At 51.4% G+C, this 55,624-nt stretch carries 61 protein-coding genes and 1 pseudogene; 41 read left to right on the forward strand and 21 right to left on the reverse strand.

Annotation, left to right across the window (positions count from 1 at the left end):
- A pseudogene (locus IAE30_RS00005) lies at nt 1–619 on the forward strand (acetyl-CoA carboxylase biotin carboxylase subunit); the annotation flags it as partial.
- Between the two features lie 71 nt (nt 620–690).
- A complete protein-coding gene (locus tag IAE30_RS00010; protein WP_200677645.1) occupies nt 691–1,962 on the forward strand; it encodes a Glu/Leu/Phe/Val dehydrogenase in 1,272 nt (423 codons plus the stop codon).
- 116 nt (nt 1,963–2,078) lie between these two features.
- On the opposite strand, the gene IAE30_RS00015 is transcribed toward IAE30_RS00010, so the two are convergent.
- Both IAE30_RS00015 and IAE30_RS00020 read right to left on the reverse strand, forming a co-directional pair.
- Nucleotides 2,079–2,543, reverse strand: a complete 465-nt coding sequence (locus IAE30_RS00015; RefSeq protein WP_200678311.1) for an SRPBCC family protein — start codon at nt 2,541–2,543, stop codon at nt 2,079–2,081.
- Nucleotides 2,544–2,602: 59 nt separating this feature from the next.
- Nucleotides 2,603–3,268: a TetR/AcrR family transcriptional regulator gene (locus IAE30_RS00020; protein ID WP_200677646.1), complete on the reverse strand. Its 666-nt coding sequence runs from the start codon at nt 3,266–3,268 to the stop codon at nt 2,603–2,605.
- A 79-nt stretch (nt 3,269–3,347) separates the two neighbouring features.
- Here IAE30_RS00020 and IAE30_RS00025 point away from each other — a divergent pair, with 79 nt between their 5' ends.
- Together IAE30_RS00025 and IAE30_RS00030 are read left to right on the forward strand one after the other, a co-directional pair.
- Nucleotides 3,348–4,865 (forward strand): MDR family MFS transporter, encoded by a 1,518-nt coding sequence (locus IAE30_RS00025; protein WP_200677648.1) that lies wholly within the window; start codon nt 3,348–3,350, stop codon nt 4,863–4,865.
- Nucleotides 4,866–5,128: 263 nt separating this feature from the next.
- The gene (locus IAE30_RS00030; protein ID WP_200677649.1) at nt 5,129–5,680 is read left to right on the forward strand and encodes a C40 family peptidase; all 552 of its coding nucleotides are present in this window, start codon (nt 5,129–5,131) and stop codon (nt 5,678–5,680) included.
- A 40-nt stretch (nt 5,681–5,720) separates the two neighbouring features.
- On the opposite strand, the gene fhuE is transcribed toward IAE30_RS00030, so the two are convergent.
- Nucleotides 5,721–7,898 (reverse strand): ferric-rhodotorulic acid/ferric-coprogen receptor FhuE, encoded by a 2,178-nt coding sequence (fhuE, locus tag IAE30_RS00035; protein ID WP_200677650.1) that lies wholly within the window; start codon nt 7,896–7,898, stop codon nt 5,721–5,723.
- 450 nt (nt 7,899–8,348) lie between these two features.
- On the opposite strand from fhuE, the gene IAE30_RS00040 reads away from it, so the two are divergent.
- Entirely contained in the window at nt 8,349–9,440 is a 1,092-nt protein-coding gene (locus IAE30_RS00040; RefSeq protein ID WP_045816581.1) for a YncE family protein, read from the forward strand.
- Between the two features lie 60 nt (nt 9,441–9,500).
- On the opposite strand, the gene IAE30_RS00045 is transcribed toward IAE30_RS00040, so the two are convergent.
- The gene (locus tag IAE30_RS00045) at nt 9,501–10,370 is read right to left on the reverse strand and encodes an AraC family transcriptional regulator (RefSeq protein ID WP_200538375.1); all 870 of its coding nucleotides are present in this window, start codon (nt 10,368–10,370) and stop codon (nt 9,501–9,503) included.
- Nucleotides 10,371–11,123: 753 nt separating this feature from the next.
- On the opposite strand from IAE30_RS00045, the gene IAE30_RS00050 reads away from it, so the two are divergent.
- From IAE30_RS00050 to IAE30_RS00125, 16 genes are all read left to right on the forward strand, one after another.
- Entirely contained in the window at nt 11,124–12,533 is a 1,410-nt protein-coding gene (locus IAE30_RS00050; protein WP_200677651.1) for a sugar porter family MFS transporter, read from the forward strand.
- Between the two features lie 15 nt (nt 12,534–12,548).
- The gene (locus IAE30_RS00055) at nt 12,549–13,559 is read left to right on the forward strand and encodes a Gfo/Idh/MocA family protein (protein ID WP_200677652.1); all 1,011 of its coding nucleotides are present in this window, start codon (nt 12,549–12,551) and stop codon (nt 13,557–13,559) included.
- A gap of 34 nt (nt 13,560–13,593) precedes the next feature.
- Complete coding sequence (locus IAE30_RS00060) at nt 13,594–14,022, forward strand: PTS sugar transporter subunit IIA (RefSeq protein ID WP_200538378.1); 429 nt, start codon at nt 13,594–13,596, stop codon at nt 14,020–14,022.
- Between the two features lie 27 nt (nt 14,023–14,049).
- The gene (locus IAE30_RS00065; protein ID WP_200677654.1) at nt 14,050–14,991 is read left to right on the forward strand and encodes a sugar phosphate isomerase/epimerase; all 942 of its coding nucleotides are present in this window, start codon (nt 14,050–14,052) and stop codon (nt 14,989–14,991) included.
- A 362-nt stretch (nt 14,992–15,353) separates the two neighbouring features.
- Nucleotides 15,354–15,893 carry a sorbitol dehydrogenase family protein gene (locus IAE30_RS00070; RefSeq protein WP_200677655.1) on the forward strand — a complete coding sequence of 180 codons (540 nt, stop codon included), beginning with the start codon at nt 15,354–15,356 and terminating at the stop codon, nt 15,891–15,893.
- Nucleotides 15,894–15,913: 20 nt separating this feature from the next.
- A complete protein-coding gene (locus IAE30_RS00075; protein ID WP_200677656.1) occupies nt 15,914–17,542 on the forward strand; it encodes a GMC family oxidoreductase in 1,629 nt (542 codons plus the stop codon).
- 94 nt (nt 17,543–17,636) lie between these two features.
- Nucleotides 17,637–18,923: a cytochrome c gene (locus IAE30_RS00080; protein ID WP_234472641.1), complete on the forward strand. Its 1,287-nt coding sequence runs from the start codon at nt 17,637–17,639 to the stop codon at nt 18,921–18,923.
- Nucleotides 18,924–18,982: 59 nt separating this feature from the next.
- Nucleotides 18,983–19,483 carry a sorbitol dehydrogenase family protein gene (locus IAE30_RS00085; RefSeq protein WP_200677657.1) on the forward strand — a complete coding sequence of 167 codons (501 nt, stop codon included), beginning with the start codon at nt 18,983–18,985 and terminating at the stop codon, nt 19,481–19,483.
- A gap of 20 nt (nt 19,484–19,503) precedes the next feature.
- Nucleotides 19,504–21,108: a GMC family oxidoreductase gene (locus IAE30_RS00090; protein ID WP_200677658.1), complete on the forward strand. Its 1,605-nt coding sequence runs from the start codon at nt 19,504–19,506 to the stop codon at nt 21,106–21,108.
- Nucleotides 21,101–22,429 (forward strand): cytochrome c, encoded by a 1,329-nt coding sequence (locus IAE30_RS00095; protein ID WP_200677659.1) that lies wholly within the window; start codon nt 21,101–21,103, stop codon nt 22,427–22,429. Before IAE30_RS00090 ends, IAE30_RS00095 begins: the two co-directional genes overlap by 8 nt.
- A gap of 71 nt (nt 22,430–22,500) precedes the next feature.
- A complete protein-coding gene (locus IAE30_RS00100; RefSeq protein WP_200677660.1) occupies nt 22,501–23,394 on the forward strand; it encodes a dihydrodipicolinate synthase family protein in 894 nt (297 codons plus the stop codon).
- A 127-nt stretch (nt 23,395–23,521) separates the two neighbouring features.
- Entirely contained in the window at nt 23,522–23,737 is a 216-nt protein-coding gene (locus tag IAE30_RS00105; protein WP_058960987.1) for a YdgH/BhsA/McbA-like domain containing protein, read from the forward strand.
- A gap of 91 nt (nt 23,738–23,828) precedes the next feature.
- Nucleotides 23,829–23,981, forward strand: a complete 153-nt coding sequence (locus IAE30_RS00110; RefSeq protein WP_197079597.1) for a hypothetical protein — start codon at nt 23,829–23,831, stop codon at nt 23,979–23,981.
- A 108-nt stretch (nt 23,982–24,089) separates the two neighbouring features.
- Nucleotides 24,090–24,305, forward strand: a complete 216-nt coding sequence (locus IAE30_RS00115; protein ID WP_034829885.1) for a YdgH/BhsA/McbA-like domain containing protein — start codon at nt 24,090–24,092, stop codon at nt 24,303–24,305.
- Nucleotides 24,306–24,490: 185 nt separating this feature from the next.
- Complete coding sequence (locus IAE30_RS00120) at nt 24,491–25,105, forward strand: GNAT family N-acetyltransferase (protein ID WP_234472642.1); 615 nt, start codon at nt 24,491–24,493, stop codon at nt 25,103–25,105.
- Between the two features lie 144 nt (nt 25,106–25,249).
- Nucleotides 25,250–25,459 (forward strand): YdgH/BhsA/McbA-like domain containing protein, encoded by a 210-nt coding sequence (locus IAE30_RS00125; RefSeq protein ID WP_045815676.1) that lies wholly within the window; start codon nt 25,250–25,252, stop codon nt 25,457–25,459.
- 51 nt (nt 25,460–25,510) lie between these two features.
- Here IAE30_RS00125 and IAE30_RS00130 read toward each other — a convergent pair whose 3' ends face one another.
- A complete protein-coding gene (locus tag IAE30_RS00130; RefSeq protein ID WP_200677661.1) occupies nt 25,511–26,260 on the reverse strand; it encodes an IclR family transcriptional regulator in 750 nt (249 codons plus the stop codon).
- Between the two features lie 129 nt (nt 26,261–26,389).
- Here IAE30_RS00130 and IAE30_RS00135 point away from each other — a divergent pair, with 129 nt between their 5' ends.
- The 4 genes from IAE30_RS00135 to IAE30_RS00150 all read left to right on the forward strand — a co-directional run bounded on the left by IAE30_RS00135 (nt 26,390) and on the right by IAE30_RS00150 (nt 28,865).
- Nucleotides 26,390–27,520, forward strand: coding sequence for an MFS transporter (locus IAE30_RS00135; protein WP_200677662.1), 1,131 nt, complete (start codon nt 26,390–26,392; stop codon nt 27,518–27,520).
- Between the two features lie 106 nt (nt 27,521–27,626).
- On the forward strand, nt 27,627–27,842 hold the full coding sequence (locus tag IAE30_RS00140) for a YdgH/BhsA/McbA-like domain containing protein (protein ID WP_034829885.1): 216 nt from the start codon (nt 27,627–27,629) through the stop codon (nt 27,840–27,842).
- Nucleotides 27,843–28,057: 215 nt separating this feature from the next.
- A complete protein-coding gene (locus IAE30_RS00145) occupies nt 28,058–28,369 on the forward strand; it encodes a cupin (RefSeq protein WP_045834261.1) in 312 nt (103 codons plus the stop codon).
- Nucleotides 28,370–28,649: 280 nt separating this feature from the next.
- Nucleotides 28,650–28,865, forward strand: a complete 216-nt coding sequence (locus IAE30_RS00150) for a YdgH/BhsA/McbA-like domain containing protein (RefSeq protein ID WP_034829885.1) — start codon at nt 28,650–28,652, stop codon at nt 28,863–28,865.
- A gap of 69 nt (nt 28,866–28,934) precedes the next feature.
- Here IAE30_RS00150 and IAE30_RS00155 read toward each other — a convergent pair whose 3' ends face one another.
- Together IAE30_RS00155 and IAE30_RS00160 are read right to left on the reverse strand one after the other, a co-directional pair.
- Nucleotides 28,935–29,624, reverse strand: coding sequence for an N-acetylmannosamine-6-phosphate 2-epimerase (locus tag IAE30_RS00155; protein WP_200677663.1), 690 nt, complete (start codon nt 29,622–29,624; stop codon nt 28,935–28,937).
- Nucleotides 29,621–31,177 carry a PTS transporter subunit EIIC gene (locus IAE30_RS00160; protein WP_200677664.1) on the reverse strand — a complete coding sequence of 519 codons (1,557 nt, stop codon included), beginning with the start codon at nt 31,175–31,177 and terminating at the stop codon, nt 29,621–29,623. The genes IAE30_RS00155 and IAE30_RS00160 overlap by 4 nt, the downstream gene beginning before the upstream one ends.
- 174 nt (nt 31,178–31,351) lie before the next feature.
- Here IAE30_RS00160 and IAE30_RS00165 point away from each other — a divergent pair, with 174 nt between their 5' ends.
- Nucleotides 31,352–32,179, forward strand: a complete 828-nt coding sequence (locus tag IAE30_RS00165; protein ID WP_045832428.1) for a MurR/RpiR family transcriptional regulator — start codon at nt 31,352–31,354, stop codon at nt 32,177–32,179.
- A gap of 77 nt (nt 32,180–32,256) precedes the next feature.
- On the opposite strand, the gene IAE30_RS00170 is transcribed toward IAE30_RS00165, so the two are convergent.
- The gene (locus IAE30_RS00170; RefSeq protein ID WP_200677665.1) at nt 32,257–34,191 is read right to left on the reverse strand and encodes a MacB family efflux pump subunit; all 1,935 of its coding nucleotides are present in this window, start codon (nt 34,189–34,191) and stop codon (nt 32,257–32,259) included.
- Entirely contained in the window at nt 34,188–35,363 is a 1,176-nt protein-coding gene (locus IAE30_RS00175) for an efflux RND transporter periplasmic adaptor subunit (RefSeq protein WP_200677666.1), read from the reverse strand. Before IAE30_RS00175 ends, IAE30_RS00170 begins: the two co-directional genes overlap by 4 nt.
- Nucleotides 35,364–35,535: 172 nt before the next feature.
- Between IAE30_RS00175 and IAE30_RS00180 the strand changes: the two genes are divergently transcribed.
- The 4 genes from IAE30_RS00180 (at nt 35,536) to IAE30_RS00195 (ending at nt 38,015) form a co-directional block, all read left to right on the forward strand.
- Nucleotides 35,536–36,132, forward strand: a complete 597-nt coding sequence (locus IAE30_RS00180) for a cytochrome b (protein WP_200677668.1) — start codon at nt 35,536–35,538, stop codon at nt 36,130–36,132.
- 3 nt (nt 36,133–36,135) lie between these two features.
- Nucleotides 36,136–36,672, forward strand: a complete 537-nt coding sequence (locus IAE30_RS00185) for a tetratricopeptide repeat protein (RefSeq protein ID WP_045815691.1) — start codon at nt 36,136–36,138, stop codon at nt 36,670–36,672.
- A gap of 75 nt (nt 36,673–36,747) precedes the next feature.
- On the forward strand, nt 36,748–37,215 hold the full coding sequence (locus IAE30_RS00190) for a sigma-70 family RNA polymerase sigma factor (RefSeq protein WP_234472664.1): 468 nt from the start codon (nt 36,748–36,750) through the stop codon (nt 37,213–37,215).
- Nucleotides 37,212–38,015, forward strand: a complete 804-nt coding sequence (locus IAE30_RS00195; RefSeq protein ID WP_200677670.1) for a hypothetical protein — start codon at nt 37,212–37,214, stop codon at nt 38,013–38,015. The genes IAE30_RS00190 and IAE30_RS00195 overlap by 4 nt, the downstream gene beginning before the upstream one ends.
- A gap of 75 nt (nt 38,016–38,090) precedes the next feature.
- Here IAE30_RS00195 and IAE30_RS00200 read toward each other — a convergent pair whose 3' ends face one another.
- Nucleotides 38,091–39,806, reverse strand: coding sequence for an ABC-F family ATP-binding cassette domain-containing protein (locus IAE30_RS00200; protein ID WP_200677671.1), 1,716 nt, complete (start codon nt 39,804–39,806; stop codon nt 38,091–38,093).
- A 356-nt stretch (nt 39,807–40,162) separates the two neighbouring features.
- Between IAE30_RS00200 and IAE30_RS00205 the strand changes: the two genes are divergently transcribed.
- Nucleotides 40,163–40,861, forward strand: a complete 699-nt coding sequence (locus tag IAE30_RS00205) for an alpha/beta fold hydrolase (protein WP_200538396.1) — start codon at nt 40,163–40,165, stop codon at nt 40,859–40,861.
- Nucleotides 40,862–40,878: 17 nt separating this feature from the next.
- Here the strand turns inward: IAE30_RS00205 and IAE30_RS00210 are convergent, their stop codons facing one another.
- From IAE30_RS00210 to IAE30_RS00220, 3 genes are all read right to left on the reverse strand, one after another.
- On the reverse strand, nt 40,879–41,427 hold the full coding sequence (locus IAE30_RS00210; protein ID WP_200678315.1) for a hypothetical protein: 549 nt from the start codon (nt 41,425–41,427) through the stop codon (nt 40,879–40,881).
- Nucleotides 41,428–41,871: 444 nt separating this feature from the next.
- Nucleotides 41,872–42,399 (reverse strand): outer membrane lipoprotein Blc, encoded by a 528-nt coding sequence (gene blc / locus IAE30_RS00215; RefSeq protein WP_200677673.1) that lies wholly within the window; start codon nt 42,397–42,399, stop codon nt 41,872–41,874.
- Between the two features lie 100 nt (nt 42,400–42,499).
- Nucleotides 42,500–43,183 (reverse strand): hypothetical protein, encoded by a 684-nt coding sequence (locus IAE30_RS00220; RefSeq protein ID WP_200677674.1) that lies wholly within the window; start codon nt 43,181–43,183, stop codon nt 42,500–42,502.
- Between the two features lie 178 nt (nt 43,184–43,361).
- On the opposite strand from IAE30_RS00220, the gene IAE30_RS00225 reads away from it, so the two are divergent.
- The gene (locus IAE30_RS00225) at nt 43,362–43,715 is read left to right on the forward strand and encodes a DUF1428 domain-containing protein (protein ID WP_034829871.1); all 354 of its coding nucleotides are present in this window, start codon (nt 43,362–43,364) and stop codon (nt 43,713–43,715) included.
- Nucleotides 43,716–43,771: 56 nt separating this feature from the next.
- On the opposite strand, the gene IAE30_RS00230 is transcribed toward IAE30_RS00225, so the two are convergent.
- Nucleotides 43,772–44,161 (reverse strand): VOC family protein, encoded by a 390-nt coding sequence (locus IAE30_RS00230; RefSeq protein ID WP_370585421.1) that lies wholly within the window; start codon nt 44,159–44,161, stop codon nt 43,772–43,774.
- Between the two features lie 232 nt (nt 44,162–44,393).
- Here IAE30_RS00230 and IAE30_RS00235 point away from each other — a divergent pair, with 232 nt between their 5' ends.
- On the forward strand, nt 44,394–45,035 hold the full coding sequence (locus tag IAE30_RS00235) for a LysE family translocator (RefSeq protein WP_200677676.1): 642 nt from the start codon (nt 44,394–44,396) through the stop codon (nt 45,033–45,035).
- A gap of 118 nt (nt 45,036–45,153) precedes the next feature.
- On the forward strand, nt 45,154–46,017 hold the full coding sequence (locus tag IAE30_RS00240; RefSeq protein WP_200677678.1) for a substrate-binding domain-containing protein: 864 nt from the start codon (nt 45,154–45,156) through the stop codon (nt 46,015–46,017).
- A gap of 35 nt (nt 46,018–46,052) precedes the next feature.
- Here IAE30_RS00240 and IAE30_RS00245 read toward each other — a convergent pair whose 3' ends face one another.
- Together IAE30_RS00245 and IAE30_RS00250 are read right to left on the reverse strand one after the other, a co-directional pair.
- Nucleotides 46,053–46,595, reverse strand: a complete 543-nt coding sequence (locus IAE30_RS00245; protein ID WP_200538401.1) for a YbhB/YbcL family Raf kinase inhibitor-like protein — start codon at nt 46,593–46,595, stop codon at nt 46,053–46,055.
- 57 nt (nt 46,596–46,652) lie between these two features.
- Nucleotides 46,653–48,194, reverse strand: a complete 1,542-nt coding sequence (locus IAE30_RS00250; protein WP_200677679.1) for an MFS transporter — start codon at nt 48,192–48,194, stop codon at nt 46,653–46,655.
- A 178-nt stretch (nt 48,195–48,372) separates the two neighbouring features.
- Between IAE30_RS00250 and IAE30_RS00255 the strand changes: the two genes are divergently transcribed.
- Nucleotides 48,373–49,245 carry a LysR substrate-binding domain-containing protein gene (locus IAE30_RS00255; RefSeq protein ID WP_200677680.1) on the forward strand — a complete coding sequence of 291 codons (873 nt, stop codon included), beginning with the start codon at nt 48,373–48,375 and terminating at the stop codon, nt 49,243–49,245.
- Here the strand turns inward: IAE30_RS00255 and IAE30_RS00260 are convergent, their stop codons facing one another.
- Both IAE30_RS00260 and IAE30_RS00265 read right to left on the reverse strand, forming a co-directional pair.
- Complete coding sequence (locus tag IAE30_RS00260; protein WP_034829866.1) at nt 49,246–49,422, reverse strand: DUF1289 domain-containing protein; 177 nt, start codon at nt 49,420–49,422, stop codon at nt 49,246–49,248. It abuts the gene before it with no gap.
- 12 nt (nt 49,423–49,434) lie between these two features.
- The gene (locus IAE30_RS00265; RefSeq protein ID WP_200677681.1) at nt 49,435–50,406 is read right to left on the reverse strand and encodes a nickel/cobalt efflux protein RcnA; all 972 of its coding nucleotides are present in this window, start codon (nt 50,404–50,406) and stop codon (nt 49,435–49,437) included.
- 115 nt (nt 50,407–50,521) lie between these two features.
- Between IAE30_RS00265 and IAE30_RS00270 the strand changes: the two genes are divergently transcribed.
- The 3 genes from IAE30_RS00270 to IAE30_RS00280 all read left to right on the forward strand — a co-directional run bounded on the left by IAE30_RS00270 (nt 50,522) and on the right by IAE30_RS00280 (nt 52,697).
- Nucleotides 50,522–50,797 (forward strand): metal/formaldehyde-sensitive transcriptional repressor, encoded by a 276-nt coding sequence (locus IAE30_RS00270; protein ID WP_039332333.1) that lies wholly within the window; start codon nt 50,522–50,524, stop codon nt 50,795–50,797.
- 9 nt (nt 50,798–50,806) lie between these two features.
- Nucleotides 50,807–51,157, forward strand: a complete 351-nt coding sequence (locus IAE30_RS00275; RefSeq protein WP_200677682.1) for a DUF3147 family protein — start codon at nt 50,807–50,809, stop codon at nt 51,155–51,157.
- A 112-nt stretch (nt 51,158–51,269) separates the two neighbouring features.
- Complete coding sequence (locus IAE30_RS00280) at nt 51,270–52,697, forward strand: trehalose-6-phosphate synthase (protein ID WP_200677683.1); 1,428 nt, start codon at nt 51,270–51,272, stop codon at nt 52,695–52,697.
- A gap of 33 nt (nt 52,698–52,730) precedes the next feature.
- Here IAE30_RS00280 and IAE30_RS00285 read toward each other — a convergent pair whose 3' ends face one another.
- Complete coding sequence (locus IAE30_RS00285) at nt 52,731–53,267, reverse strand: cysteine hydrolase family protein (protein WP_200677684.1); 537 nt, start codon at nt 53,265–53,267, stop codon at nt 52,731–52,733.
- Nucleotides 53,268–53,559: 292 nt separating this feature from the next.
- Here IAE30_RS00285 and IAE30_RS00290 point away from each other — a divergent pair, with 292 nt between their 5' ends.
- Nucleotides 53,560–53,850, forward strand: a complete 291-nt coding sequence (locus tag IAE30_RS00290) for a chorismate mutase (RefSeq protein ID WP_200677685.1) — start codon at nt 53,560–53,562, stop codon at nt 53,848–53,850.
- A gap of 93 nt (nt 53,851–53,943) precedes the next feature.
- Here the strand turns inward: IAE30_RS00290 and IAE30_RS00295 are convergent, their stop codons facing one another.
- Nucleotides 53,944–54,234 (reverse strand): hypothetical protein, encoded by a 291-nt coding sequence (locus IAE30_RS00295; RefSeq protein ID WP_200677686.1) that lies wholly within the window; start codon nt 54,232–54,234, stop codon nt 53,944–53,946.
- 125 nt (nt 54,235–54,359) lie between these two features.
- The gene (ycgZ, locus tag IAE30_RS00300) at nt 54,360–54,605 is read right to left on the reverse strand and encodes a regulatory protein YcgZ (protein WP_200677687.1); all 246 of its coding nucleotides are present in this window, start codon (nt 54,603–54,605) and stop codon (nt 54,360–54,362) included.
- A gap of 280 nt (nt 54,606–54,885) precedes the next feature.
- On the opposite strand from ycgZ, the gene IAE30_RS00305 reads away from it, so the two are divergent.
- Both IAE30_RS00305 and IAE30_RS00310 read left to right on the forward strand, forming a co-directional pair.
- Nucleotides 54,886–55,269 carry a type II toxin-antitoxin system RelE/ParE family toxin gene (locus IAE30_RS00305; RefSeq protein WP_200538409.1) on the forward strand — a complete coding sequence of 128 codons (384 nt, stop codon included), beginning with the start codon at nt 54,886–54,888 and terminating at the stop codon, nt 55,267–55,269.
- Nucleotides 55,262–55,588 (forward strand): DNA-binding transcriptional regulator, encoded by a 327-nt coding sequence (locus IAE30_RS00310; protein ID WP_045815646.1) that lies wholly within the window; start codon nt 55,262–55,264, stop codon nt 55,586–55,588. Before IAE30_RS00305 ends, IAE30_RS00310 begins: the two co-directional genes overlap by 8 nt.
- Nucleotides 55,589–55,624 lie beyond the last annotated feature (36 nt).

A 55,624-nucleotide genomic window follows, 5' to 3' on the forward strand; every position in this document is an offset into this window, starting at 1 on the left:
ACCAGCGCCGGGCATTACGCCGGAGCTGCGTCGCTTTATCGGCGAGCGCTGCGCGAAAGCCTGTATCGATAACGGCTACCTCGGTGCGGGTACCTTCGACTTCCAGTACGAAAACGGTGAGTTCTACTTCATCGAGATGAACACCCGTATTCAGGTGGAGCATCCGGTGACCGAGATGATCACCGGCGTGGATCTGATCAAAGAGCAGCTGCGTATTGCTGCCGGTCAGCCGCTGTCAATCAAACAGGAAGACGTGGTGGTACGCGGCCATGCGGTGGAATGCCGTATCAACGCCGAAGACCCGAACACCTTCCTGCCAAGCCCGGGCAAGATCACCCGTTTCCACGCGCCAGGCGGTTTTGGCGTGCGCTGGGAATCGCACATCTATGCCGGCTACAGCGTGCCGCCGTACTACGATTCCATGATCGGCAAACTGATCACCTACGGTGACACCCGTGAAGTGGCCATCGCGCGCATGAAAAATGCGCTGGCGGAACTGATCATCGACGGCATCAAGACCAACGTCGAGCTGCAGATGAAAATCATGTCCGACGAACATTTCCAGCAGGGTGGCACCAACATCCACTATCTGGAGAAAAAACTCGGCCTGCACGACTAAACCAATCCTCTCGCCGCCATTCTGCCGTTGGCGGCATCTTCTATCCTGACAGTAAAAATCTGGAGGTCAGTTTGTCTGAACTTTCCTATGTGACAGGCGACTGTCACTCAGCCTGGTCAACGTATTTGACGCAGGTTAAACGCGTGTTGCCACTGCTTGGCGATCTCAGCCGCTGGGCTGATACGTTAACGCATCCGAAGCGGGCATTAATCGTTGATATCCCGCTGGAAATGGATGACGGCTCAGTGCGTCATTTTGAGGGTTATCGCGTGCAGCACAATTTGTCGCGTGGGCCGGGTAAGGGTGGTGTGCGTTTCCATCCTGATGTGACGTTGCAGGAAGTGATGGCGCTCTCTGCATGGATGACGGTGAAGTGCGCCGCACTGAATTTGCCGTTTGGCGGAGCAAAAGGCGGCGTGCGTGTCGACCCGGCAACTTTATCCCATAAAGAGCTGGAGCGTTTAACCCGGCGCTATACCAGCGAGATCGGCAATATGATTGGTCCCCAACAGGATATTCCCGCCCCTGATGTCGGCACCAACGCGCAGGTCATGGCGTGGATGATGGATACCTGGTCGATGAACGTTGGCGCCACCACCACCGGCGTAGTGACCGGCAAACCGGTGCATCTGGGCGGGTCACTGGGACGCGTCAAAGCCACCGGGCGCGGGGTTTTCGTCACCGGTTGCCGCGCTGCGACTAAGCTGGGCATTGATGTATCGGGTAGCCGCGTGGCGGTGCAGGGTTTTGGTAACGTTGGCAGCGTCAGCGCCGAACTGTTCCATGCGATTGGGGCAAAAGTGGTGGCGGTGCAGGATCACAAAGCCACCTTGTATTTGTCCAGCGGAGTGGATATCCCGGCGTTACAGACGTGGCAGCAGGCTCACGGCAGCATCGCGGGCTTCCCGGGGGCTGATACGATAGCGGATGAACATTTTTGGACGCAGCCTTACGACATTCTGGTGCCTGCTGCGCTGGAAGGGCAGATCACTGCTGAACGTGCCCACCAACTGCAGTGCCGCCTGATTATTGAGGGTGCAAATGGTCCGACGCTACCGGAAGCCGATGATATCTTGCAGCAACGCGGCATTGCTGTGGTGCCAGATGTGATTGCGAATGCGGGCGGCGTGACGGTGAGTTACTTCGAATGGGTACAGGATTTCTCCAGTTTCTTCTGGAGCGAAGAGGAGATCAATCAACGGCTGGACAGCATTATGCAGCACGCGATTGAAACGGTGTGGCATAAAGCGGATGCGCTGAACGTAACATTGAGAACAGCGGCTTACGCTGTGGCCTGTGAACGGATCTTGCTGGCAAGGAAGGATCGCGGGTTGTATCCGTAACGATAGTTTGTTAATTACTACCAAAAGCGAAATGGCGGCTTCAAAGCCGCCATTTTTTAATCGTGAAGGGTATTAGAACTGATAAACCAGGCCTGGTGCTACCTCGTAAGTCATAGTTAAAGCGTCAGTGCATAAGCTTCAAGTTGGTCGGCAACCTTGCCCCAGCCGCTATGAAATCCCATTTTTTCATGTTCGGCGCGCGCCTCAGGGTTGCGGTGTCTGGCAATAGCAACGTAACGCGTCGCGTGCGGATTGAGCGGTTCCAGTAGCAATATTGCGGTCATGAAAGGATGCTCAGCAGGTTTCCATCCTTCTGTATAGGTATCGGTAAAGACCAGTTTACGACCCGGTATCAGCTCCAGAAACACCCCTTCGTTGCGCATTTCACTGCCATCCACTTCAAATACCGTATTAAATCGACCGCCAGGGTGCAAATCGATATCGCAACTGATGACCTTATGAGGCTTCGGCACGAAAAAGTGCTTGAGATGTTCTGGTGTGGTCCAGCAGCGCCAAATCACATCGGCGGGCACTTGCAAGGTACGCTCAAGTTGTAAATCGGTATCGGCATCAAGAATCATCATTTTTTCCTGCTCGCTGAACATCCTTTCAACAGTGTAGATGCGAAGAAAAAATCAGGTTAGCTGAGCGGACGGATACCCTGACAGAACAAGCTCAGTGTATGCTGCACAATGCGCTCTGTATCAAACTCCGGCTCATTGGCGAAGCGCGTGAACGGCACGAGGATCAGGCTCAGGATGGAGGTCATCAACAAATCGGGATTTAACGCCTCATTTAATAACCCCTGCTGTTGCCAGCGCACAATCAAAGCCCTGACTTTGTCGCGTCCCGCATGACCATATCGTTCTTTAATGTGCTGACCTAAGCCGTGAGAACCGCTGGTGACTTCTTGCATCCACAGTGGGGCAAACCAATCGTTGTTCAGTACGATGTCAGCGATTTCACGAATAAATCCACTAAATGTAGTGACAGGGTCACTTTCTTCATTGTTGAAGTGAGCTTCAAGACGCTGACGTAGCGGTAAAAAGCGCTCCTCAACCACCACATCTAACAACGATTCGCGCGACTGAAAATAGTAGTTGAGCATCGCCGGACTCACGCCAGCTTTACGTGCAATCGCATTCAGCGAGGTTTCAGCGATGCCGCTTTCGGCATAAATCGCCAGTGTAATGTCCAACAGGTGCTCGCGCTGTTGTGCCGTGATGGCACCGCCCCGAGGACGTCCAGGACGGCGGGGTTTGGCAGCGGTTGTCTTATCATCAGCTGGGACTTTTTGTGCGGTCATCTTTACGCGCTCACTTGTTTCATGTCAGACTTCGATCAATATTAATTGTGTATTTAATTAATTTCAATTGGTGTCTGATATGAAACCTAAAACACTTGTGCCGCACTCAGGCAGTGGAGAAGAGCGTCTTCCTTCTGTCCGCTTGCTAATGGGCGCATTGATGCTGGTCATGCTGCTTTCCGCCCTTGACCAGACCATCGTCTCGACGGCACTGCCAACCATTGTGGGTGAATTGGGCGGGCTAGATCGGCTGTCGTGGATCGTCACGGCCTACATGTTGGCCTCGACGATTGTTGTCCCGCTTTACGGCAAGTTCGGCGATCTGTTTGGCCGTAAAACAGTGCTACAAATCTCGGTCATCTTGTTTCTCATCGGCTCGGCACTGTGTGGCCTGGCGCAAAATATGGAGCAACTGATCTTTACCCGCGCGCTGCAAGGTCTCGGCGGTGGCGGACTGATGGTGGTCAGTATGGCGGCCGTCGCGGATATCATTCCGCCAGCAGAACGCGGTAAATACCAGGGACTCTTTGGCGGGGTATTCGGTCTGGCGACCGTGGTGGGGCCATTACTGGGGGGCTTTATCGTCCAGCACGCCTCGTGGCGCTGGATTTTCTATATCAATTTACCGTTAGGGTTATTTGCGCTGCTGATTATTAATGCGGTGTTTAAAGCTGATAACAAACGTAAACCGCATGAGATTGATTATCCCGGTGCTGTTTGCCTGAGTCTTGCGCTAGTGGGTATCACCCTGTTTACTAGTGAAGGCGGTACGCTGCGGGCATGGAGCGATCCGCAGTTGTGGTGCATCCTGGCATTTGGTCTGGTCGGGGTGATTGGCTTTATCTACGAAGAACGTCGTGCATGGGAACCGATTATTCCGCTTGGGCTGTTCCGTAATCGGAGTTTTTCGCTCTCCAGTTTAATGGCTTTTATTGTTGGGATGTCGCTGTTTGGCAGCGTTACTTTCCTGCCGCTCTATTTGCAGGTGGTGAAGGGCTCAACCCCGACCGAAGCCGGACTGCAGTTGTTACCGCTGATGGGCGGACTGCTGGTGACATCGATTATCAGCGGACGCATTATCAGTCGTACGGGTCGGTATCGTCTTTTCCCGATTGGCGGAACCTTGCTGGCGACGGTTGGGATGGCACTCATGACGACGCTGACGCTGCAATCCTCGCTGTGGCAAATTTATCTCTACGCCTGCGTGCTCGGAATGGGCATGGGCATGGTAATGCAGGTGTTAGTCCTGGCCGTTCAGAACAGTGTAACGCCGGACCGTATTGGCGTCGCCACATCCTCTGTCACGTTGTTCCGTTCGGTTGGCGGTTCAATCGGGGTGGCGCTGTTTGGCGCGATGTTTAGCCACGTCTTGAAATCGGGTTTGACTGAATTGGTAGAAAAGGGCGATTTATTGCCCGCCACGCTGGACCCGAACGCAGTGCACCATTTGCCGTATGATGTGCAACAAGCGTATTTGCAGGTATTTAGCGCAGCGGTACATGCGGCATTCCAGATGGCGGCGGTGGTGATGGCGCTGGCCTTTATTCTGTCATTATTCCTGCCAGAGTCGCCGTTACGCAGTAAAGCCAAACAATAAAATGATGCCCGCTTGCCACCATCGGCAGACAGATGCTGATGGTGGGATGAAATAGCAGCAGAGTTGGGCGAATTAATAACCTCCGAAGCGAAAATTGGCGAAGGAATATATAATTTTTATCCCAAATACATGATGTTACCTTTGCGTAAACTTAAGTAAAAAAGAAGAGGATTAAAAGAATTCAGTGGCGAGCTATTTATTTTTGCAACTTTTTTGCGGTATAAATCTCTAACCACTGTCTCCCTCAGCGAAAACGTCATCCCATGATCAACTCTGCGGCCAGAAAATTTATCGCCTGTCTGTGTGTTATTACCCTGGCAGGTTGCTCTTCCAAAACTTCTCATGCACCTGCGGAAGAGAGTGTCGATGCTTCAACCGATGGTGGTAAGCAACCCGATTTGATTCCCGTGATTGCGGCATTACACGACCAGATGCACTCATGGGAAGGCACCAAATATCAGTGGGGCGGCACGCAATTAAACGGTGTGGATTGCTCCGGTTTTGTCTGGCGAACGTTAAAAGATCGTTTCAATATTCCAATGGATCGTGTCACAACGCGCGAATTAATTGCCATGGGTCAGCCGGTTGATAAGGCGCACCTGCAACCCGGTGATTTAGTGTTCTTTCGTATCAAACACGAATTACACGTTGGCTTTTATGACACCGACCATCAATTCCTCCACGCTTCGGTTAGCCAGGGCGTGATGCGCTCTTCACTGAATAATCCGTATTGGAAATCGGTATATCTGGAGGCGCGACGTCTGCCACGTGAACAGAATTCGCAGATCAGCTTTAATTATAAAAATAAAGCGTGATGCAAAAAGAATCCCCGGCCTGGCGCCGGGGATTTTTTTATCAGAATTGATATGACACGCTAACCGAGAAGTTGCGCGGCTCACCGTAAACATAGTTGTTCATGTAGGTGTAGTACTCACGGTCGAATAAGTTATCGACGTTAGCTTGCACCGCAACCTGTTTGGTGACCTGATAACGGGCAAACAGGTTTGCCAGTGGATAGCTTCCCTGATACACGCGCTGGGTGCTGCCATCTGGCGCGCTCACATCTTCAAATACGCGGTTCTGCCAGTTAATACCTCCGCCGATAGTCAGATCGGGCAGCATTGGAACCTGATAACGGGTGAACAGCTTAAACTGGGTTTGCGGTTGGTCTGAGCTATAGCGGCCTTCCGAATCGCGCGCCACATAGCGTGTTGCACCGAAGGTTAATTGCAGGTTGTCGGTGACTGCACCGTTCAGTTCAAACTCTGCCCCCTTACTGCGCGCGCCTTTGGTGGCGGTGTAAGCTTGTTCACTGCTGTTATTAACGTAAACGCCGTTCTCTTCTGTCCCAACGTTTTCCTGCTGAATACGGAACACGGCGAAAGTGGCGGTCAAACGCCCGTCATACCAGGCCGATTTCAAACCGGTTTCGTAGCTTTTCCCGGTCACCGGGGAGAGATAGTGGCCTGTGCTATCGCGGTAAGTTTGTGGCTGGAAAATCGAGGTATAACTCGCATACGCTGACCAGGTATCGTTAATGTCATACACCAGGCCTGCATATGGCGTGGTGTTGTTTTTGGTCACGTTGCCGCTACTGCCGTTCGTGCTCCACTCGGTATAACGCGCACCAATGATCAACGACAGGGGATCGGCGAGTGAGAAGCGTGCGGCCGTATAGGCAGATTTTTGGCGGATGACGTCGTTAGCGTTCAGATACCAACCTTGCCACTCCGGCTCGGCAATGTTGCCGGTCCAGTTGTTATTGAAAGGACCCATAGCCGCTGAGGTAATGTCATACTCATCGAGGTCGGTAACGCCATCCTGACTATAGGTCTGGTTGTGTTGGCGGCTGTAGCTCAGACCTGCCATCAATTGGTGCTGGCGGCCTAACAGCTCAAAGGGTCCACTGGCGAAGGCATCAACCGATGTTTGTTCACGTTTACCGCGATCGAGACTTCCCCAGCCGGTCACACCTTCTCCAGTGGTCTCATCAGGGAATGCACTGTACAAACTCATCAGCTTGTCACTGAAGGTATTCTTCGCATGGGTACCATTCACATGGACACTCCAGCCATTATCGAAGTTATGCACAAGGTCGGCGTATATCTTTTGCACTTCGGTGTGATAATAGGTCCAGTCTGCGGCAGAATTCAGGCTGCGGTTGTAATGCGTGAGTGAACCGTTGCTGTAGAAAATCGGTAAACCACCCCAGGTTGGGTCGCGGGTATCTGCTTTTTCATAGTCATAGCCGAGAGAAAGGGTCGTGTTGTCGGTTAAATCCGCATCGACTACGCCGTAGAGGAATTTCTTGTTTTTATGGTAGCGGTCTAGCCAGCTGTCTTGATCCTGATAACCCGTTACGACGCGTCCGCGCAAGGAACCATCACTGTTGAGTGGTCCTGCGATGTCTGCAACATAACGCTGCTTATCCCAACTGCCATAGCTCGCGCTGACTGAGCCCGTGAAATCTTTGCTGTCGGCATGTTTTCGCACCATGTTCACTGAAGCAGAAGGGCTGCCAGCGCCGGTCATTAAGCCGGTTGCACCGCGAACCACTTCAATACGGTCATAGATAGCGGTATCAGATGCAGCATCACCGTAGTTCCAACTGTCGCCCACTGAAGTGGGTATTCCATCATAAGTGAAATTGGTGATTTTAAACCCGCGTGAATAGTATTCAGAACGTTCAGAGTCCACCAAATTACTGGTGATACCGGTGGTGTTATTCAGCACATCAGTGACAGTTTGCAACTGCTGATCCTGCATACGCTGCTGCGTCACCACACTGACCGATTGCGGCACATCACGCGGCGTGAGTAGTAGCTTGGTGCCCGCTCGCGTGGTCTTGACCGCATAGTCCTGCTTCTCAGTGTCATCACTACTGTCACTGGTGGTCGCATTGACCACCAGATCCTGCTGAGTGGTATCGGCAGCCAGCGCCAATGAGGGGTTGAGAAGGGCGTGTACTGCCATAGCCAACAATGAAACGCTGAACGTTTTGCGGATACCTGATTCCCTGCCGATCGAAGACATAATCGTTTCCGTGGTAAATGATGGTGATAAGAAGCCATTACGCTTCGGTTGTTATGCTGGTGGTTGCGTCGTGCTACCCAAAAGGGCAGAACAAACGAATGCACTATCTAATTACGAACGCCAATGATAATCATTTGCTTTATAGAATCTCGCAAGGATTCAATCTGAAGTGTAATAATATGTAAATTCGAGGAAATTCAGTTCACCAGGCGGATTTATAACCCGTTAGTTGCGGACGTTTTCACATTTATCAGGCGAGATTTTACGCGTTTTAGCCCTACGCATCGCCAGATTTGGCTGAACGGTCATTTCATTACGTGGATGGATTAAGCACATAAATCTACGCGAATATTTGATTACTTTTCGTTAATGCGTATGATTCTCATTCTTCTTATATTTTCCGCCCGCTACGATGTGGTCGGAGCCGTTCATCCATTGATGGAGTTCAGCATGAAATCGTTGTTTAGCCCGCGTAAAGCCACTGTTGCTATGGCGATCGCCGCAGCATTTAGCCTGACGGCTTGCCAGGCACCTGCCAAAAAAGCCGAGGCGCCAGCCGCTGAAACTGTAAAACCGGTTGATACCGCAGTGTTGAAACGCGACCTGGGCGATGGTCTGTACGAAATGGCCTACTCTCCAGCATCGAAAGCACTGTTTGTTGCCAGCGCACAGGCATTCAAAGATGTAAACGGCGGTATGATCTATCGTCTCGATCCTGCGACGCTTGAGACCAAGGGTGAGACTCACACCGATCTGAAAAACTTTGGTACAGCCATCGATGAGCAGGGCAGCGTGTTCTACACCACTAACTCACTGGATGGCGCCATCTCCAAAGTGGACGCGCAAAGCGGTAAAGTGCTGCAGCGTTTAGTGTTCCCGGGCAAAATCAGCAAAGAAGGCTACCCAGCGGGCGCGCGTGAAGTGCTGTGGCATGGCAATGAGTTGTATGTCGGTCGAGTGGCCGATCCAGGTTATATCTCCGTGGTCGATACTAAGACCTTCAAGCTGAAAACCGAGATTAAAAATGCGGGCAAATGGGTAACGGGCATTATTTACTCTCCGGTTACTGAACGTATTTATGCGGCCAACGGCTCTGGCGAGATCCTGGTGATTAATCCGCGCACCCACAAAATCGAGAAGCGCTGGACAGCCGGTGATGGTAAAGAGTATCTGTTCCTGAACATGGCAGAAGATCCCTCCACTGGCCGCCTGTTTGTGACTGACGATTCTAAAGGCAAAGCCACGTTGGTCTTTGACGAGCGCACCGGAAAAGTGATCAAGCGTATCGAAGGTGATTCTCTGGGCATTAAATTCGATGCGAAGCGCAATGAGATCTTCATCAGCCAGCGCGAATCGAAGAAAGTACTGCAGTTGGATGCCACCACTTACGCAGTGAAGAACAGTTGGTCATTCGAACAGAATCCCAACAGCCTGCTGATTGGACCGGATAACAATACCCTGTATGTAACCTTGAAGGCTGAGTTCAATAAAGACTCTTCAACTAAAGGTACCGATGGTATTGCGCGTATTGCACTGAAATAAGATTGCGCTATGAAAAGATGCCCTCGAAAGAGGGCATTTTGCTTTTGGAAGAACGAAAAATTAACGGTTAATTTGCCCGGTCAGCCAGAATTTTTTATAGCGTGCAGGTGGAATGCCGACAAGATTATGAAAGATGCGATGGAAGTTATTGACGTTATCGTAACCCACGGCGTTAGCCACCTCAGTGACACCCAGATTGGTGCTCAATAGCAAATTTTGCGCCTCGCCAATTCGGCGGCGCGTCTGATATTGTTTGGGTGAATAACCTGAATAATCTTTAAATACGTGCGCCAGGTAAAATTGATTCATATTCAAGGCTGCGGTGATCGAACTCAGTGCGATATCTTCTTTATAGTGATTATCAATGTAATCTTTGATGCGTTGTCCCAGTAAGGTGTTATTACTCTCCTGCTCTTGTTTGTTTTCAATCCAGATATTGCGGCACAGCAATAACAACACACTCAGTAAGTTATCGCCGATTTCGGCACTGTAGAGACGTTTACTGTTAACGTGCGCCCACATCTGATCAAACAACTGGCAAATTTCATCATAAAACTCACTGCTGGGCATCACGGCAGGTTGGGCGCGCGTGGTGAGAACATTGAGAGGCAAGCCATCAATCTTAAGTTGTTCGACGCCACAGCTGAAGATCAATAAATCGTCTGACGCATCAGGGCTTTCGTCATGGAGAACGTTCGCGTTAAACAACATGATATCGCCTTGCTTGACGCTATAGCCACGGCCATCAATGTTATAGCTGCCACTGCCTGAGCGTATGAACATCACTTCAAAGCGGTCATCATGCTTGTGCATGACGCGAGGAATGGCCTCTTCCTTACCTTCTGCTTTGCACATAAACGCCAGGCGCGGACGCAAACTGTTGTCGAAACCGCGGGCGGAGGGATGTTCATTTATGCAAAAGGTAATCATGGTAGCTCCTGTTGGTATAGCGCTATTCTTGCATTAGTTTTCAGCCTCGTAATCATCAATTTTGCTTTTTACTGATATTTAATCCATTGAAAGGTAAGGAGTTGATGATTTTAGGAGAGTGCCAAGTGTTGATTTTTGTTTTTTAAACCTTGGCTAAAATTTAAGTTTGATCGCCGTCACACTTTTATTTTGATCAAAATATACCCACGCATTAAATACCAGGAAAGTATGATGTTGTGTTGAGGGGCATGAACTTGCAATCAATAGGGATAAGTTGGCGACTAAAATTAAAATATCATCAAAATTGCGGTGCTCGAACAGGTGGAAATACATAATTGCCGAAACCACAGTCGATAAGTGCCATTGAATGCGTGCCATAGTCGCTAAAAAATATTTTAACAAATATGTGAAAGAATGGCTTTTTAATCTGTCTTCATTCTTGCTATGTCAACGCACAATGTTTGCAGTGTGACTTTAATCACTGCTTTTTGTGCTTTTCGTGAGAAATATATGATCTTTCGCACGCTGTTAAATCGTGTAGGCGAGAGCAACTGGTGTTTGAAATTCACTTTGATATAACGTTGTCGTAACGAGAAGGGGACTGACAGCGCGTTCAGCGTTGCCAGAAAATAACAATAATGATGTTGTGCATTAAATAAATGTTCTGATTCAGGCTGCGTAAAATTCCTCAGCGACGACTGACCAAAAAATACGGCTTGCAACGGTTTTACCTTACAACCAGATGGAACAGCTATGTATAATAAAACGAACCTGCAAAATCCTCAGCGCATGCGGTTAATCACCATTGTTTCGACGATTGGTGGTTTATGCTTTGGTTACGATACCGGTGTTATTTCCGGTGCGCTGATCTTCATGAAGTATGACCTGAATCTGACACCTGCGCAGGAAGGTTTTATTACCTCATTCCTGCTATTCGGTGCGGCACTGGGATCGTTATTTGGCGGATATTTATCGGATAAACAGGGGCGGCGTAAAAACCTGCTATGGGTTGCAGCTATCTTTATGTTTGGCGCTTTAGGCACTGCATTTGCCTGGGATGTGCCCTCAATGATTGTGGCCCGCTTTATTCTGGGCTTAGCGGTGGGCTGTGCCTCCGTTACTGTACCTATTTATATTTCCGAATTAGCGCGGGCAGATCAGCGTGAACGATTGGTGACGGTGAACGAATTAATGATCGTGACCGGGCAATTCCTGGCGTATTCCGTTAACGCTGCGATTGTAAACCTGTATCCAGAAATGCAGCACAACTGGCGCATTATGCTGGCTATTCCAGCACTGCCGGGCGCGCTATTGTGGTTCGGGATGTTAATGATGCCTGAATCGCCACGCTTCTTTATTCGCCGTGGCGAAACGGATAAAGCCGTGAAGGTGCTGAAAACATTGCGCCTTCCGGAGGAAGTAGATCGCGAAGTGAAAGAGATTCAGCAGATCGTTAAGGCTGATCAGGTGAAGTTTAATCTGTTCGCCGAGCTAAAAAATCGCTGGGTGATTCAACTGGTTCTGATTGGTTTAATGATTGTGCTGGCCACTCGAGTGACTGGGGTCAACACCATCATGTATTACGCGCCAACCGTCCTGAAAGCGACAGGGCTCGGTGATGCGGCAGCGGTTACCGGCGCGGTGGCAAACGGCATTATCTCCGTATTGGCGACACTGCTGGGCATGGCGTTGATTGGCAAGCATTCGCGCCGAAAAATGTTCTTCACCGGTCAGGCTGGAGTCACCGTTAGCCTGGTATTGATTGGCCTGGCATTTAAATTCTTCTTCCACACTGAAACCGTCAACGGAGTGGATACGCTGCATGCCAATTTCGCCAACGCACCCTATGTCATTCTTGGCTTGATGTTGGTATTCCTGGTGTTTATGCAGGGTTGGATTGCGCCGGTATTCTGGCTGATGTTAGCGGAAATCTATCCATTAAGAATGCGTGGTGTCGGCATGGGCTTTGCGGTATTTGGCCTGTGGATCTTCGACTTTATGATCCAATCCATCTTCCCTTATTTGCTTAGCCATTACGGTGGCGGCATGACCTTCGGTTTCTTTGGTGCGACCAACGTCATCATGCTTATTCTGCTGGTGAAATATTTACCAGAAACGCGTGGCCAGACGTTAGAACAGATTGAAAAGAAATTTCGTTTTTAACCTGAGGATTAATAAATGACAGTCAAAATCGGCTTAATTGGTCTGGGCATGATCGGCCGGGACCATCTGAAACGCTTCCACCATGTTATTTCCGGCGCGCAAGTCACTGCTGTTTGCGATATTAACCACACTACAGCCGATGCCGTGGCCAACGAATTTGGTGCCACCGCGTTTTATGATGCAGAAGAGATGATCAATTCCGAATTGGTCGATGCAGTATTTATCTGCTCTATTGGTCCGGTACACAAAGCACAAATTTTGGCGGCCTTTAACGCGGGCAAGCCCGTATTCTGCGAAAAACCGCTGACACCCACGGCTGATGAATCGAAAGAAATTATTGATGCAGAGGTCAAAGCGGGTAAGCGCCTTTTGCAATTGGGCTTTATGCGTCGTTTTGACCCGGGTTATCAGGCGCTGAAGCAGTCAATTGAGGGGGGAGCGTTGGGCGACATCATGTTGATTCACTGCGCTCACCGCAATCCGTCTGTGCCAGAGAGCTACACGCTCGAGATGGCGGTGAACGACTCCGCCACTCACGAAATCGACATCATTCGCTATTTGTTGAACGAAAACATCACGTCTGTGCGTGTAGACAAGCCGCGTAAGAAAACCAGCCGCGCATTGCCGCACTTGCAGGATCCGCTGATTGTGATCTTCGAAACCGAATCCGGTGTTCGTATTGACGATGAACTGTTTGTGAACTGCCACTACGGTTACGACATCCGCTGCGAGGTGATCGGCGAAAATGCTATTGCCGCCTTGACGGAGCAACAGTTCATCAGCACCCGTTCACTGAACGGCAATGCACAGCACATTGCGCAATCTTGCATGGAACGTTTTGCAACGGCTTACGATCGCGAAGTTCAGCATTTTGTTGACAGCGTGCGTGATGGTCGCGAAATGAGCGGCCCTTCCTCCTGGGATGGCTACGTCGTCGCGCTGGTCTGTGATGCCGGTCTGGCATCGCTGAAAGATGGCGAAAAACATGGCGTGGTGATTCCAGAGCAGCCCGCGCTTTATCGCTAATAACCTAACTTCTCGCGAAAAGTGAGGAATGACGATGTTGAAACTGACGGAAGATGCGCTGCATTTGCAATGTCGGGCAGCGAATAAAACCCAAGCCATTGAGATTGCGGCAAAGGCGTTAGAGCAATCCGGTTATGTAAAATCGGGTTTTATCAATGGCATGTTAGCGCGTGAAAAAAGCGTTTCTACCTATATTGGAGCGGGTATTGCTTTCCCTCATTGTGCGAAAGAGAACCTCGACCAGGTGATTAAAACCGGATATCAGGTTTTCCAATTTCCAAATGGTGTGAGTTGGGGGGCTGGAAAAGTGGTGTTTGTCGTCGTTGCTGTAGCGGCAACCGAAAATGAACATATTCCACTGTTGGCTGATATTGCCAATTTGCTCGGCGATGAAGTGAAAACGACGTTATTAGCCAATGCAAAAACCAAACAAGAATTTATCGAACAATTTGAGAAAGCGTGATTTACGCACCAGATGAAGGATTAAACCATGAAGCTTGCATTATGTACTGACGTTCTGGCGGATTTACCTTTCGCGGCGATGCTGGATAAAGTTAAAAGCTACGGTATTGAGGGCGTAGAAATGACGGCGGGTGGATGGTCACCCTGCCCGCACGTGAAAACAGAGGAACTGCTGGCATCGCCAGAGAAACTGGAGAAGTTCAAGCAAGAGCTGGCTGAACGTGACATGCGGATTGTGGCGCTAAACTGCTCGGGGAACCCGTTGGCGCCGGGTGAATTGGGTGAGACACACACGAAAAGCAGCTATCGCGCGGTTGAGCTGGCAGGCAAGTTGGGCGTGAAAAAGATCGTGATGATGAGTGGCCTGCCAGGTGGGGGGCCAGAAGATCGCGTGCCAAACTGGATTACCTCTACCATCTCATGGCCAGATTATATGCCGGGTGTGATTGATTATCAGTGGAATGAGGTGGCGATTCCATGGTGGAAGAAATTTGTCCAGCACGCCAAACAGCATGGCGTAGAACAAATCGCGATTGAAGAGTTCCCATGCCAATTGGTGTACAACCCTTCGACATTGTTGCGCCTGCGTCACGAGGTGGATGACATGATCGGCATGAACCTCGATCCTTCGCACCTGATTGCGATGGGCGCGGACCCGATTGCTGCTGCACGTAAGCTGGAAGGGGCGGTGTTCCACGTCCATGGCAAGGACGCGCGCATTGAGCGGGGGTTGGCCGACGTTGACGGCTTGATGGAGTATCAACCGGTGACTAATACGAAAACCCGTACCTGGAACTACGTGGCTGTCGGTTGCGGTCAGGATCTGAAGTGGTGGAAAGAGTTCTTCTCTGTGTTGCGCATGACCGGTTACAACGGCGACGTGTCGCTGGAGATGGAAGATCTGACCATGAGCGTAGAAGCGGGTTTGCAGACTTCCATTGATGCGCTGAATGCAACGTTGAGTAAGTAAGATTCTGCTGTTTTGCATGCCGCTATCTCTTTGGGATGGCGGCTTTTTTAATGGTCATGATAAATCCTCACCGCTCCCATCTCGCATCCCCCATCTGTAATGCGACTTACATCACTCAAAGTGATTATGCATTAGCTTTAAATGCCCAACTTCACTCATTTTTGATTTTAAAACATCACTACGTATGGCTTTTGTTTAAGAACCATTTATTATATTAAAAATCCGTGTCGTTATAACGCATCTGATTAACATTGCGTTATGTGATTGTTAACTCGCGGTGCTGTTACGTCATTCAAATAATTAGATTTCTTACCTTCGCTTTGCGATGGGTTTTGAGCCGTGTCACTAACCAGGGATACACCATGAGTAAGTTGCAAGACCTGCCGCCTGGCGAGGTCCAGTTGTCACGTCGGAGAGTATTACTGTCCGGCGCTGTGATCGTGGCAGGCGGCCTGATCACCTCGGCGCTTCCGCGTTTAGCGTTTGCAGACTCGTCGAAAAATTTCATTCCTTTCATGCAGATATCTCGTCTTCTGGTCAATCACAAACTGGATGATGCGGTCGGGCAGCGTATGTTGGCGCTGTTGGAACCCGATCAGCCGGATCTAATGACAAATCTCAATCATCTGCTGGCGATTGCCAAAGCCAATAAGGCGCAGATCGTTGAAGACTTCTTCCCGGCGATTCCGGAAGGTGCTTTGCAGCAACTGGCGCACAAGATCATCTTTGGCTGGTACACCGGCTGCCTCGAACCGAAACGTTCGGCAAAAGCGTTCGCTTATGAACAGGCGCTGACCTGGCACACCACGATGGACACCATCACGATTCCGTCTTACGGCATCAGTGGGCCAAATAACTGGCAGCGCACCAACACACCGGTTCTCCCCGTACCGCAATTCTGACCAATAAAAGAAGATTAAATATGGCAGCTCCTTCTCAGTCACCCGTGGTGATCGTTGGCACCGGCGTGGTCGGTGTGGTGATCGCTGAGCAACTGCTTGATGCCGGCATTCCGGTATTGATGCTGGAAGCCGGCCCGCGCGTTTCGCGTGCCGAAATTGTTGAAAATTATCGCAATCTACCCCTGGCGGCCAAAGGTAATCCGATTGAGTGCTACCCGTCACGCGATTGGGCTCCGCATCCGGAACCGGCAGGGGCGGGCAAAGGGTATCTGCAATTAAGCGGCGAAGACTCTTATGCACAAAGCTATGTGCGCTATGCGGGTGGATCAACCTGGCACTGGGCGGGCACATGTTGGCGCTTAACGCCTGCGGATATGCAATTGCATTCTCGCTACGGCGTTGGCCGTGACTGGGCGTTTGATTATGAGACGCTGGAACCTTATTACGCCCGTGCTGAATATAAACTCGGCATTTGTGGACCGGACGATCCGGCACTGCAATGGCCTCCGCTGCGTTCGAAACCTTATCCGATGCCCGCGCTGCCGTTTGGACCGGGTGAAGCACGCTTTACCGAAGTGGTGCGCGAGAAGCTGGGGTTGCACAACATCCCTACCGCGCAGGCCCGTAACAGCGGCATGTCCTATGACGACCGCCCAGCATGCTGCGCCAATAACAACTGTGTGCCGGTTTGTCCGGTTGGTGCGAAGTATGATGGTGCGACTGCACTTTCCCGCCTCGAAGCCAAAGGTGCCACCATTCTTGATAACGCCGTGGTGTGGCGTATTGAAACCAATGCCGGCAATAAAATCGAAGCGGTGCATTACTACGATCAGCACAAGCAAACCCATCGTGTCAGCGGCAAGCTGTTCATCATTGCGTGTAACGGGCTGGAAACACCCAAGCTGCTATTAATGTCTGCTGATTCACGCAACCCGAACGGTATTGCCAATAGCTCCGATCAAGTCGGCCGCAATATGATGGATCATCCACAAATCACCATGACCGTGACGCTGGATGAACCTTATTGGGCGGGCGTAGGACCGGTGGTGAACAGCGGCATTATGGAAACCTCGCAAGGCGATTTCCGTTCTGAGCATGCTGGTGCTTACTTCCGCTTCAACAACTTTGCGCGCAACCGTTTCGTCACCTTTGGCGCACTGGAGAAAGGGCTGGTGGGTAAAGCACTGGATGAAGAGATCCGCCGCATGACTGCCTGTACCGCCGATATCGTGCTGGCGCATGAGATCCTGCCTGATGCCAATAACCGCCTGACGTTGAGTGATAAAAAGGATTGGCTCGGTCTGCCGAAACCGGCCATTCACTACGATGTGGGCGACTATGTTCGTCGTTCGTACCAGAACTACTCCAAACCAATCGCTGACAAGATTGCCGAAGCGATGGGCGCGATCGATAAGAAGTTCTCGAAACAATACAACCAGAGCAAGCACATCATGGGTGGCACCATCATGGGTAACGACCCGGCTAATTCGGTAGTGGATAACGAGTGTCGCGCTCACGATCACCGCAATCTGTTCCTGCCGGGCGGCGGGGCGATGGCCAGTACCGCCTGCGGTAACAGCACCTTGACGATGGTGGCGCTCGCCTTTAAAGCCGCTGATGCCATCGTCAAACAGGCACAGGAGGCGTAATCATGTTAAAGCTAAAACAGATCGCGCTGCTTCTCGCCCTGGCAAGTGGGCCGCTCATGCCGCTGATGAAGCCTTGGTCAAAAAAGGCGAATATTTGGCGGTAGCCTCAGATTGTACCGCCTGTCATACCGCAGAACATGGACAGCCTTTTGCGGGTGGGAAAGTGATCGAATCACCGGTCGGTGAAATCATCGCCACTAACATCACGCCGTCTGAAATTGCGGGCATTGGCCAGTACAGCGAGCAGCAATTTGCTGATGCAGTACGCAAAGGTGTGCGTGCTGATGGCGCCAATCTCTACCCGGCGATGCCTTATACCGCCTACGCCACCTTGACGGATGATGATATCCACGCGCTCTACGCCTACTTCATGTCTGGTGTTCAGCCGGTGGATAAGACCACCGCAGAGACGCATCTGCCATTCCCGCTTAATCTGCGCTTCTCAATGATGTTTTGGAACGCGCTGTTCTTAAAAGCACCGGGCTACACGCCGGATGCCTCTCAGTCGGCGAGCTGGAATCGCGGTCGTTATCTGGTTGATGGTGCAGCACACTGCAGTACCTGCCACACGCCGCGTGGTTTCCTGATGCAAGAGAAAGAGGGAGAGGCCTTTACCGGTGCGCAGGTGGGACCCTGGTTTGCTCCAAACATTACCGCTAACGCAGTGAGCGGTATTGGTCAGTGGTCGCATCAGGATCTGATGACCTACTTAAAAACGGGGCGTCTTGCGGATAAAGCCCAGGCCGCAGGTAGCATGGCTGAAGCGATTACCCATAGCTTCCAGCATTTATCCGACGCAGATTTAGCGGCGATAGCCGAATATATGAGTAGCGTGACAGATAAAAACGCACCTGCTAGCGGTGCATCACGTTTCGAACAGGGCAAGGCCGCACAAAATTTAGTGGCGTTCCGTGGAGATGCGTTTACCGCACCCACCAGCGATGAGGGTGCGCGTTTGTTCTCTGGAAACTGCGCGTCTTGTCATGGCAGCAGCGGTGAAGGAACAAAAGACGCCTATTATCCAAGCCTATTCCATAATAGTGCTACAGCGGAGCGCAATCCTTCGAACCTTATCGCCACCATTCTCTACGGTGTGCAGCGTCCTACCGCAAAAGGTGATGTCTTTATGCCACCCTTCGGATCCCAGCCGAATGCGCTTAATCACCTTGATGACCAACAGGTTGCCACACTATCGAACTGGATATTGCACCATTACGGTAACGTGGAAGTGACAGTTTCACCTGAGCAAGTGGCTGAGATCCGCCGTGGCGGCCCTTCATCGCCGCTGGTGATGCTGGCGCAGGTTGGTGTTGGCCTCGGTGCTGTTGTGTTTGTTGTGCTGCTGGCGTGGTGGTTGCTGCGCCGCAGAAATAAAAAATAGCTTTAATTTCGACTCTGTCGCCCACGAGCTCGCGGGCGACGCTTTTACTGGAAGACATTATGACGCACTACTCACGCCGCCGCGTGTTGAAGATGGTCGGCCTGGTGACGATTGCCAGCGCCGCAGGCCAGCTTTTACCGTTGCCGCGACTGAATGCCGCGCAATCACTGATTAATGTGACTGGGCTGGACGATTTCATGCAGGTCTCACAGTTGCTGACGCAACAAGAAAACCTCAATGCCACGGTGGGGCGTGCGCTGTTGCTCGCTCATACCCAAACGCAAAAAGGTTTTCTTCAGGCGCTCACGCAGTTGAAAACGCTGTTACAGAATCAGCCAGAGCTGTTGCAACAGGATCATCTGACATTTGCCGCTGATGCAGACAGCGAAAAGCTGGCAAAGGCGATCCTCGGGGGTTGGTATAACGGTGTGGTCGGCAAAGGCAATAACGCACTTTACGTCACTTACGTGAATACACTCGCCAATCTGCTGGTGGATGACAAATTAGTGCCGCCGGGCTTTTCTTACGGCGAGTGTGGTAGCTGGGCACAACAGCCCTGATTCAGAGAGTAATGTCGGTTATGAAAAATAATAATTCCGCTGATGTGGTCGTGATTGGCGCGGGCGTCAATGGCTCGCTGCTGGCGACACGTCTGGCAAAAGCCGGTAAATCGGTGCTGTTACTGGAATCGGGTCCGAAAGTTGGACGCGATCAACTCGTTGAGCGTTTCCGCGCGTCGGCGTTTAAATCTGACTTTATGTCACCGTATCCCTTCTCGCCAAAGGCACCTCATCCGCGCTATACGCCGGAGCCCAATGATTATCTGCATCAGGCGGGGCCACATCCCTTTGCTGCGCAATATATCCGTATGTTTGGTGGCACCAGCTGGCACTGGGCGGCACAATTGTGGCGTTTTGTTCCCAACGACTTCCGTCAGCACAGCCAGTATGGTGTAGGTAAAGATTGGCCGATAGGTTATGAGGACCTGGAAGATTACTACTATCAGGCTGAAGTGATTGCGGGGGTAGGCGGCTCACCCGACAATGGCTCACCGCGCAGCAAACCCTATCCGATGGAACGCGTACCAGCCTCCTGGCTGCAACAGCGTGTGACGGCCCGCCTTGCGCCAGACTTTACCGTTCTGGATGACAGCACCGGTCGTAATAGCCATAGCTATGACGGGCGTCCGGCATGCTGCGGCAATAACAACTGTATGCCGCTTTGCCCGATTGATGCGCAATACCATGGCGGTATTGCGGCACAGCAGGCAGAGAACAGTGGCGTGAAAGTGATTACTGAAGCGGTGGTGTATCTACTCGAGCACGATGCTAAAGGCAATATCGTGGCGGCGAATTATTATGACTGGAACAAAGTCAGCCACCGCGTGACGGCAGAAACCTTTGTGCTGGCCGCTAACGCCATTGAAACACCGAAATTGCTGTTAATGTCGGTCAGTGACAAGTTCCCTAACGGCATTGCGAATGCGCATGACAATGTGGGTCGTAACCTGTGCGATCACCCCGCGATTGGCGTCACCTTTGATGTCGATGAAGAGATCTGGCCAGGCCGTGGTCCTGTTAGCCCGTGCTCAATCGGTCAATTCCGTGACGGCGAATTCCGTAGTGAACATGCCCCGTTCCGCATCGATATTTCTAACGCGTCTCAAGTCGCTGCTGTTACGAAAGAAGTGCTGGCTGAAGGTTTATTCGGCAAGAAGTTGGAAGAAGAGATTCGCTTCCGTGCTGCCCGACGACTCAGCATCAAGAATGCGCTGGAACAGTTACCCGATCCGAACAACCGTGTGACTTTAAGCAGCAACAAAGATGAGCTGGGCTTGCCAACACCTTCGTTGTATTGGGACGTGAGCGATTACGTCACGAAAGGCACCGAAAAAACGCGTGAATGCTATGACGCGATTGCGGCCAAGCTCGGCGCAACCAACATCAAGCACAGCAAAACCGGCAAGTTCTCTAATCGTCAGCACATCACCGGCACGCTCTCTATGGGCCTCGACCCGGCGACCAGTGTGACTGACGCATGGGGGCGCGCACATGATCATCAGAACCTGTTTATGGTTGGCACCGGTGTGATGCCAACAGTGGGCACCTGTAACGTCACGCTCACGGCAATGGCGCTGGCTCTTCGTACCGCCGACAAAATCCTGCAGGAGACGCAACATGGCTAAGCACTGGAAAGCCCTGCTTGCAGCAGGCACGTTGGCGTTGGCTGTTTCACAAGCGCATGCAGCGGATGAGCAACTGATTAAGCGCGGAGAGTATCTGGCGATTGCCGGTGACTGCGGCGCGTGTCACACCGAAGAGGGTAAAGCGCCTTTCAGTGGCGGCCACGCGATTGCCAGCCCGCTGGGCACGATCTTCAGTACCAATATCACCCCCTCTAAAACGGCGGGGATTGGCCAATACAGCGAGCAGCAGTTTGCCGATGCGTTGCGTAAAGGGGTTCGCGGTGATGGCAGCCAGCTTTATCCGGCGATGCCGTATACCGCTTACGCGAAGCTCACCGATGAAGATGTCGCTGCATTGTATGCCTACTTTATGCAGGGTGTGCAGCCGGTAGATATTCAGCCAGAGAAAACGGCATTGCCGTTCCCCTTCAATCTGCGTTTCAGCATGGCAGCCTGGAATCTGTTGTTTATGGACAGCAAGACCTTCCAGCCAGATGAGAAGCAGTCACAAGAGTGGAATCGCGGTGCCTATTTGGTTCAGGGGTTAACCCACTGCAGCACGTGCCATACACCACGTAATTTCCTGATGGCGGAACAGCAGGACAAAAACTTGCAGGGCGCGTCACTCGGTACCTGGTTTGCACCTGATATCACGGCGGCAACCTTGCAGGGCAAACCGCATTGGACACGTGAAATGTTGGCGCAGTATCTTGCCACTGGCCACGCCAGCAACGGCGCAACCGCGGGCGGTCCGATGCTGGAAGCGATCGATAAGAGCTTCTCGCGTATGACGCCAGAAGACCGCCAGGCTATTGCGACTTATTTGTTACCTCAGGATAGCGCCACTGCTGAACCTGCGCAGGCCAATCGCTGGACGCCGGTAAGAGGTGACGATACGCCGCAGGCGGTGTTAAGCGAAGGCGCACAGATTTATCGCAATAACTGTGCATCTTGCCATAACCTGACAGGCGAGGGGCTCAATGGACTGCCGGCACTGCAAAATCATCCGGTGTTGAATAAGCCCAATGCAGACAATGTGGCGATGGCAGTCCTGCAAGGTGTTTGGCCTGAAAAGGGGCAAGGGATGATTGGCTTTGCCGATCAACTCAACGACCACCAAATCGCTACGCTGACTAACTATGTGATGCAAGATATCGGGCACAGCAAAGTACAGATCAGCGAGGAGCGGGTGAAATCGCTACGTGCTGGTGGTGATGCTTCGCCGCTGATGCTGGTGTCGCGCATCGGCATGGTCGCTCTCGGGCTCATCGTGGTGCTGGGGCTATTCTGGCTAGGTTTTAGAAGAAAGAACAAACGCTAACGGCTTTGTCCTATGACAAATAGTCAGCTGTTGTTAAGATGCGTTTTTACGTTATCTAACAGGAGCTGGCTATGTTTTCAGGTCTTAGTGCCTTCCCGCTGACCCCGGTCAATGCGACTGGCATCGATGAAAAATCCTTTCTCTCGCTTCTCGCGCGTCTAACAACGGCAAAAGTCGATTCACTGGGCGTGCTGGGTTCAACCGGTAGCTACGCCTATTTCACCCGCGAGCAGCGCAAGCGCGTGGCGACGTTGGCCGTACAGCATGCGGATGGCATTCCGGTGATGGTTAGCATTGGCGCAACCAGCACGGATGAGGTGTTGCGACTGGCGGAAGATGCGCAGCATGCAGGCGTAAGCGCTTTGTTATTACCTGCGGTTTCCTACCAAAAGCTCACTGAAGACGAAGTATTTGGCTTCTATGCCGAGGTCGCGCGGAATGTTTCACTGCCCATCTGCGTTTATGATAATCCAGGCACGACACACACCGAGTTTTCAAATGATCTTTACGCACGGATAGCCGCGCTTCCCAATATCGCTTCCATCAAAATACCGGGTGTGCCTGCCGACATGGATTCCGCCGCCCAGCGGGTGAGCGCATTACGTGCGCAACTCCCCGCAGAGATAAGTATTGGTGTCAGTGGTGATGCTTCTGCCGGCAACGGTTTAATGGCGGGATGCGATGTCTGGTATTCCGTCTGTGGCGGCTTATTTCCCAACACTGCATTAGCGCTGACACGAGCCGCTCAGGCGGGCGATTTCGCTGCTGTCGTTGAGCAATCCCAGCGACTGGAGCCGCTTTGGACGCTGTTCCGTCAACATGGCGGCAGTATTCGCGTGATAGCGGCCGCAGCGGCACTGCTTGGGCTGGCGGAGGAAAATAACTTGCCGCGCCCGCTGCGTGCTTTATCCAGTGAGCATCAACGGGAAGTCCTTCAGGTGATGAGATCGCTGGGGTTGACCTAGCTCAGTTAACTATTAGTGAGATCATAGTTTTCGCACTAATAGTTAAGATCGATATAGTTTACGTGGTTATTATTGTTTCCATCGAAGGCACACAGCCTTCTCATCAAACAAATCAAGGAATATGACCATGAAAACTATTAAAGCTATGTCAATCGCCGCTGTTGCCGCTCTTTCATTGATGTCTGCTGCCAGCTTTGCACAAACTGTGACCGCAACCTCACTGACTCTGGATGGTGCAGAAGCGAAAATCGCAGCGCAGGCTCATCAGCAAAACGAACAATACAAAATCATTGAAGCCAGCAACGGCAACGTCGTGCACATGACCGCAGAATTGTACAAATAAGTATCGGATGGTTGCACAGGGAAGTGCCGGAAGAGGCCGCCTTACGGGGCGGCTTTTTCCGTAGAGAGGCTAAAGAAATGGAGACAGCATCATGAAACAGAATCATGACCAGATTGATCAGCAAGCCAATGCGTTTGTTGCAGCATTGCGATCGCAGCGCCATGCACACATGCCAGTGATGCGTTTCCATCAGTGGCCGCATTTTATCTCGACAGTACGCACCCTGCTCGCGAACAACAATTAGCCCGATCATAATAACAGCACTAATAGTTAATATGGAAATGATAACCAGGGTTATTATTGTTTCATCGAAGGCACACAGCCTTCACACACAACCCAAAGGAATAAGACCATGAAAACCATTAAAACACTGACCATCGCCGCTGCTGCCGCTCTTTCACTGATGTCTGCTGCCAGCTTTGCCCAGAGCATCTCCGTTGAGTCTTCAACTCTTGACGGTGCAGAAGCGAAAGTTGCCGCAGTAGCACAGCAGCAGGGCGCACAGTACAAAATCACTGAAGCAAACACCAATAACCGTGTGCATATGACTGCAGAACTGTACAAATAAGTTCAGTTTCCGCTTCAGCATTAAGGCCGCCTCCGGGCGGCTTTGCTGTTTCTGAAATCTGGAACACTAACTGTTCTTTTGCGGTCCTTTCCTTATCAGCGGCCAATTCGAGTGCGTCAACCGCCTGGTCCATAGGCAGTTCTGCGGACAGCGCGCTTGCCGGATGGCTCAGCAGCAAGGCCTTAATGATGGCCGCCTTTGGGGGGCATAGTCGTTTCACCTTACCAACCGTTGTTCTTCTTTGTGAGCGTCTTTCGCTATGCTTTACCACAACAGCGAAATGGCAAAGGAGAACCTTGATGAGGAGTGATTATCTTATTACCAGCGCACAGCCTGCAGACATTGATGCAATCGTTGCATTGCTTCAAAAGAATGCAGCTGGCAATGGCGGCGCTTTAAACGGGAATTATCCGCCAGAGCGTGTGGCCGGTATGCTCGATCGCGCCACTGCCCATACGCTGGTGGCTAAACGCGAGGGAACGGTGGTGGGCGTCTTGTTCAGTGCGTTATCCGCGGAACATTCCCCTCCTGTGGTATCAGCCATGTTGGAGGCCTGGCAACCCGGCAGAGAGTGCTGGCTGTATGGTCCGGTATGTATTGCAGTAAGTGAACGCGGTCAGGGATTATTGCGGCCATTGTATGCGGCAATGCGGGAACATTATGGTTCAAAAACTCCGGTGTTATTCATCCAATCCAACAATATTCCCTCATTACGTGCGCATCAGCATCTTGGCATGCAGGAGGTGGCGCGATTTGATTGTGACGATGAGAGTTTCAGGGTTTTGACCGATGCAACTTAAGAAGAGGTCGCATTAAATCATATTCAAATTTTTTGAATTTTATCAGCAAATCCTTCAGCTTTTACTCAACGAGAAGCAGGTCTATTATTTCTCACATCGAGGCGATACGCCTTCAAAACTGAAAATTACTCTGAGGAAATGACCATGAAATCTATCAAAACTTTCGTTGCAGTTGCTGCTCTTACCCTGGTTTCATTCGCGAGCTTCGCACAAAGTATCTCTGTTGATGCTTCAACTCTGGACAGTGCAGAAGCGAAAATCGCCGCCGTTGCTCAGCAACAGGGTGCTCAGTACAAAATTACTGAAGCCAACACCAACAACCGCGTGCACATGACGGCTCAGTTGTATAAATAAGCTCGCCACCCACGATATTAAGGCCGCCTACGGGCGGCTTTGTCATTTATGCTAACCGACAAGCAGCGACTCGATTTCAGTTTTTGCCTGCAATAAAGCCGCGAGAAGCTGTGGAAACTGCTCATCAAAGCGTAATGATGGCACTGCAATGGCCAGCGCATAACGCTCCCCTGGCCCGGTGTTCAGGGCGACACTGATACCACATACACCACGCGCATGTTCTTCGCGATCTACCGCATAGCCTTGCTCACGAACCTGCTGAATGGCTTTTAATAGAAGCTGCGGATCTCGCAGCGTATTTTGGGTGCGCACATCGTTCAACTGTGGAAGTAATGCCGAGATGACATCATCCGTTTGTTCAGACAATAACGCTTTACCATGCGCAGCGCAGTGCGTGGGAAAGGCAGTGCTGATGGGTGAGACGACGCGCAACTCCTGATCGGAAGCATATTGGCTGACCAGAACCGTATGGCTGCCGCGCCAGACGCATAAATCGACCGTTTCTCGCGTACGACGTCCAAGCGTTTCCATCGCTGGTTGAGAGAGCGCGATAATATCGGTATGTGCCGAAGCGGCAAGTCTTGCTAGCGCCGGACCCAGCTTAATGCCTTCATTGGCCTGCAGCAGCAACTGCTGAGAAATCAACGATGTGACCAGCCGATGTACAGTGGTGCGCGGTAGCGCTGTCAGTTTTGACAGCTCGGACATGCTTAATCCCGTTGGTCGATTTTCTAACGCCCGCAATATAGTCGCTGCACGTGCAATAACCTGCGAACCGTTAGCCTCTGTATCTGCAGCCATCACTCTTCCGCTTTATCGATTTTAATGGCCGCCACTATAGCACGGCAGCCATTGACAATATGCGCCGATGTCGTAACACTCACGTCCGCTATATGGTTAATCATTCCATTATTCGGATAAATAAAAATCATGACATCAGTTAAACCCGCAGGTGCAGTCACGCTCCTGGCTGTCAGTTGCCTGACCATTATGGTGGGATGCGTCATTGTGCCGGGATTGAGTGACATCGCCGCGCAATTAAGGGTTTCTTATCTGGCAAGCTGGTTGGTAACGCTGCCTGCGCTGGGCGTGATACTGGCAGGGCCATTAGCGGGGCGCGCGATAGATCGTTTTGGTGCCTATCCCATGCTATTGATTGGGCTATTCTGCTATGGCGGATTGGGCGTGGCAGGTGTTTGGTTGCCGGGCGCAGTGCCACAAATCATCGACCGCATCCTACTGGGGGGCGCAACAGCGGTGGTGATGTCTGCCGGGACCGGCTTAATTGCCAGTTTTTATCAGGCCGAAGCACGATTAAAGATGATCGCGCGACAAGGCATGGCAATAGAGTTGGGTGGCGTGGTGTTTCTCTTTGTGGGTGGGATTCTGGCCTCCGCAAGTTGGCGTTATCCGTATGGGCTGTATCTATTCTCCTGGTTGCTGCTGGTGTTGGTGCTCATTTGTGTCCCGCGCCCTCAGCAACAGATGAGAGCGGAAACAATAGAAGAGGGCGTAACGGATAGCGATCGCCGGTTGCGGCCGGTATGGCTGGCGGCGTTCTGTTCCATGATCTGTTTTTTCACCGCCGTCATTATGCTGCCGCAACGGTTTGCTTTGATGGGTGTGAATGCCGCACATATTGGCTATTTTCTCTCATTTGTCTCGCTGGTGGCGGTGCTGGCAGCAGCACTGATGCCGCATGTTGCGCTGCAATTCGGTAACTATTCCACGCTGATTATGGCGTTCATTTGCTACCTGTTGGCACATCTTGAATTTGCAGCAGCCCCCGATGTCGTGTTGTGCCTGCCAGGCGGCATCTTATTAGGCATGGGGTTTGGGCTGTCAGTGCCTTTGGTGAATCACATGACAGTTGAAATCAGCCAACCTCAGGAACGTGGGCGCCAATTGGCACGCTTATCAATGGCCATTTTTGGCGGACAATTTATGGCGGCGTTCATGACATACCTTCCAGGTCACTTATCGATGGCCTTTTTTACCGCCGCCGTATTAGCGGGCATCAACATCATTGCGATGCGTAAGGTCTGGGTGAGATGTAGTTAGCATGATCATGATGATCGCACTAATGGTTAACCATGAAATGATAACCCAGGGTATTATTTTCATCGAAGGCACACAGCCTTCACAAACAACCCAAAGGAATAAGACCATGAAAACCATTAAAACACTGACCATCGCCGCTGCCGCCGCTCTTTCACTGATGTCTGCTGCCAGCTTTGCCCAGAGCATCTCCGTTGAGTCTTCAACTCTTGACGGTGCAGAAGCGAAAGTGGCTGCAGTCGCACAGCAGCAGGGCGCACAGTATAAAATCACTGAAGCGAACACCAACAACCGTGTGCACATGACTGCAGAACTGTACAAATAAGTTCAGTTTCCGCTTCAGCGTTAAGGCCGCCTCCGGGCGGCTTTGCTGTTTCTGGAATCTGGAATCTGGAATCTGGAGTCTGGCGTTCGGAGTCTGGAATCTGGAGTCTGTCATCGCGTGCAGTGATTTGGCCGGAAATGTCCCTGCCTTGTCTCACACCTCAGCCCACTGGCCTGTAGCATGTTGAATATTCACTCAGCAAAAACAGGCATCTCATGAAAATCATCGTCGGCAAAAACTTTTCCCCAGCGCGTGCGTGGGAGGCTCTCGATATTGCCAATTTTGATGGCACCAGCGTGCGATTACACTGGACTGATCAGCCTTATCGCTGGCACATCAATGACGGTGAAGAAGTCTTCGTGGTGTTAGATGGCGTGGTCGAGATGCATTACCGCGAGCGGGCGGAAGTGCATAAAGTGATGCTCAACGTGGGTGACATTTTCTTTGCCAGCGTGGGTACCGAACATGTCGCTCATCCCCAGGGTGCGGCACGCGTGTTGGTGATTGAAAAAGAAGATTCAGTTTAGCCCGCGACAAACTCGTGAAAGCGTACAAAAAAACAGCACTTCGCGGGAGCGGGCACTGCAGGCGGGAAAAGCTGATTTATCCACAGGTTAGCGAGCGCTCTTTTCACCTGTAATGTGGATAAGATGGAACTCTGCCGATCAATGAGGTTATTGTAATGGGGCTTATGGTTAGCGCGATCATGATGATCGCACTAATGGTTAATAATGAAATGGTAACCTAGGGTATTATTATTTCATCGAAGGCACACAGCCTTCATAAACAACCCAAAGGAATAAGACCATGAAAACCATCAAAACACTGACCATCGCCGCTGCCGCCGCTCTTTCACTGATGTCTGCTGCCAGCTTTGCCCAGAGCATCTCCGTTGAGTCTTCAACTCTTGACGGTGCAGAAGCGAAAGTGGCCGCAGTCGCACAGCAGCAGGGCGCACAGTACAAAATCACTGAAGCGAACACCAACAACCGTGTGCACATGACTGCAGAACTGTACAAATAAGTTCAGTTTCCGCTTCAGCGTTAAGGCCGCCTACGGGCGGCTTTGCTATTTAAGGCCTGATAAAACGTATCAGCTGATAGCGTTGACGAAACGCTGCGTTATTTGCTGAGGACGGGTAATCGCGCCACCGACCACCACAGCATGCGCGCCCAGTTTTAAACATTGCGCCGCCATCTCAGGTGTTTCCACATTGCCTTCTGCAATCACTGGCGCCTTCACTGCTGTTAATACTGCACGCAGGAAGTGAAAATCATTTGCCGCCAGATACTTGCCGCGCGTTTCCGCCGTGTAGCCATGCAGCGTAGTCCCTACGCAGTCGAAGCCGAGTTCATCTGCCAGCAGCGCCTCATCAACTGTCGCAATATCCGCCATTAGCAATAACTGCGGATAGCGTTGACGAATCGCCGCCACCAACTGCGGCAACTGCAGTTCGCCAGGTCTCTGATGTTGAGTCGCATCCAGCGCGACCATCGCCGGATTCGCCGCCATCAATTCATCGACCTCTTTAAGTGTGGCAGTGATATACACATCACTGCCTGGATAATCGCGTTTGATAATGGCGATAATGGGCAAATCCACGGTTTGCTTAATCTGCTTTACATCGATCAGACTGTTGGCGCGGATTGCCGACGCGCCACCTTGCATCGCGGCTAATGCCATACGCGACATAATATAGGCGCTGTGCAGGGGTTCATTTTCCAGTGCCTGACAAGACACCACCAGTTTCCCTCTAATCTGCTCCAGCATGTTTGCTTTCATAGCGCGAGTAACTCCTCAACTTCATTTTTGATAATGGTGACGTGCGGGCCATATATCACCTGTACGCCGTTGCCACGCTGGATAACCGCGCGAGCGCCCGTGGCCTTCAATGCGGCTTCATTAAGTTTAGAACTGTCGTTTAGCGTGATGCGCAAACGTGTGGCGCAGCAGTCAAGTTCGGCAATATTGTCTTTACCGCCCAGCGCTTCAATCACCTGCAAAGGGCGTTCGCCAGCGGCAACTGGCAAGGTATCGATGCTGACATCTTCACGGCCTGGCGTTTTGAAATTGAATCGTGTGATCAGCAGACGGAAGGTGAAGTAATACAGCAGGAACCACGGCACGCCAACCAACGGCACATACAGCCAGTGGGTTTTCGCTTCACCCTGCAATACACCGAACAGAATGAAATCGATTAAACCGCCGGAGAAGGTCTGTCCAATGGTGATGTGCAGGATGTGGGCGATCATAAAGGCCAGACCATCGAACAGCGCGTGAATCACATACAATGCTGGCGCCACAAACAGGAACGAGAACTCAATCGGTTCGGTGATTCCAGTCAGGAATGAGGTGAGGGCAGCGGATAATAACAAACCGGCCACACGTTTGCGGTTCTCGGGTTTGGCGGTGTGATACATCGCCAGACAAGCCCCGATCAGGCCAAACATCATGGTGATAAAGCGGCCCGACATAAAGCGCGCCGTTCCCAGATAAAACTGCTGCGTATTGGGATCGGCCAACTGAGCGAAGAAGATGCGCTGAGTGCCTTCAACCAGATGACCATTGACCATTTCACTGCCGCCCAAAGCGGTAGTCCAGAAAGGCAGATAGAAGATGTGATGCAGACCAAACGGGCCGAGCATGCGCAACACAAAGCCGTATATGAAGGTGCCGAAATACCCCGTGGCATCGACCAGTCCACCCATACCGAATATCAATTTCTGAAAATGCGGCCAGACGATGGTCATTGCCGCGCCAACGATAATCGCCACAAATGAGCTAATAATCGGGACGAAGCGTGAGCCACCGAAGAAGCCGAGAAATTGTGGTAGGGCAATTTTGTTATAGCGATTGTGCAGCAACGCGGTGACCAGCCCGATCACAACACCACCAAACACGCCGGTTTCCAGCGTTTGAATGCCCAGCGCCATACCTTGACCTACAGCGCTTAGATTCCCACTCGCCAGTACACCGTTGAGCGTCAGCAGTGCGTTGATGGTGGCATTCATCACTAAATAAGCCAGCAGAGAGGCCAGACCAGCCGTACCCTTATCGCTTTTAGCGAGTCCTACCGCCACGCCTACCGCAAACAGCACCGCAAGATTGGCGAATACCACTGAACCGGCGCTGGCCATGATGGTAAAGACACCTTGTAACCAGGCGATGTCCAGGAAGGGATAAGCTTTTACCGTGTTGGGATTGGATAACGCTCCGCCAATGCCCAACAGCAGACCGGCCGCGGGTAATACGGCTATCGGTAACATAAAGGATTTTCCGAAGCGCTGTGCTTTTTCAAACCAGCTTCCAGAGGAAGCTCCACTGAACATTGACATAAATTTTCATCCCCGAATGATTGTTGTGGTAAAAATTATTATCACAACATACTTCATTTGATGAAAATAACTACCATTAGTGTGATAGCTTTCACTTATAATCAATTCTGCTGGCACAAATCAGGGCCTTTACGCACACTAGACGCCATCAATATTGGCGAACGGAGGGATGTCATGACGGACAATGGAAATATTTTGCTGCATCTGAAGCAGGGCCTGCCGGGTTACAGTCCGGCGCTGCAAAAGCTGGGCGATTTCATCCTGACCGAACCGCAAAGAGTGCTGTATCTCACTATTACCGAGTTGGCGAAAGAAACGGACACCAGCGAAGCCAGTGTGACACGCTTGTGCCGCAACCTGAGTTGCAAGGGCTACACCGAATTTAAAATGGCGCTGGCACTGGATGTGCAACAGAGCCAGCCAATGGTTCCGGCGAGTGGCGATCCCGTCGATGTGCTGGTGGAAGAGTCGGTGCAGGCGCTGCGTGACACCGGTAAATTTATCAATCGCGAGGTTTTACAGCAGGCCGCCACGGCATTACATCAGGCGCGTTCTATCCAAATTTACGGCGTGGCAGCCAGCGCCATCACCGGCGAATATTTGCATTATCGCCTGCTTCGTCTGGGTAAATCCGCGCAACTGTTTGGCGATATGCATCGTGCGGCCATGAACGCGTCGACCCTGGGTGAAGGTGATGTGGTGATTGCGATTTCGGCTTCCGGTTCGACTAAAGATTTGATGCACGTGGTCAATGTCGCGAAGAAACGCAAAGCGCAAGTCCTGATGTTGAGTAACACGTTGCGCAGCCCCATGGGCAATCTGGCGGATATGTTGCTGGTGGCAGCGCGTCCGGAAGGACCGCTGAACGCGGGTACGCTGAGTGGCAAAGTAGGTGCGATGCTGTTGGTGGAAGTGTTGATGGGGGAGCTGATGACGCATGACGCAGATTACGCCACAGCCAGTCAGCAAACGGCCAGTGCAACGTTGCCGATGTTAATCTGATCGTTGGGTATTTCGCTCTCAATTCCAACATGACGTAAAAATCGGTGCGCAGTGATGCGCACCCTGCGAAGACAAATCTACTCACTTGCCAGTGCGGCGACCGGGTCCATGCGAGCCGCTTTGCGGGCTGGCAGATAACCAAAAATCATGCCGATAATGGTGGAGCAGGCGAAGGCTGCCCCCGCGGATTCCCAGGAATAGATGGCTGTCAGTACACCGCCTGCCATCAGGCTAATCAGCGGACCGATCACCAGTGAGAGCACCACGCCGAGTGAACCGCCAACCAAACATACCAGCACCGCCTCAATCATAAACTGCTGCATGATATCGCCACGCCGCGCACCCACCGCCATACGCACGCCAATTTCATGCGTTCGTTCGGTGACGGACACCAGCATAATATTCATCACGCCGATGCTGCCGATCATCAGCGCAATTGATGCAACCATCAATATCAGCAAGGTCAAGGTGGCGGCTGCCCCTTCAATCGCTTTGCGGTACTTATCGCGGTTAAACATCAGGAAGTCTTTGGTGCCATGGCGCGCAGTCAATAATTGTGTGAGAGATTCCACCGCCGGACCACTGACCACATCATCTTTGAGCTTCACGCTGATACTCGTGAGCGCTGTTTGCCCACTGATGCGGTACATCATGGTGCTCCAGGGCAACCACACGCTGAGACGATTGGGCGAAATGCCGTTATCTTCATGCGCCACACCAATCACTCGCACCGGCACAGACCCTAACACGATCATTTTGCCGATGGGGTTTTCATTGGCTGCAAACAGCTTATTGCGCGTATTCGTATCAATGATGATCTCTTGCCGGGCATGGCGTTCATCACTGAAGTTGCTGCCTTCGGTGAGTTTGATGCCCTGAATCTCAAAGTAATCTTTGCCAACGCCCGATACGGATGCTTTCGATGAGTTGGAGAGATAGCGGATCGGCTGCGTCGAGAGCAGCTCAGGACTGACTTTGTCGACGAACTGCTGACGAGCAATCACATCGGCATCAGCCATCACCAGTGTCAACACCGGATGCGCATCATCTTCGGCGAAATCGCCGCCGGCATACACGGAGACCACATTCGTCCCGAGACCGGAAATACTCTCCAGCGTTTTTTCACGCGCACCTTGTCCAAGCGCGACGACAGTGACAACAGCGGCAATACCAAAGATAATTCCGGTCATGGTGAGTGCGGTGCGCAAGCGATGCGTATTCATGGCATTTAGCGCCATACGCATTGACTCGCGCAGGCGATCAATCAATCCGCGCAGCTTGCTCTGACTTCTGCTCGCCATTGGCTGATAACGCGCTCGCGTCGCCTCTGTTTTTGGCCCGCTGTCAGCAAAAATTTCGCCGTCCTGGATTTCGATGATGCGGTCAGCGTGCTGCGCCACTTTCATATCGTGTGTGACGATAATCACCGTATGACCGTCACGATTCAGGTCATGAAGAATGCGTAACACTTCCTCGCCAGAGTGCGAATCCAGCGCCCCGGTCGGTTCATCGGCGAGAATGATCTCGGCCCCATTAATCAACGCTCGCGCAATACTGACGCGCTGCTGCTGGCCGCCAGAGAGTTCACCCGGTTTATGGTGTTCACGGCCTTTGAGCCCGAGTCGCTCCAGTAATTGAGCAGCGCGCTCCCGCCGCGCATGCCCCGGCAAATTGGCATAAATCGCCGGGATTTCGACGTTGCTTAATGCAGTCAGGTCCGGCATTAAGTGGTAGCGCTGAAAAATGAAGCCAATATGTTCGCGACGGACTTTCGCCAGCGCGTCCGGAGAGAGTGAAGCGGTATTCTGGCCTGAGATAAAATAGTGACCGCTGTCGGCGGCATCCAGGCAGCCGAGAATATTCAGCAATGTGGATTTGCCCGAGCCTGAAGGGCCTATGATCGCGACCATCTCGCCACTGGCGATCTGCAAATTGATATCTTTCAGCACATGCAGAGATTCTGAACCGTTAACATAGCTGCGCTGAATGTTTTTCAGTTCGATCAGGCTCACATCACCACCTTGTCCGCACCCACGGCCTGAGTAGCGAGAATCACTTTCTCACCGGCGTTCAAGCCGCTGAGAACCTGAATATCAACGCTGTCTGAAATCCCGGTGGTGATAATACGTTTCTCTGGCTGGTTCTGCTTGTTCGCCACCTCGACAAAGGTCTTGCCTTCCGCGTCTTTTTTCGTTGCCTGTACCGGAATCAACAGCGCGTCTTTCGCGGTGTCGCGCAGCAGATTGACTTGTGCGGTCATGGAGATGCGCAGGGTGTTGTCGGGATTGGGAACATCGAGTAAGGCATTGTAATAAATGGCAGCATTGGTACTGCTGGTCGGCGTACTTTCACTGTTGCCCATCAAGGCATCATCTTTCATCACCGATTCAGGTGCCAGTTCAATGCTACGCAGCGTCGCGTTGTAGCGCTTATCGGGATTGGCGAAGGTGGTAAACCAGGCTTGCTGGCCGGGATGGATGTTAGTGATGTCCGCTTCGGAAACCTGGACTTTAATGGTCATGGTGCCAAGTTGCGCTAGCTTGGCGATGGTCGGTGCGCTCTGCGCGGCGTTAACCGTCTGGCCCTGTTTGGTCACGATGGCGATCACCGAGCCATCCATCGGTGCCATGATGCGGGTATAGCTGAGATCGAGTTGCTTCTTGTCCACCTCAATTTGTGCCTGAATGACGCGCGCCTTTTGCGCCGTCAACTCAGCACGTGCGGTGCTCCACGCTTCTGCCGCTTCGTCAAAATCCTGGCGCGACACCAGATTGGCTTTGATCATTTGCTGCAAACGTTTGAACTGCGCATCCTGTCGGACTAAGGTCGCTTCGCGTGTCTCCAAATCGGCTTGTGCCACGCTAAGCGCGGCCTGCGCATTACGTAAATCACTGCGCTGTGGCTGATCGTCAATTTCAGCGATCAGTTCGCCCTTACTGACGTTATCACCCGCTTTGATATAGAGCTTTTTCACCTGCCCAGACACCTGAGCACCGACGTTGACGCGTTCGATAGCGTCCATCTTGCCCGTCGCGGCGATGACGTTTTCGATGTTGCCTTGACGCACAACGGCGGTGACCAGTGGGTTCGGTTTGGGTTGGGCGCTGCGGTAGGCCCAGACCAGAATAATGATCGCTAAAAGAGCGATCGCGACAACAAGCCGCTTTTTAGAGGTATTCAACATAAGCATCCCTTTAATGAAGCGAGAATAGTAATCACTAAATGCAACAAACAGGAGAAAATTCGTCAGGATTCTTGCATTAAATGGATTGTGTTGAGAAAAAAATGAAAATTTTCCGAATAGAAATCGTCGTTGGGTTGTTTACCGCTAAACCACACACTATTTGGGAAATGTTATGTCCGCTTCGACCCGTCAACACTCACGTCAACGCTATGACGCTTTCAGCATGACGTTGCACTGGATCACTGCGTTTAGCGTCATTTTTCTGTTTGCCTCTGCGCATATTTGGGAACAACTGGAAAAAGGCACACCGCTGCGTAAGGGTTTACAGGCGTGGCATATCTCTTTTGGCATTTTGCTGGCCCTGGTGATGATTGTGCGCCCATTGTGGCGATTCTATTGCCAACGTCAGACGCATTTGGCCGTGGCGCCAGCTGAAAACAGCACGCCGATGCGCATCATCGCGCATGCCGTCCATGGCTTGTTGTACCTGTTGTTATTCACGCAGGTTGTATTGGGTTTTCTGTTTCGCTGGTCGCAACAGGAACCGTTTAATTTCTTTGGCCTGTTCGATATTCCAACCTTTATCCATGTCGATACCGCACTGCGTCATACGCTGGCGGGATTACACAATAACGTTGCCTGGGCGCTGATTAGCCTGGCAGGCGCGCATGCGCTGGCGGCGTTACTCCATCACTACGTTCTGCGTGACAACGTGCTGCGCCGCATGCTGCCGTTGCGCGATTCGATGCCACTCCGTGAGGATAAATGAATGATGAAGATGATGACTCCGATTCGCTGGTTTGCCGTGCCGGTATTGTTGATGGTGTTACATGCACCGACTGCATTCGCCATGGGTGATGACGACAGCGACAAGAAAACCCCGGATTGTCCGAAAGGGCAAGTGTATGACAGTAAAACCAAATCCTGCGTGCCGGAAAAAACCAGCATGCTGAGCGATGAGGATAAGACGAATTACGCCTACCACCTGGCGAAAAAAGGCGAGTATCAAGCTGCGCTGACGTTACTGGATACGTTGCACAATCAGAACACTAAAGAGGCATGGAATTATCGCGGTTACGCCACGCGTAAACTGGGTCGCACCGACGAAGGGATGCGTTACTATCAGAAATCGATCGCACTGGACCCCAAATATGCCAAAGTGCGTGAATATTTAGGTGAAGCCTGGATGATCAAAGGCCGTCCGGATCTGGCTAAAGAGCAGCTCACTATCATCAAATCGCTTTGCGGTGTGAATTGTGAAGAGTATCAGGATTTACACGCGGCCATTAATGGCCATCCTGAGTCCTGATGACCGTTGTTGACGGAGGATAGAAACATTACCAGCACTGAAGTCCGTCAACATCTGGCGGCGCATCTGACGCGTATGTGGCGTTACGCGATGGTGTTATCGCGTAATAAAGATGTCGCCGAAGAGTTAGTGCAGTCCACCTGTGTGCGGGCGCTGGAACGCAGCGCCCAGTTCACACCGGGCACACGCATCGATCGCTGGCTGTTTACCGTGCTGCATTCCGTGTGGATCAACGAACTGCGCGCGCAGCGGGTACGCATGGGGCAGGGATTTGTCGAGAGTGATGAATTGCTCGCTCCCGACCATCAGCAACACAATGAACAGCGCATGCAGTACGCCAAAGTGATGCAACGGGTTGGGCAGTTGCCAGAGGCGCAGCGCAACGCGGTATTTTTAGTTTATGTCGAGGGCTTTACCTATCAGGAAGCCGCCGACACGCTGGCCGTGCCGATTGGAACCATCATGAGCCGCCTCGCTGCGGCACGCACCACTTTAGCCAGCGCAGTGACAGCGCGGCCTACGGTACAGGAGAAACGCTTGTGAATGCACCACGATTTACCTCGCCCTATGCCGATGAAGCTATCGTTGCCTGGCTGGATGGCGAAATGCGTGCGGAGGATGCGCAGGCGTTTGAAACCGAACTAAAGCGCAGTGAAACGTTGTCAGCACGGACGGCTGAGCTAATGAAAAGCAATCAACCCTTTGCGGATGCGTTCGCGCCAATGCTGGATGAGGCGCCGCTGGAGCGTATGGAGTCACGACTGGCTTACCTGTTGGACAACACGCCGTCCGCACCGGTAAAAGAGGCTGTTCAGGTTAGCCGTCGTGCGTTGATCGCGGCATCAGTCAGTTTTCTGCTGGTGGGTAGTGCCGTCGGTTTTTGGGCCAGACCCGTCGCGAAAGCTGAACAGGATGAGAGCGCGCGAATACGTGAACTGGAAGCACAATATATGTCGCTTTATAGCCCGGAAACGTTGGCGGATGTCGACAGTTCCCCACAGGTGTTAGCGCGTTCATTACAACGCACGGCGCGCGACCTCGATCTGCGTCTGACGACTGAGCAATTGGCGCTTCCTGAAGCGAGCTTGAAAAGTGTGCGTATGTTGCGCTACGACGATTCACTGATCACTCAAATCGCCTGGAATCACAGCAGTTACGGTCCGATGGCACTGTGTATTTCGCGGGAAGATCCTATTAAACAGAGTGCATTGGCGCAGGAAAAACGGCACGGCATGAATCTGGTGTGGTGGCATCGCAGCGGATATCAGTACGTGTTGATTGGGCGCAATCCTGCTGATCAGTTAAAACGAGCGGCACAGGTGTTGAGCGCCGCTCTGGTGTAATTTATCAGTGATCACCCCTTATGCCCCTGGGATGCAGGATACAAATATCACAGGGGCGTATTTAGGGGTGTTTGTTTAGAGGATGCCCAACTGCTGTTTCAGTTGCGCAATCTCATCGCGCCATTGCGCCTGCAACGCCGGTTTCTGATGTTTGGGCTTACGTTCTCTATCCTCATCCAGCTTGTTTTCCAGATCACACAACGCCAACAGCAGCGCATCTTCATCGTTGTAGGATTCAGATGTCACAGGCAGAACATTTACGCTCTCGCTGTCTGACGGTTGTTTGACGCTCAGCTGCTCAATGACCGGTTCAAAGTCATGCCACTCGCTCAGTTGCTGATCCTGAATTAGCCAGAAACGATTACAGCTGCTGGCGATCAGATTGCGATCGTGCGATACCAGCAACACCGCGCCCTCAAACTGATTAAGGGCGGCAGCCAACTCCTCTTTGCCCAGCATATCCAGATGGTTGGTGGGCTCATCCAGCAGCAATAGAGAATAGCGCGCGAGTGTCAGTCCGACAAACAGCAGGCGTGAGCGTTCACCGCCACTCAGTGAGCCTACTAATTGCTGATGGCGGAGGTAGGGGAATCCCGCACCTATCAGAGCCATCTTTCGCTGGTCGTCACTGAGAGGGGCAAAATGCGCCAGTGCCTCGTTGAGGCTCTCCTCATCCTGCAATTGTGTGAGGCTTTGGTCGTAATAACCTAGCGTTGCACGTGGATGAAACAGCGTGGTGGTCTCACGCTGGTAATCCAGCCAGAGTTGGCGCAGCAGCGAAGACTTCCCGCTGCCGTTACGACCCACTATGGCGATGCGATCGCCACTTTTTACCTGCAGGCTGGGTAACGAAAACAACGCAGGCGCGTTCTCCGCTGGGCGAATGCGCATTTCAGTCAGCGCCAGCACCCGATCGGCATCCAGTGCTTCCCCCAGCAGTTGAAGACGCCATAAGCTGCCTTCGGTCAACGTGGTTTGTGCCTCTTTCAGCCAACTGGCGCGTTTCTCCATTTGCTGCGCTTTACGCGACAGACCTTCGTTGTCGTAAGTGCGTCCCCAGATCGCCAGCCGTTTGGCACTTTTTTCGACGCGCTCAATCTCGTTCTGTTCTGCCTGAAAACGTTGCGCATCGGTTTCATCCTGCTGTGCCAGCGCTTGTCGGGCTGCGGAGCAGGGCAGACGGAAGAATTGCAGGGTTTGATCGCGCAGGATCCAGCTGCAATTGGTGACCTGATCCAGCAAGGTGCTGTCATGTGAGACCAGCACAAAGCTGCCTTTCCAACTTATAAGGAACTGTTCCAGCCACAGCAGCGTTGGAAGATCTAAGTGATTGCTGGGTTCATCCAGTAATAGCAGATCGGGCTGGAGAATCAGTGCACGCGCCAGCAGTAACCGCATATGTTGACCGCCACTCAACGTGGCTGCCGTTTGGGTATGCTGTTCAGTATTGAACCCCAGCGAAGAGAGTAGCGCTTCCGCGCGCCAGGCTTCACTGACCTGTTGCTGCTGTGGCAGACGCGCAATCACGCCTGCCAGCAACGTGGCTTGCTGGAGCTGAGGGGGAAGATGTTGCTCAATTCGCGCCAGCAAACAGTGGTTGGCTAGCGTAACGCTGCCCTGACTGCTTGCAAGTTCACCGCTGAGGATTTTTAGCAGGGTACTTTTCCCCGTGCCGTTATCACCGAGCAACCCAATACGATCGCCTTTTTTCAGGCTGAAATTGATGTCGTGAAATAGCGTACCGAAGGCGTTATCAAAGCCGACAGCGTGTGCGGATAGTAATGTGCTCATGTGCTTACTCATAAGTTGCAGGCGTGCGAACGCCTGACGTCAAAAACTGCTGACGACAACCCGGTAAGCCGGAGGAAGGGATGAGATTTTCAGTAGACTTCGCTCAGGCGGATTATCGCAGCACGAATGCAGAGATAGCTGAGCGCGGCCAATTACTATAAAAGTGTGAGTAAATAAACAATTCACACGATGGCATAGTAATCCTCCTTATTTATTAGTGAGTAGTAGGGTGAGATGATGATAGTCTTCTGGGCGGGTATTTTCTATAGATTGTTCGCGATGTTGTTAAGCCACAGCCTTTATATGCGCCTGACGTCACGTAATCTAGTTAACTTTACACATTGAAGGATTCACGGATGAAGAGTCAAACTTTACCCCTCGTATTAATTCCGGGTTTCATGCTTGATGAAACACTTTGGGATGATTTTGTTCGGGTCTATCCCGATGACAGAACCTGTATCAGAGCCAGCCTGAGCCATGGCGAAAGCATCACTGAATATGCTTACAATATCGTGGCAACCTTACCGCCGCGCTTTATTGTGGTTGGTTTTTCACTGGGCGGCTATGTGGCAAGAGCCATCGCCGAAGCCTTTCCCGAGCGCACTGCAGGAATGGTTTTGGTTGCCACTTCACTTCGTGAAAACCCACCTGAACAACGTGAGTTACTGGATAAGGCGTCACAAGCGGCCTTGATGGGTGATTTTAATGGCTTTAGCCAGGCGGTGCTGAAGCCATCGTTACATTCCTCTCGACAGAATGATGCCCAACTAATTGATAAAATTCGTGTTATGGGGAAACATCTCGGTGCAAATGTTTTTCGAACACAAGCCATGCTTGATCGCAGTGGTGTCACGCAGCAACCGATTCGTTGCCCAATATTGGTCATTGCATCTGAAGGGGATGGCTTGCGTGGTCTTGAAGAATCCCGAGAAATTGTCACGCTATTGGGGGGCGATATGGAAATTATCGGTGACAGTGGTCATATGCTACCCCTCGAGCAACCTATTAGACTCACCTCTGTTATCGCCGATTGGCTTAAAAAAACAACACTTTGAATAAAAAAGTTCAGAGCTTATCGAAAACTCCATTGAATGGTGATGACAAATACCGAGGGGATTATAATCCCCGATTCAATGCCGAAATAGGGTGTGAAATTATATTGAAAGCCATGATAAATATAGGGTGAGAATCCTATTCCGGTGGCCTTTTTAAAGTCGTGATAGGAACCGTGGTCGCCACAATCCTTAAAGGCATCGAAAAAAAACTCACCGGTGTAGCCGTAGATACCTTTAAAGGTCCAGCCATCATCCCAGGTTTTCCAGTCTTTTCTCACCCCTAACGCAAGACAGCGGTCATCAAAGCTGTTTTTCATGGTGCCGATCAGTACGCTATAGGTTGAATCTTCGGACAACTTTCTTTCAACCGAGAAGAAGTTATTCTCAAAATTTTCAGTGTATTGCCCATGATTCCCGGTCAGGTGATAAACGTAGGAACCCGTGTTAATGGAATAAAGGTTAATTTCGCTCGCTGGGCAGTGTAGCGAAAAGAGTGTTAATACAATCAGTAAGCCCCATACTAATCTGAAATTTATTCTGGGGTATTCTTCTGTTATTTCATTCATTTTTTCCTCACCACTGGCAATGCGATAATGAAAAAAAGCTATCAGCAGCCTGATGTGTTGACTCAACATGTTGATTGTTAAGTCAGAATGACCAGAGCTCTGAAATTTTTAGATAAGAGTATTTGATACTGATAAAACATAGACGATGACGTATTTTAGCAGGTTTTTTGAAAGGGTAATCTTGCGAAGAGAGGCGCATTATAAATATGCAAGGTTATATGATTAATAAATAAGGGATTCGTTTAAATGAATCATTTATCAGCTGTTATCACGGAATGAGGTGCCCCTCATCCAATCAGGGGGAACCCGTGATATGTTGCAAGCCTGCAAGTGTTTGGTCATACGCCGATTGAAGATTCTCTGCAGCATAACCAGAATCTCACGCCCGGTTATGCTGAACTAAACAGGGATGAAGATAAAATCACTTTATCCCCGAGTGCAGTTTTAACCTTGATCTACCCAGATCAGCTTATCCACTTCAAACCCAAGTCTCTGCGCGACAGCCAGATAGTGTTTTTTCACTTGAGTCGGAATCTTCGGCTCTCGCGACAAGATCCATAAATAGCCCCGATTTGGTCCACTCACTAACGCATATTGATAATCATCATCCAAAGCGATCACGTTATAGCCGCCATAGAACGGACCAAAAAAGGAGACTTTAAGCGCTGCGGTATCCGATTTACCGGTGAAGTAGGCTTTGCCGTCGCTCTCACTCCACTCTTTTTTCACCGGATCATATCCACGATTCAGCACGTTTATGCCGCCATCGTTGCGTTGAGTATAAGTGGCTGTGACATGATCTTTGCCGCGCTCAAAGCGGTGATCCAGACGGGCGATTTCGTACCATTTGCCCAAATAGCGATTGGCATCAAAAGGGCTGATGGGCGTGACACCTTTTGGCGGCGTCGGGGATTTACAGGCAACCAGCGTTAACGATAACGCGGCAAGTGCGGCGATTGGCCATATTTTCATTGCTGCTCCTTAGTCGATCCTGATCCGTATTTAAGGGTATGTCAGCATGATTATAGGCAAGAAATATCGAGGTGGCCCTCAGGCCACCTGATGCAGGGGATTATTTCTTCTCTTTATCTTCGTCAGCCGGAATCAGCGGCTCATCAATCGCAATAGAGGTGCCTGACTTCAGCAACTGAATATCGAGTATCACGTAGGTCATGGTGGTGATGAACAAAGAAATCACGCTGCCAATCACGCCGCTGGTGGTGAAGGTGAAGTAGTTGTACATCACCACCCAGGTCACACAAATAAACAGGGCAAGCGCAACGTTAATGGCTGATTGCGAATAGTTGGTGGTGCGAGCGCCCATCTCATTGATTTGCTTATAGAGGTTGGTGCCAACGTATTTCTCCAGCACAAATATGCCCTGATCCCAACTGCGCAGGCGTCGTGCGCTGCTGCGGGTGAAGAACAGGAATAACAACGAGACAAACAGACCGGAAAAGGCAATCAGCACGGGGACCGCTTCTAATGCATACACCAAACTTTTGTGGCTGGGTGCTTGTGCGGTGAGATCCAGCGTCAGCGAGGCACCCAGGACGGCATAGAGGAAAATAAACAACGCTATAAACACCGTATTGCGTTTCCAGTCGAGTTCCGCTTCGTGATTTTTCTGCTGGCGAGCGATGTCGAGGGCTTGTTGCAAACGCGTGTCGCTGGATTGGGTATCCACTTGCTCTATCTCTTCTCCGAGCAAACGGTGAATAAACGGCTGATCGGCCGAATCAATGGTGATGCGCATAACTATCCTGATGGCGTAACTATCGAGGTGCACAGTGTAACGCAATTTCAGCCGCAGGCAGGAATCTGCGAGGCAACACGCAGTTTCAGTGCTGCAGTTGCTCATGATTTGCACATCATTTGTACACTTTACTCTGCGGCCAGTGTCGGCCGTATACAGCACGACGGAGGAATAGCCTATGTCGTACGTAGATGGTTTTGTCGTTGCGGTGCCTGAAGTCAATAAAGAGGATTACCGCGCCATGGCGGCCAAAGCAGCGCCGCTGTTTAAAGAGTTTGGTGCCACACGCATCGTGGAGTGCTGGGCAGATGATGTACCTGAAGGCAAGCTCACGGATTTTTATAGGTCGGTGAAAGCGGAAGAGGGAGAGACAGTGGTGTTCAGCTGGATTGAATATCCCTCACGTGAAGTGCGTGATGCGGCCAATCAGAAAATGATGTCCGATCCGCGAATGAAAGAGATGGGCGAAAACATGCCTTTTGATGGCAAAAGAATGATTTACGGCGGTTTCTCGATTCTACTCGAAGAGTAATGCGCAGGGCGCGTTGGCGCCCCGCGCATTTCTGTCACGGTCAGGCATGCGAGAGTTTACGGCCACTGCTGACACTGTATGACGGTTCGATAACCATCGTGATCTTGATACGTTTTTCCGTTTTGATCCCAATATGGGTTGAATGATTCAATCTGTACAAATCCCGCCAATACCATTTGCTGGCATGTTTGCTGCCACCTATCACGCTCGGGTAAATACAGCACCAACAGATCTTCTGATGAGGGTGAAGGGATGACCGGATGCGAAGTGCATTGTGTGAATTCCAGATGCCAGGGCACATCTGCTTTTCCCAGCATCACACCATTGAAGCCTTGGTGGTCTTCAAAGGCGCCAATCACATCCAGTCCCAATCCTGATTGATAAAGTTTACGACTGCGCTCCAGTTGTGAAACCGGTCGCGCTACGCGTAGGGTAAGTGTTGCCACAAGTTGATCTCCATGACGATGAGGTTTAGTTCTGTCACTCATACTTTAGCGGCGACAAAAGTGTGATGGCGCAATGCGTGCGCATTCTGTATTGATGTGGCTAAATCGTCGATTTAATTGAGGGAAGTCTGGGAAATGACCTTCATCACATCATAATCAAATGAAATAGGCTTCTCTTTGGATCGCAAGATTGTAATCAGTACAATAAATACTAAATCAACAAGGAGTTAGCATGCTGGATATCATTCATTTCCCCCTGTTTCTCGTTTCGGTATTCCTTTTGTGTATCACGCCGGGCCCGGACCTCGCGTATGTGGTCGGGCAAAGCGTGGCCAATGGGCGACGGAGCGGCGTGATATCTGCGAGCGGTGTGGCGCTCGGCAGCTGTACTCATGCGTTGGCCAGTGCAATAGGCTTAACGGCGTTAATTACCGCCTCGCCGATTTTATTTACAGTGATTAAATATATCGGGGCTGCTTATCTTATTTATTTAGGTAGCAAGATGATGTGGGAAACGTTTATCACCAAACCACAGGAATGCAGCTCACAGAATCAGCTGCCACGCTCCAATACGCGTAATCTTTTAGTCCGAGGTTTTATTACCTCTATCACTAATCCCAAAGTGTTATTGTTTTTCATTTCTTTCTTCCCGCAATTCGTGGTGGTCGATGGTCACTATCATGCGAGTTCCTTCCTGCTGTTGGGACTGACATACGCGGTGATTGGGCTGATCACTGATGTGACGTTTGCCCTGCTGGCGGGCGGTGCTGCGAGTGCAGTATCGCGCAACATTACCCTGCAAAAGCTGTTAGATCGTATCGTCGGTATGACATTCATTGGCCTGGGAATTCGCCTGGCCCTGACCCGACGTTAAAATTCAGAAGAGACAGCAAGTCTGATGATTGGCGATAGTGGCTTAATCGGGTAACGTGAAGTGTCTTACGTTACCTACAAAATAATGACCGCACGCTAAGTTGCAGGAGAGCTCGTTCATGGCCGTTAATCCTAATATCATCGGCATCGTCAGCGATGAATTCACCAACCCCAATACTGTCACGATGCTGAATGAAATGACGCGCCAGTTAAATGCGCGTGGTTTAGTGACGCTGTTGCTGAATGTTGATTCAGCAGAAAACTATCAACGTATGTTGCAGAATGCCGCATCTCTGCCGCTGGCGGGGTTGGTGTTTCTGACATCCCTGTTTGAGGATGAATTGCATACCGCAGCAAAACTACTGCCTGACGTGGCGACGGTGCATTTAAGCCAGAGCCGTGAAGTAGGTGCTGAGGTCGTGATGGCTGATGGTTTCGATGCGGGCGCCGAGATGGGGTTATTGTTACTGTCTCAAGGACATCAGCGCTTTGGTTTTATGCACAGCCAGCAGCACGCCGATCCCGCGCGTCAAATGGCAGGCCTGGTGTCCAGTCTCGAGGCAGAACACAAAACGCTGAACATTCAGCTGGTGGCCGGGGCTAACGATCGTGAACTGGCTTATCAGGCCATGATGGCCTACCTGAAGAAAACCCGTGCAGCGGAGCGCATTAATGCACTGTTCTGCGAAAGTGATGTGCTGGCCTTTGGTGCATTGCAGGCAGTGCGCGATTTTGGCCAGGGCGCACATGTGGCGGTCGCAGGCTTTGACGATGTGGATGAAGCGCGCGCCTCAACCTGGCATCTGACCAGTTGGGCACAGCGTCGTGACTTGCTGGTCAACGAAGCACTGAATCGCTTACTGGAAAACCGTGCTGATACAGGCAACGCCTGGCAGCAGGGTGAGTTGCAGGTGCGCCACTCCCATCACGGTAAATATGTGCCGGGTGAAATGTCGCAGTGTGGTTGTGCGATTCGACACTAATTTTATTGGGTCGCCACGCGGGCGACCCGCTGCAATCAATTCCCTAAACGCCCGACCAGGCTTGCGGAACCTAGCGCGTGACCTTTCAATTTTGCGACTAACTCATTGTGACTGAGCCCTGCGGGTAAACTGCCTTTCGCAAGGTCGGTCGCCACCAGCACGAAGTTGTAGTGGTGATAGCCTGCGCCCGCGGGTGGACAGGGGCCATAATAGCTTTGGGTACCGGGCGTATTAGTGCCATAGCTAAAGTCTCCCCCTTTGCTTAACTCACCCTGCTGGAATTTATTACGCGTAGCATCAATGTTGTATGCCAGCATATGCGTCACTCCCAAGCCTTTAGCACCAGCTGGATCGGTCAGCAGTAGCACATAACTTTGGGTGCCGATGGGCGGGTTGGCCCAGTTCAGTGCGGGCGACAGGTTTTCGCCGCTGCAGGAGAGATTGTTCTTATCATTGCCACCCAATGCTTTCTTCATCACGCCGTTATCGGCAAAGTCTGCTGACTTAAGCGAAAACGTCGCCGCATGGGCAAACAGTGGCAGGCTGCTTAAGCAGAGTAGGGTGATTAACTTCTTCATTATTGCTCCTCAACAAGGACGGGTTATGCGTGCGACAGTCGATCCCACGCGTGAAAATTAGCGCTGGGCTAGCGTCGTTGGCTGACGCGAACTGCGCGCCGAATAGAGCATGACGATGGCGGAAAACAGGGCAAATGCGGCAGCACACAACAACATGCTGGCAAATCCATCGGCGTAGCTGGTAATGATGAGTGGGTGTAACGAGACCTGATGAACGGCGTCATACATTGCCAGTGCATGGCTGAAATCACCGGCGATAACCTGTGCGCTAAAACCGGGTTGAAGGGGCAACTGCGCGTGTAGCATCGCTGATTGTAAATGCCACTGTGTGCTGGCCGCCAGAATCGCGCCCAGCGTGGCAAATCCTAACAAAATGCCGGAAAAACGGGCTGTGGTGCTGATACCCGATGCCATTCCTGCTTGTTGCGGAGGCACGGTTGCCATAATCGCCTTTTGGGTTTCGCCATTGAGTAGCCCACCGCCGCTGCCGAGTATGGCCATACCCGCCAGGCTCAGCAGCAAATGGTGGTGGAATACGGCAGTCGCAATCACCATGTTGCCAAAGGAAACAGTGACCAGGCCAAGCGCCAGTAAAGTGGCGGCATGCAGGCGTTTGCCGAGCCAGCGCGCCACAACAGGAAACAGCAGCATTGCCAAAGCGAAAGGCAGCATACCCACCCCGGCCATTAACGGCGTCATTCCCTCAACATTCTGTAATAACAGCGGCAGCAATGAGGTCATCACTTGCGCGGTGGCAGCGTAAGCAAACATCGCTAATACTGCGCCAATAAAGGGGAACGAGCGGAAAAGTTGCAGATTCAACATCGGCCTGCTTTTGCCACTTTCTACGCGAATAAACAGGCCAAACCACAACGCGCTGAGACACAATCTGCCCACCACCTCACGGCTCACCCAGCCATGTTGCGGCGCTAATATCAATGCCCAGGTCAAACAGAACATGCCTGCGATAAACAGCGCGATACCGGGTAAATCGAGTTTACCCGCGTGTTCATGCCTGGATTCCTCAATGTGGCGGGTGACGGCCAGCATCAGCAGGGCACAAATGGGAATATTGACAAAAAATGTCCAGCGCCAGCCAAGCAACGTACTGATCATGCCGCCAGCCAACGGTGCCAGCACCATGGTCAATCCCATCACACCGCCCCAAATCGCCCATGCGCGGTTACGAGCCTGACTATCACGAAAGCTGTGCGCGATAATTGCCAGCGCTGGCGCCAGCAGAAATGCGGAGCCCATACCTTGAACCGCACGGGCAATATTGAGTGCCAAAACGCTGGTCGCCATGCCACAGGCGAGTGAGGCCAGCGCAAACAGTAAGATGCCGCCGAGAAAGAGACGGCGCCGGCCAAATTTGTCTGCCAGCGACCCTGCCGGCAAAAGAAGTGAAGAAAAGCTCAGCACGTAAGCGCCAATAACCCATTCCATGTCTGCAAAAGAAGCATGCAGACCTTTAGCGATGGTCGGCAACATGACGCCAACGATATTGGTGTCGATTACCGTCAATGCGCACCCGATTGAGGCGACGAGTAAAACACGATTCAGATGGCGATGGTCGAGCACGATGGTAGCAGAGGACATCTTTTCTCCCGCGAGTAAGGTGGTGAATGCACTACAGCTTGAATCTATCAATGAAGTCATTCAATAAACCGCACTGGAGTTATTGTTAGGTAAAACCTAACAACATTTTTATTGCTGGAGTTTTGATTTCAGGTAATGATCGACAGGCTCATCACCCAAGATAAGTAGGAGTTAAAACGTGGAATTGCGCCATCTACGCTATTTTCTGGAATTGGCAAAAACGCTGCATTATGGCGTGGCGGCAGAGAATCTCAATATATCCACTCCGACGCTGTCGGTGCAGATTAATCAATTGGAAGAAGAATTAGGTGCGCCGTTATTTTACCGTACTCAACGGAAAGTCGAGTTAACGCAGATTGGAGAAATTTTCCAACAAGAGGCGCGCGAGACGCTACAACATGCGGAGCAGGCCAAATCCCGAGTGCGCAGTGCCGCACGCGGCGAACGCGGCTATATCCGCGTGGGCTATGTGGCATCCGCACTATTATCAGGCATTTTAACCCGGTTATTGACGTGCTTTAGTGCCAGCGCGCCTGATATCTCAATCAATGCACGTGAATCAGTCATGGATACACTGGCCACTCAGGTCAGTGAACGTACTATTGATGTTGCCTTTGTGCGCGGTCCTGTGCCATTGCCTGCCGATGTCGGATACATTGAAGTCGAGCAAGATCACTTCGCATTGGCGCTGCCGGATAACCACCCGTTGGTTGCGCAGGAACAACCCATCGAACCTGCGCAACTTAAAGGAGAAACCTTTATTTTGCCCGAACAAGTGTCTGGCACCGTTACCTTTGCCCAGCGTGGTGGTTTTATTCTTAGTCGTAGCTGGTCGGCGGGAAGTTTAAATGAAGTGCTGGCAAATGTCGCATTAGGGAATGGTGTCGCGGTAATACCGGCTATTCTGGTGACCCAATTAAAATTACCGGGTATTACTTATCGCGAAATACCCGGTGCCGTTATTCCTTCATCCATCTGGTTCTTATATCGTAAACGCGAACGGACTCCCGCAGTGAATAAATTGGTGCGCATGATTGAACGAAACGCCTAACTATTTTATTTGCAACGTCGCAACGCGATCTTTCAATGCGCGCTCAATCGCCTTGCGGTGATAGGGTGACATTTTCCGCCACTCCTGTGCCTCTTTACGCGTACGGCCGCAGGCACGACACCAGCCATTTTTTCCTTCAAAAATACAGACATCAGTACAGGGTGATTTTACAGACATGGAAATAATTCCTTATTGGGTGAGGCCACTGTAGCCATGGAACATCATATAGACGCCCACGATGGCAATGAGGGCACCAGAGAAGTAAGGTGCGCGGCGTGCAATATCGGCGAAACCTTTCCATCGACGGGATACATGCCGAACACTAAGCGCCGCACCTACGCCGACGGTAACCAGCGTAAGCGCGAGGCCGATGCTGAAGCAGACCACCAGCGCCGCACCAAGACTGAACTGCTTAACCTGCAGACAGAGAAGGAGGACCGTAATCGCTGCGGGGCAGGGAATGAGCCCCCCCGTCAGACCGAAGAGAAGAATGTGCAGATTGCTGATTTCACGGCCATCAAAGCGTCGGCGGATGTCTTCCGCGTGCGCGCGCTCGTGTGCATCCTGATATTCTTGAGAACCTTCCGCGAACCTGGCCAATTCGCCATGATGTCCATGTGCATGGCGATGTCCATGCAGATGATGATGCCCATGTTCATGATGAAGCCCATGCTCATGATGATGCCCATGCTCATGATGATGCCCGTGCTCATGATGATGCCCGTGCTCATGATGATGTCCATGCTCATAATGATGCCCATGTTCATGATGATGCTCATGCGTTTGGTGATGATCGTGGTGCTGATGCCACGCTTGTGCTTCAGACCAGGTACGCCAGATCATCCAGACGGCTGTTGCAATGATAATGAGGCCCGAGATCAACTGCAGCCAGGGTTCGGCAGCTTCGGCGGTAAACTGCCGACTGATATACATCCCGCCCATCGCAATCAGCCATACCACCGCAGTGTGGGAAAAAGTGGCTGCCAGACCCAGCATCACCGCCTGGCGAACACTGCCACGGATGGCGACGATAAATGCTGCCATCATCGTCTTAGAGTGACCCGGCTCCAGGCCGTGCAACGCCCCAAGCAAGATGGCGCTGGGGATAAACAGCAACGCGCTAGACGTGCCCTGGCTAAGCAGGGCAGCGAAATCATTCATGGTGTGCATCTCGTGTCGTGATAAGTTGAAAGCGGCATTGCAGTGCCGTAAAATCAAAAAATTCAAAGAAAATATACTATACCCCAGTATACATTAAGATCAACAGGAGCCGAGAATGGGCCATACACTCAAGCATCAGAAAAGCCTGTTAACCCGCGTACGTCGTATTAAAGGGCAGGCAGCTTCGCTCGAGACCGCACTGGAATCGGGTGAGGAGTGCCTGAAAGTGTTGCAGCAGGTAGCAGCGGTACGCGGGGCAGTTAATGGTCTGATGGCAGAACTGCTGGAGGGGCATATCAAAGAGCACCTGATGAATGAATCTGCCACCGAAGCGGAGCGTAGTCAGGATTTGGAAGAGATTGTCAGCGTTATTCGTTCCTATCTGAAGTAGGAGCAAACCATGCTGTGGCTCATCGTAAAATACGCCATCACGGCGGGCATGGTGGTGCTGATTTCTGAAGTGGCGAAACGCAGTGACCGTCTCGGAGGGTTGATTGCGGCGCTGCCATTAGTGACGGTATTGGTGCTGATCTGGATGAAACTGGAAGGTCAGAGCCAGGCAAAGATCGCCAGCCACGCCTGGTATACCTTCTGGTACGTGGTGCCAACCCTGCCGATGTTTGTCGCCTTTCCATTTCTCTATCATCGCTGGGGATTTTGGCCCACGCTGGTGGCGAGTTGCCTGTTAACTATCGTGCTTTTTGTCCTGTGGGCAACGTTGCTAAAGCGCTTTGGCATACAGTTGATGTAGTCTGATTTTTCCTGATTTTTTATGCCCGTTCCCGTTTTCTTTACGCCTTTTTTATATGGCGAGCGGTCTAATCAGAGCATCGCCGGATGCCAGGGCATAATCAGGAGAAAGTATGAGCGGCCTCATTCTCGTATCACACAATCAGCATCAATCATCGACGCTCGCTTCTATTTACGATCGCATCCTGACGCGGCGTGGCGGATTGTGGATCAGTTGGGACGGTAAAAAAGCACCGCCGACTTCGGAAATCACCCGTGATCTGTCATTCCGACATGGCAACGATTACGACACACTCAGCTTCCCATTAACGCGTAGTGAACGGGAAGAGGGGTATCAAGGGTATGTCCATCAGGGGTTATGGCCGGTATTCCATCAACGGCCCGACCTCGCGCATTTCACGCCACAAAGCATGCACAGCTATCGCCAACTCAATGAGGTGTATGCACGTGCTATCGCGGAATATGCGATGCCTGATGATGCGATCTGGATTCAGGATTACCATTTTATCCCCGTGGCAAAAATGCTGCGCGATGCCGGGTTAACCCAGCGCATTGGCCTGTTTTTCCACCAACCGTTTCCGTCGGGGCAGATGTTTGAAGCGATCCCCGACTGGCGCTGGCTGGTGGAATCGTTGTTATGCTGCGATGTGCTGGGATTTCAGACCGCGCAGGATATGAATAACTTCCTGTTGTGGATTGAAAGCGAGTTCCGCGCAGAACGCATGGGTAAAACCCTGTTTCGTATTCATGGTCGTCTGATTTCGACCGGTGTCTTCCCGGTTGGCATCGATTTGAATGATGTGCTGGCACTGCAGGAGAGCAACAGCTGCCAGTTTATGGAGCAGCAGTGTCGGGAGCGACTGCCGGAAAATAGCATTCTCAGTGGCGGCCATCTTGATGACAGCGCTGGCTTACCTTATCGCATCAGTGCTATCGAAGTGTTGTTGCGTCAACACAATCAATATGCGGGTAACGTCATGCTGTTGCAGTTGGCGTCATCCGCCAGCGGTCATGCGCACCGTCAAAAGGAAATCAGCCACGATCTTGAAAATATCTGCGGGGAAGTCAATGGCGTACACGGGATGCTCAACTGGTATCCCGTTAGCTATCTTAACCATCACTACAGCCGCGAAGAGTTAGCCGGAGTGTACCGTGCGTCGCGCGTGGCGTTGGTGACGCCACTCATGGCAGGGATGAGTTTAATGGCAAAAATGTACGCCGCACTGCAAGACCCTGCGAATCCTGGCGTGTTGATCCTTTCACAATTTGCGGGTGCCGCCGAGCATATGGACGGCGCACTGATCGTTAACCCCTACGATCCGGATGCCATTGCCGATGCGATCCATACCGCTCTGAAATTGCCGCTCAGAGAACGACAAAACCGACATGCGCGGCTGATGAAAAACATCCATCTGTATGATTGTCATTGGTGGGCAGATCGATTTATCTCGCGCTTAATGAATGAGGAGGGAGAATCCAGCACCCAGGTTTATCAAAGTATTGTGCCAGGTGCAGGATTCAGCGGGCGGGCGCGCTACTGAGGTCAGGGCGCGGTATTGACCGTGCCCAAACATTTAAAATAGTGCGTCAGCCGTTGCCGCCAGTTGGGCAAACGGACCCGATAGCGTTTGGTTGTGATGGGCAATGATCTGGGATGCGCTAATCTGCCCGTTGTCTGTCGTGCTATGTGCATCGCTGATTAATACCACGCGAAAGCCTAAATCCGCCGCTGCCCGACAAGTCGTATCCACGCAATATTCTGTTTTCATACCACAAATCACCAATTCTTCTATTCCGGCAAGTTGTAGCGAAGCCAAAAGCGTCGTGCCACGGAAACAGTTGGGGTAGCGCTTCACAAACACACCATCCGACCCGGCATCTATCGCCAATTGTGGAATAAGCTGTGTGAGCGGACTGCTCTCGGCAAGAGGTGATCCCTCCGGTCCGGTATGGCGGGCAGCAAAGATCGGGGCTTTTACGTCGCGTGCTCGGGCAATCAACCTGTTGATATTGTTCAGCAGAGTTTCAGCGGCAAATGGCTGCTGCGGCGCAAAAAACAAGCCGTGCTGCATATCGACAATCAATAGCGCTTTTTTACCTGGGGATGGCATGGTGTGTCTCCTTTCACTGGGTGATGAACGGAGACGATCCCCGTCCATTGGCTGACGGGTTGAGGATTCTGTACGCTTACGTTTTCGCTACAGATGCCCTCACGCCGCCGACGAATGCGGTGGTGGTGGTCACTGTGGTCAACGTAATGAACCAAGACATCATCGGCTCGCGGCAGATTGGGGAATAAATCTGACGTTAGCACATCATCGTACAAAATCCCTGCGGTTTTTATCTGCTGAAAGAAAAAGGCGCTAAAGTTCGCGATAACCCATTTATAAAGGAGAAATCTTGATGGAATTTGACTCTATTGAGGCAGTTCGTGAAGAAATTGATCAATTGGATCATCAACTGGTGGCTCTGATTGCTCGGCGTGGAGAGTGTGTTAAGGCCGCTGCACAGTTTAAACAAGACCGTGCAGCGGTGCGCGCCCCCGACCGTGTCCAACAGGTGATTGATAAAGTCAGAGGTCAGGCAAAAGCGCAGGGGTTATCCGAAGAGATTATTGAGCAGGTTTACCGTGCGATGATTGCAGCCTTTATCGATTATGAGCTACAACAGCATCGTTGTTTGCAGGAAAAGTGAGCCGCCGCAGCAAAAGAAAAGGCTGGAATGGATAACCATTGCAGCCTTGAATAATGTGAATTGAATAACACGTTGAGGCCCTGAGGCCTTTTTTTAATGCTGTGTGTCTTTGCGCGTATTATCGCGATGGCGAAAAATGTGTGTGACGTTATTAGTATCTTTAAGCGTGACGCCTTCGGTGTTGGATGATTGCATGTTGTTCATCACTTCTGCCATGGCGCGCTGCAGTGCTTTTTGGCGGGTTGAATTAGATTCCATTGACGCCATAAAACGCAGCTTATCGAGTAGGGCGCTATTGGTGACGGGCCCCGCTTTTTGCAACAGTTGCAACACGGCATCGCCCATGACGATATCCGTTAATCTTTCTTCATCACTTCTGTTCATACACGTTCTCTGTTGACCGCAACAGACCTGCGACAGGTAACAAAGTGGATTCAGTCTAACGTGAAATGACCTATGAGGCGGAAGCCACTTTGTCCGATGTCAGGTCGGTGCGCATGTTCTCAGGGTTATCGTTCGGAGGTAAACATCAGGCCAATAAGCTGTTGCAAATGCAGTTCTTCTTCCGGGCTATTGGCTTGCTCCAGCCGGCAAATAAGCTTGGTGCACAATGTCTTGTGGCTCAGCGAACGTCCTGATCGCAGTATCTCCACCACTATTTTCCCCAAGGTTTCCTGCTGAGAAGGCAGAGAGGCTTCATTAAAGTAACGTGTAATCGCATCCAACGTTGATGAGAGGTTTTTATCCTGACGCATGGTTCCATCCTCCAGGTTAACTAATGAGCACAAGGCCCAATAAAGTTATACAAAGAAAAGCCTGTTGTACAGGAATATGGCCAAACATTAGGAAGGCTGTTTTTGCAAAAAATGCTAGTCCATTAATTACAAATGCTTATATAAAAGCCGCAGTTTTGAGCATCATGAAAAATCATTTTTGCTAAAAACACGGTGTTGAGTGAAGGTGTGATACTCAGTATCATAGTTTTTGTATGTGGGGACAAGGAGCGTCCTAATCGAATCACAGTAAGGAGACGTCATGGCAATTTATGTGTTAAAGCCATTCGATAGAAACACGAAAACTGAGGGTCTTGACGACGGCAGGTTATGCACTGCAGCGTTAGAGGTTATTGCGGGCCAGTATGAAGCTAATCTGGGCGGTGGGGTATATAAGAAACGCATTCCTTTGGGCAAAGGTAAAAGTAGCGGAGCAAGAGCTGTCATAGCTTTCAAAATGGGTAAACACCTCTTTTTCGTTAACGGTTATGCTAAATCAACCGTGAAAAGCACAATGCGAGAAATGGCAGAATCTGATCTCATACTTTATAAGCAGCTTGCTAAAGAGTTGTTCAATCTCACTGCAGATCAGGCAACGCAGGCTATCAATATGGGGAAAATGCGAGAGGTAAAATGTGATGGTTAATCACCTCAAGGATCTTCAAGAAATCGCGCATGATTTTAATGAAATTGGCGCGGTCTCCGATGAGCTAAAAGAAAAAATCGACTCAAGGGTAAGATTGCGTGAGTTACGTGCGGCTCTTCCTGTTCTGCCTATGATGTCAGGTCAAGCGATTAGGCAACTGCGTGAGCGTTTGGGGCTGAGCCAAGCCATGCTGGCTGCTTGCGTTGGAATGTCAGTAGCAACGGTGATCAAATGGGAACGCGAAGAAAAAAAACCTAACGGTGCTGCGATCCGTTTACTTAACATCATGGATCGTAAAGGTCTAAGTGTTCTTCAGTGATAATGAAGCCCCTTCATCATGGGGCTTCATTGTTTT

Origin of the sequence: Pantoea sp. S61, assembly GCF_016625145.1 — a bacterium.
GTDB classification, from domain to species: Bacteria; Pseudomonadota; Gammaproteobacteria; order Enterobacterales; family Enterobacteriaceae; genus Pantoea; species Pantoea rwandensis_B.

Excerpts from the sequence above, each read along its gene's own strand:
- IAE30_RS00015 (WP_200678311.1), bottom strand. The coding sequence starts at position 2,543 with ATGATTCTTGATGCCGATACCGATTTACAACTTGAGCGTACCTTGCAA.
- IAE30_RS00020 (WP_200677646.1), bottom strand. The coding sequence starts at position 3,268 with ATGACCGCACAAAAAGTCCCAGCTGATGATAAGACAACCGCTGCCAAA.
- IAE30_RS00025 (WP_200677648.1), top strand. The coding sequence starts at position 3,348 with ATGAAACCTAAAACACTTGTGCCGCACTCAGGCAGTGGAGAAGAGCGT.
- IAE30_RS00030 (WP_200677649.1), top strand. The coding sequence starts at position 5,129 with ATGATCAACTCTGCGGCCAGAAAATTTATCGCCTGTCTGTGTGTTATT.
- fhuE (WP_200677650.1), bottom strand. The coding sequence starts at position 7,898 with ATGTCTTCGATCGGCAGGGAATCAGGTATCCGCAAAACGTTCAGCGTT.
- IAE30_RS00040 (WP_045816581.1), top strand. The coding sequence starts at position 8,349 with ATGAAATCGTTGTTTAGCCCGCGTAAAGCCACTGTTGCTATGGCGATC.
- IAE30_RS00045 (WP_200538375.1), bottom strand. The coding sequence starts at position 10,370 with ATGATTACCTTTTGCATAAATGAACATCCCTCCGCCCGCGGTTTCGAC.
- IAE30_RS00050 (WP_200677651.1), top strand. The coding sequence starts at position 11,124 with ATGTATAATAAAACGAACCTGCAAAATCCTCAGCGCATGCGGTTAATC.
- IAE30_RS00055 (WP_200677652.1), top strand. The coding sequence starts at position 12,549 with ATGACAGTCAAAATCGGCTTAATTGGTCTGGGCATGATCGGCCGGGAC.
- IAE30_RS00060 (WP_200538378.1), top strand. The coding sequence starts at position 13,594 with ATGTTGAAACTGACGGAAGATGCGCTGCATTTGCAATGTCGGGCAGCG.
- IAE30_RS00065 (WP_200677654.1), top strand. The coding sequence starts at position 14,050 with ATGAAGCTTGCATTATGTACTGACGTTCTGGCGGATTTACCTTTCGCG.
- IAE30_RS00070 (WP_200677655.1), top strand. The coding sequence starts at position 15,354 with ATGAGTAAGTTGCAAGACCTGCCGCCTGGCGAGGTCCAGTTGTCACGT.
- IAE30_RS00075 (WP_200677656.1), top strand. The coding sequence starts at position 15,914 with ATGGCAGCTCCTTCTCAGTCACCCGTGGTGATCGTTGGCACCGGCGTG.
- IAE30_RS00085 (WP_200677657.1), top strand. The coding sequence starts at position 18,983 with ATGACGCACTACTCACGCCGCCGCGTGTTGAAGATGGTCGGCCTGGTG.
- IAE30_RS00090 (WP_200677658.1), top strand. The coding sequence starts at position 19,504 with ATGAAAAATAATAATTCCGCTGATGTGGTCGTGATTGGCGCGGGCGTC.
- IAE30_RS00095 (WP_200677659.1), top strand. The coding sequence starts at position 21,101 with ATGGCTAAGCACTGGAAAGCCCTGCTTGCAGCAGGCACGTTGGCGTTG.
- IAE30_RS00100 (WP_200677660.1), top strand. The coding sequence starts at position 22,501 with ATGTTTTCAGGTCTTAGTGCCTTCCCGCTGACCCCGGTCAATGCGACT.
- IAE30_RS00105 (WP_058960987.1), top strand. The coding sequence starts at position 23,522 with ATGAAAACTATTAAAGCTATGTCAATCGCCGCTGTTGCCGCTCTTTCA.
- IAE30_RS00110 (WP_197079597.1), top strand. The coding sequence starts at position 23,829 with ATGAAACAGAATCATGACCAGATTGATCAGCAAGCCAATGCGTTTGTT.
- IAE30_RS00115 (WP_034829885.1), top strand. The coding sequence starts at position 24,090 with ATGAAAACCATTAAAACACTGACCATCGCCGCTGCTGCCGCTCTTTCA.
- IAE30_RS00120 (WP_234472642.1), top strand. The coding sequence starts at position 24,491 with ATGATGGCCGCCTTTGGGGGGCATAGTCGTTTCACCTTACCAACCGTT.
- IAE30_RS00125 (WP_045815676.1), top strand. The coding sequence starts at position 25,250 with ATGAAATCTATCAAAACTTTCGTTGCAGTTGCTGCTCTTACCCTGGTT.
- IAE30_RS00130 (WP_200677661.1), bottom strand. The coding sequence starts at position 26,260 with ATGGCTGCAGATACAGAGGCTAACGGTTCGCAGGTTATTGCACGTGCA.
- IAE30_RS00135 (WP_200677662.1), top strand. The coding sequence starts at position 26,390 with ATGACATCAGTTAAACCCGCAGGTGCAGTCACGCTCCTGGCTGTCAGT.
- IAE30_RS00140 (WP_034829885.1), top strand. The coding sequence starts at position 27,627 with ATGAAAACCATTAAAACACTGACCATCGCCGCTGCCGCCGCTCTTTCA.
- IAE30_RS00145 (WP_045834261.1), top strand. The coding sequence starts at position 28,058 with ATGAAAATCATCGTCGGCAAAAACTTTTCCCCAGCGCGTGCGTGGGAG.
- IAE30_RS00150 (WP_034829885.1), top strand. The coding sequence starts at position 28,650 with ATGAAAACCATCAAAACACTGACCATCGCCGCTGCCGCCGCTCTTTCA.
- IAE30_RS00155 (WP_200677663.1), bottom strand. The coding sequence starts at position 29,624 with ATGAAAGCAAACATGCTGGAGCAGATTAGAGGGAAACTGGTGGTGTCT.
- IAE30_RS00160 (WP_200677664.1), bottom strand. The coding sequence starts at position 31,177 with ATGTCAATGTTCAGTGGAGCTTCCTCTGGAAGCTGGTTTGAAAAAGCA.
- IAE30_RS00165 (WP_045832428.1), top strand. The coding sequence starts at position 31,352 with ATGACGGACAATGGAAATATTTTGCTGCATCTGAAGCAGGGCCTGCCG.
- IAE30_RS00175 (WP_200677666.1), bottom strand. The coding sequence starts at position 35,363 with ATGTTGAATACCTCTAAAAAGCGGCTTGTTGTCGCGATCGCTCTTTTA.
- IAE30_RS00180 (WP_200677668.1), top strand. The coding sequence starts at position 35,536 with ATGTCCGCTTCGACCCGTCAACACTCACGTCAACGCTATGACGCTTTC.
- IAE30_RS00185 (WP_045815691.1), top strand. The coding sequence starts at position 36,136 with ATGAAGATGATGACTCCGATTCGCTGGTTTGCCGTGCCGGTATTGTTG.
- IAE30_RS00190 (WP_234472664.1), top strand. The coding sequence starts at position 36,748 with ATGTGGCGTTACGCGATGGTGTTATCGCGTAATAAAGATGTCGCCGAA.
- IAE30_RS00200 (WP_200677671.1), bottom strand. The coding sequence starts at position 39,806 with ATGAGCACATTACTATCCGCACACGCTGTCGGCTTTGATAACGCCTTC.
- IAE30_RS00205 (WP_200538396.1), top strand. The coding sequence starts at position 40,163 with ATGAAGAGTCAAACTTTACCCCTCGTATTAATTCCGGGTTTCATGCTT.
- IAE30_RS00210 (WP_200678315.1), bottom strand. The coding sequence starts at position 41,427 with ATGAATGAAATAACAGAAGAATACCCCAGAATAAATTTCAGATTAGTA.
- blc (WP_200677673.1), bottom strand. The coding sequence starts at position 42,399 with ATGAAAATATGGCCAATCGCCGCACTTGCCGCGTTATCGTTAACGCTG.
- IAE30_RS00220 (WP_200677674.1), bottom strand. The coding sequence starts at position 43,183 with ATGCGCATCACCATTGATTCGGCCGATCAGCCGTTTATTCACCGTTTG.
- IAE30_RS00225 (WP_034829871.1), top strand. The coding sequence starts at position 43,362 with ATGTCGTACGTAGATGGTTTTGTCGTTGCGGTGCCTGAAGTCAATAAA.
- IAE30_RS00235 (WP_200677676.1), top strand. The coding sequence starts at position 44,394 with ATGCTGGATATCATTCATTTCCCCCTGTTTCTCGTTTCGGTATTCCTT.
- IAE30_RS00240 (WP_200677678.1), top strand. The coding sequence starts at position 45,154 with ATGGCCGTTAATCCTAATATCATCGGCATCGTCAGCGATGAATTCACC.
- IAE30_RS00245 (WP_200538401.1), bottom strand. The coding sequence starts at position 46,595 with ATGAAGAAGTTAATCACCCTACTCTGCTTAAGCAGCCTGCCACTGTTT.
- IAE30_RS00250 (WP_200677679.1), bottom strand. The coding sequence starts at position 48,194 with ATGTCCTCTGCTACCATCGTGCTCGACCATCGCCATCTGAATCGTGTT.
- IAE30_RS00260 (WP_034829866.1), bottom strand. The coding sequence starts at position 49,422 with ATGTCTGTAAAATCACCCTGTACTGATGTCTGTATTTTTGAAGGAAAA.
- IAE30_RS00265 (WP_200677681.1), bottom strand. The coding sequence starts at position 50,406 with ATGAATGATTTCGCTGCCCTGCTTAGCCAGGGCACGTCTAGCGCGTTG.
- IAE30_RS00270 (WP_039332333.1), top strand. The coding sequence starts at position 50,522 with ATGGGCCATACACTCAAGCATCAGAAAAGCCTGTTAACCCGCGTACGT.
- IAE30_RS00275 (WP_200677682.1), top strand. The coding sequence starts at position 50,807 with ATGCTGTGGCTCATCGTAAAATACGCCATCACGGCGGGCATGGTGGTG.
- IAE30_RS00280 (WP_200677683.1), top strand. The coding sequence starts at position 51,270 with ATGAGCGGCCTCATTCTCGTATCACACAATCAGCATCAATCATCGACG.
- IAE30_RS00285 (WP_200677684.1), bottom strand. The coding sequence starts at position 53,267 with ATGCCATCCCCAGGTAAAAAAGCGCTATTGATTGTCGATATGCAGCAC.
- IAE30_RS00290 (WP_200677685.1), top strand. The coding sequence starts at position 53,560 with ATGGAATTTGACTCTATTGAGGCAGTTCGTGAAGAAATTGATCAATTG.
- IAE30_RS00295 (WP_200677686.1), bottom strand. The coding sequence starts at position 54,234 with ATGAACAGAAGTGATGAAGAAAGATTAACGGATATCGTCATGGGCGAT.
- ycgZ (WP_200677687.1), bottom strand. The coding sequence starts at position 54,605 with ATGCGTCAGGATAAAAACCTCTCATCAACGTTGGATGCGATTACACGT.
- IAE30_RS00305 (WP_200538409.1), top strand. The coding sequence starts at position 54,886 with ATGGCAATTTATGTGTTAAAGCCATTCGATAGAAACACGAAAACTGAG.
- IAE30_RS00310 (WP_045815646.1), top strand. The coding sequence starts at position 55,262 with ATGGTTAATCACCTCAAGGATCTTCAAGAAATCGCGCATGATTTTAAT.